Origin of the sequence: Bacillus sp. AL-1R (genome assembly GCF_052180195.1) — a bacterium.
Classification (GTDB): domain Bacteria; phylum Bacillota; class Bacilli; order Bacillales; family Bacillaceae_G; genus Gottfriedia.
Window position 1 is genome coordinate 4,175,001 of sequence record NZ_CP197469.1, and the last position, 57,671, is coordinate 4,232,671.

Genomic DNA, 57,671 nt, shown 5'->3' on the forward strand with positions numbered 1-57,671 from the left:
AAAACTTTCCTTTAATTGATAAGCCGATTTTAATTCTTTTGAAAAACTGAAGTAACGTTGTAGGTACCTTTGATCCTCTTTGGTTAATTTTTCAACCTTTTTATAGAGTAAATGACGCATTTTCTTTCATTTCTTTCGGTCATACTCATACCACCTAGTTGTATTCGTTTCCTTACACCATCTAATGCCCAATAAATATATCTCACAAAGTGAAAATGATCAGCCACTATGACAGGTTTCCCTAACGCTTCCTGAACTGCGGCTTTAAAAGAAGGGCTCATTTCCATGATGACAATTCCTACCTTTGCCCCGTACTTTTTAAAATAGTCCTTTATTATTTTTTTCTACGGTTTGGTAATATGTCGATGAGCTTTCTCGTCTTACCATTCACAATAATTAGTTGATACTTACCTGCTTGGGTGTCTCCTTTATACTCATCGATGGCAATTACTTTTGGGAGAGCTGTCACTTGATTAATTTCTTTCTTTGAGAGTCATCAAACCCTCTAATGACTGTCGTATAAGAACCTCTGAAAATCTCACTCGTTTTCTTAAAACTTCTGCTTTTAATCGCATGAATCGATAAAGCTAAAAACCATTCGATCGAGCCTCTTTTATAACGAGATACAAATGATTTGCTTTCTGAAAAACGCTTACCAATACACAAACATAACGACGTTTTCTATACCAAATTTCTGTCTTTTGCTGAAACCAACTTAAATGTTTAATTTTCTGTAGTCAGTAATCATGTGCTTTATTTGTCTTATTCTTACAACTCGGACAAGAGTGAGGTGCTATTTTCATTTCAACAAAAAGACAAATTTTTTCACTATATTCCTCTACTTTTGTCACTAGACAATCTTTTAATCCTGGGATGTATATGTTAGAATTCATTTACACGTAACTCCATTCGTTTATCTTGTTTCTCGACAATTCAAATATAACGAATATTGGATGTTACGTGTTTTTTTACCTAAAATTGTACATACCCCAATAGTATAGAGCCTTTAAATAATCTATCGTTTCATATTTCAACACAAAAAAACATCAGCTAAATAGCTGATGTTTTTTTGTTACCAGGCGACGTTCTACTCTCACAGGGGGAAACCCCCAACTACCATCGACGCTGAAGAGCTTAACTGCCGTGTTCGGTATGGGAACGGGTGTGACCTCTTCGCAATAATCACCTGATTTGTATTTGAGTTGTACTTCGTACCCTCAAAACTAGATAATGTCATTATCAAACTTGTTAGTTAAGTCCTCGACCGATTAGTATCAGTCAGCTCCACGTGTCACCACGCTTCCACCTCTGACCTATCAACCTGATCGTCTCTCAGGGGTCTTACTAGCTTAACGCTATGGGAAATCTCATCTTGAGGGGGGCTTCATGCTTAGATGCTTTCAGCACTTATCCCTTCCACACATAGCTACCCAGCCATGCTCTTGGCAGAACAACTGGTACACCAGCGGTGTGTCCATCCCGGTCCTCTCGTACTAAGGACAGCTCCTCTCAAATTTCCTGCGCCCACGACGGATAGGGACCGAACTGTCTCACGACGTTCTGAACCCAGCTCGCGTACCGCTTTAATGGGCGAACAGCCCAACCCTTGGGACCGACTACAGCCCCAGGATGCGATGAGCCGACATCGAGGTGCCAAACCTCCCCGTCGATGTGGACTCTTGGGGGAGATAAGCCTGTTATCCCCGGGGTAGCTTTTATCCGTTGAGCGATGGCCCTTCCATGCGGAACCACCGGATCACTAAGCCCGACTTTCGTCCCTGCTCGACTTGTAGGTCTCGCAGTCAAGCTCCCTTATGCCTTTACACTCTTCGAATGATTTCCAACCATTCTGAGGGAACCTTTGGGCGCCTCCGTTACTCTTTAGGAGGCGACCGCCCCAGTCAAACTGCCCACCTGACACTGTCTCCGAGCCGGATCACGGCTCTAGGTTAGAATTTCAATACAGCCAGGGTAGTATCCCACCGACGCCTCCACCGAAGCTAGCGCTCCGGCTTCTCAGGCTCCTACCTATCCTGTACAAGCTGTACCAAAATTCAATATCAAGCTGCAGTAAAGCTCCACGGGGTCTTTCCGTCCTGTCGCGGGTAACCTGCATCTTCACAGGTACTATAATTTCACCGAGTCTATGGTTGAGACAGTGCCCAAATCGTTACGCCTTTCGTGCGGGTCGGAACTTACCCGACAAGGAATTTCGCTACCTTAGGACCGTTATAGTTACGGCCGCCGTTTACTGGGGCTTCAATTCAGAGCTTCTCCCGTAAGGGATAACCCCTCCTCTTAACCTTCCAGCACCGGGCAGGCGTCAGCCCCTATACTTCGCCTTGCGGCTTCGCAGAGACCTGTGTTTTTGCTAAACAGTCGCTTGGGCCTTTTCACTGCGGCTCTCCCGGGCATACACCCAAAAGAGCACCCCTTCTCCCGAAGTTACGGGGTCATTTTGCCGAGTTCCTTAACCATAGTTCTCTCGCTCACCTTAGGATTCTCTCCTCGCCTACCTGTGTCGGTTTGCGGTACAGGCACCTATTTCCTCGCTAGAAGCTTTTCTTGGCAGCGTAGAATCAGGAACTTCGGTACTATATTTCCCTCGCCATCACAACTCAGCCTTACGATGTGCGGATTTGCCTACACATCAGCCTAATTGCTTGGACGCGCATATCCAGCAGCGCGCTTACCCTATCTTTCTGCGTCCCTCCATCGCTCAAACGGAAATGAGGTGGTACAGGAATATCAACCTGTTGTCCATCGCCTACGCCTGTCGGCCTCGGCTTAGGTCCTGACTAACCCTGGGAGGACGAGCCTTCCCCAGGAAACCTTAGGCATACGGTGGACGGGATTCTCACCCGTCTTTCGCTACTCATACCGGCATTCTCACTTCTAAGCGCTCCACCAGTCCTTACGATCTAGCTTCAACGCCCTTAGAACGCTCCCCTACCACTGATACCAAATGGTATCAATCCGCAGCTTCGGTGATACGTTTAGCCCCGTTACATTTTCGGCGCAGAGTCACTCGACCAGTGAGCTATTACGCACTCTTTAAATGGTGGCTGCTTCTAAGCCAACATCCTGGTTGTCTAAGCAACTCCACATCCTTTTCCACTTAACGTATACTTTGGGACCTTAGCTGGCGGTCTGGGCTGTTTCCCTCTTGACCACGGATCTTATCACTCGTAGTCTGACTCCTATGGATAAGTCATTGGCATTCGGAGTTTGACTGAATTCGGTAACCCGTTGGGGGCCCCTAGTCCAATCAGTGCTCTACCTCCAAGACTCTAACACATAAGGCTAGCCCTAAAGCTATTTCGGGGAGAACCAGCTATCTCCGAGTTCGATTGGAATTTCTCCGCTACCCACACCTCATCCCCGCACTTTTCAACGTGCGTGGGTTCGGACCTCCATTCAGTGTTACCTGAACTTCATCCTGGACATGGGTAGATCACTCGGTTTCGGGTCTACGACCACGTACTAAATCGCCCTATTCAGACTCGCTTTCGCTGCGGCTCCGTCTCTTCAACTTAACCTTGCACGGGATCGTAACTCGCCGGTTCATTCTACAAAAGGCACGCCATCACTCGTTAACGAGCTCTGACTATTTGTAAGCACACGGTTTCAGGTTCTCTTTCACTCCCCTTCCGGGGTGCTTTTCACCTTTCCCTCACGGTACTGGTTCACTATCGGTCACTAGGTAGTATTTAGCCTTGGGAGATGGTCCTCCCAGATTCCGACGGAATTTCACGTGTTCCGCCGTACTCAGGATCCACTCAAGAGGGAACGAGGTTTCAACTACAGGGTTTTTACCTTCTTCGACGGACCTTTCCAGGTCGCTTCATTTACCCCGTTCCTTTGTAACTCCGTATAGAGTGTCCTACAACCCCAAGAGGCAAGCCTCTTGGTTTGGGCTATCTTCCTTTTCGCTCGCCGCTACTTGGGAAATCGCTATTGCTTTCTATTCCTCCAGGTACTTAGATGTTTCAGTTCCCTGGGTCTGTCCTCAGTACCCTATGTATTCAGGTAAAGATACTACTCCATTACGAGTAGTGGGTTCCCCCATTCGGAAATCTCCGGATCAAAGCTTACTTACAGCTCCCCGAAGCATATCGGTGTTAGTCCCGTCCTTCATCGACTCCTAGTGCCAAGGCATCCACCGTGCGCCCTTTCTAACTTAACTAATTTTAAAACTAATTGAATTAAACTTACGCAGTTTAATGAATGACATTATCTAGTTTTCAAGGTACAAATGTTGAGAGTGAACTCTCAAAACTAAACAAAACAATGAAGAAACATTTCATACATGAACCATCGGTTCATGATGTCTCCATAGAAAGGAGGTGATCCAGCCGCACCTTCCGATACGGCTACCTTGTTACGACTTCACCCCAATCATCTGTCCCACCTTAGGCGGCTGGCCCCTAAAAGGTTACCCCACCGACTTCGGGTGTTACAAACTCTCGTGGTGTGACGGGCGGTGTGTACAAGGCCCGGGAACGTATTCACCGCGGCATGCTGATCCGCGATTACTAGTGATTCCGGCTTCATGTAGGCGAGTTGCAGCCTACAATCCGAACTGAGAATAGTTTTATGGGATTAGCTCCACCTCGCGGTCTTGCAACCCTTTGTACTATCCATTGTAGCACGTGTGTAGCCCAGGTCATAAGGGGCATGATGATTTGACGTCATCCCCACCTTCCTCCGGTTTGTCACCGGCAGTCACCTTAGAGTGCCCAACTGAATGCTGGCAACTAAGATCAAGGGTTGCGCTCGTTGCGGGACTTAACCCAACATCTCACGACACGAGCTGACGACAACCATGCACCACCTGTCACTCTGTCCCCGAAGGGAAAGCCCTATCTCTAGGGTTGTCAGAGGATGTCAAGACCTGGTAAGGTTCTTCGCGTTGCTTCGAATTAAACCACATGCTCCACCACTTGTGCGGGCCCCCGTCAATTCCTTTGAGTTTCAGTCTTGCGACCGTACTCCCCAGGCGGAGTGCTTAATGCGTTAACTTCAGCACTAAAGGGCGGAAACCCTCTAACACTTAGCACTCATCGTTTACGGCGTGGACTACCAGGGTATCTAATCCTGTTTGCTCCCCACGCTTTCGCGCCTCAGCGTCAGTTACAGACCAGAAAGTCGCCTTCGCCACTGGTGTTCCTCCAAATCTCTACGCATTTCACCGCTACACTTGGAATTCCACTTTCCTCTTCTGCACTCAAGTTTCCCAGTTTCCAATGACCCTCCCCGGTTGAGCCGGGGGCTTTCACATCAGACTTAAGAAACCGCCTGCGCGCGCTTTACGCCCAATAATTCCGGACAACGCTTGCCACCTACGTATTACCGCGGCTGCTGGCACGTAGTTAGCCGTGGCTTTCTGGTTAGGTACCGTCAAGGTGCCAGCTTATTCAACTAGCACTTGTTCTTCCCTAACAACAGAGCTTTACGACCCGAAGGCCTTCATCGCTCACGCGGCGTTGCTCCGTCAGACTTTCGTCCATTGCGGAAGATTCCCTACTGCTGCCTCCCGTAGGAGTCTGGGCCGTGTCTCAGTCCCAGTGTGGCCGATCACCCTCTCAGGTCGGCTACGCATCGTCGCCTTGGTGAGCCGTTACCTCACCAACTAGCTAATGCGCCGCGGGCCCATCTGTAAGTGATAGCCAAGGCCATCTTTCAATCAAGGAACAGGAGTTCCTTGATGTCATCCGGTATTAGCTCCGGTTTCCCGAAGTTATCCCAGTCTTACAGGTAGGTTGCCCACGTGTTACTCACCCGTCCGCCGCTAACTAACGGGAGCAAGCTCCCATTAGTCCGCTCGACTTGCATGTATTAGGCACGCCGCCAGCGTTCGTCCTGAGCCAGGATCAAACTCTCCATAAAAGTTAAGTTTAAATCTTGTATTGCTCAAAAAACTAATAATTGACGTTTACTTCATGTTTTGTTTAGTTTTCAAAGTTCACTTCATCGCTTTAGAAGCGACTTTAATATAATAACATTTTGCCGAACGTTTTGTCAACAAGTTATTATATATTTTTTGTTGTCCGAACTTACTTCGTCGTGACAACATATACAAATATACCACCTTCACCAATTGATTACAAGCATTTTTTAAAAAAGTTTACAAAATTAATTACGAAAACTTCAAACAAATTAATTAGTTAATTGTACAACTAGGTATGAGTACAAGCACAAACTATCCCTCTTCCATAGATTAGTACAAGAAAGGGAGGAATTGTTATGCAATGTAGTGAAGCCCATCAATTATGTAATAATTATAGAGGGCAGGTTGTACGCATTTTCGATAAAGATGGAAATGAGCATGTCGGTCGTATTACTAAAGTAACTGATGACCGAGTTTTTATTGAACCTGTCAATCAATACCGCCAAAGCTCTAATTCGTCAAATAGATCATCTAATCGTAATAGAAGTAATATGAACAGAAACCAATCTAATAGAAATTTCTCAGAAAGAAACTTTTCAAACAGAAGTTCCCAAAATGGAAATCGTTTTGATAATATGTTTGGTAATCGAGTTGAAGATCGATTCGATAGAAGATTCGACAGAAGATTTGATAGAAGATTTGATAGAAGAAACGAAAGAGATTTCGATAGAGATGGATTTGGATGCGGATTCTTCGGTTGCGGATTAGGCATTTCAATTGCACTTGGTTTTGTTGCTGGAGTAGCATTAGCTGCATTATTCTTTTTTTAATAGCTCAATGATAACTTATATTCAATTACTGTGGGTATGTCTCTTTAGTCAAAAGCTGACTATTGAGATACCCTTTTTTCATTACATGTACTCATATAAGCCATTTCTTTATGATTCTAGTTCCTAAAACAAAATAAGTTTCTAATCTAAAACAAATAATAAATGCATTAAAACGATAAATAGGTGGTATTTATGAAAAGTATGATAAAAATCATTATAATTTTATCCCTACTTTGCATGTGTACATATACTTTTACAATTGCGAAATCGTATTTATACATAAATAAAGTGAAGATAAATAAGTATTTTCCAATTTACCCTCATGGTGACCAGTAATTTATAGAAACGTATTAACTGAATTATACTTTAGGTTAGCTACATGTATAAAACCGATACATTAGAATTAATCCATTCCCGATAAGTGGGAGTTTTGTATATCAAACAAAAAAAGATAAGCTATATGCCTATCTTTTTCTACATAAAAATACTCTATATCCTAACACATCTTTATAACGAACTAGTATTTCTTGAAATCTATGAAGTAATTCAATTCCTTCAGGTGGTAATTTTTGAAATGGTAGTGAATCAGTTGTGTTTGTAATTGTATTCATTATTGTATTTCCTTTAAGGATTTTATAATCTCTAAATCCACCTTTGATTAACACTTGTTCCCATTCTCTAACCGTCTTTACTTTTGAAATACCATAAACATCCTTTATTTCATTTTCTTCTTTTAGTGTTAATTGTCTCTCTGAAGTCATTTCTATAGCAAGAAAATATCCACCTTTTTTTAACACTCTTACATATTCTGGTATTGATTTATCTGCGTTTGTGAAACTTGTTACTGATTCTGAAATAATTATATCAAATGTATCATCCTTAAATGGAAGGTTTTCTGCACTTGCTTGATGCAGTGTAACTGGAATTTTCTTTTTGTTAAATCGTTTTCTTGCATTAGCAAGCATCCGACTGTTTAGATCGATTGTAGTAATTGAGCAATTGTAACTTTCATATATATAGCTAGCCGTTTTACCTGACCCACATCCAACTTCTAACACTTGGCTATCTGATGTTAGTGGAAGAAATCTTAATGTTTTTTTTGTTAAATCAAACCCACCAGGATGTGCATCTTCTATATTTAATGTAGCAATTAAATCCATATAAGAAAATTTTCTCATATTAAGACCCCAATCATGTAGTTTGGTATAGTCTATTCACTTAAGCTTAAATTTGTTTTGTATTCTTGAAAACAATGATTTTTTCTAAAACAAAAAAAACATCAGCTTTTGGGCTGATGTTTTTTTGTTTTATACAAATTACAATAATTTGGCGATTAAAAACCCCATAGCCAAATTAACACTCCCCTTTATTTCTCATTCCTTTTTGAATCTTTCGGAGTGCCTTTTTCGAACCTCGTTCAATATCGTGCTGCAATTTTCGTGTCGCATAATCAACAAATATCGTTTCTAAGTCATATCCTTCTGGATAAAGTTCAGTAGCTTTTCCTTCTAATGATATTCGCTTTTCATTCACTTCCAGAAAATCACCATTGTAAAAAACGATGAGATTGTAAAAATTATCGATTTCTTTATAAACAATGCCATAGTTATCGAAGTCTAATAATTTTACTCGATCACCTTTTTGATAGCTAACCTTTTCCACAGCTTTCAATTTGACAATCTTTGGTTTCCTTATTGTATTTTCATTTACTCTTTCTAACTGATATTCTTTATTTTCCATATATTCTTTCGCTCTTTGAAGTACATTTTCGCGGATATTCATTTTCTTAGATATCCATAGAGCATTACTTTCTCCTGATTTCCCGATTATTAACTTATACATTGGTTCTAGTGTTTCACTATTAAATCGCATTGCTGCATTCATAAAGTCACTATGCATTTCTGAAAAACGTTTAATTTCACCATAATGAGTAGTAGCAACTGTAATGCAACCCATTTGGTAAAATTCCTCCAATATAGAAATTGCTAGTGCTGATCCTTCGTTCGGTTCCGTACCACTTCCTATTTCATCAAATAGTAATAGTGTATTATTATTAGAAACACGCATAATATCGGAAAGGTTTTTCATATGTGATGAAAATGTACTTAGTGCATTCTCTATACTTTGATTATCACCAATATCAACAAAAATCTTTTCAAATACTGCTATTTCAGTCTCCATGTCTCCAATAATATGGAAACCTGACATTGTTGCTAATGTTAGTAAACCAATTGTTTTCAAAACGACTGTCTTTCCACCCGCATTAGGACCTGTAATGATTAAACTACGATAACTTTCTCCTATCTCAAAATTAAGTGGAACTACATTTCCTGTTAATAATGGATGTTTGCAATTAACTAACTTTATATATCCAAAGTCATTTAATTTTGGCTCAACTCCACCAATATGTTTGCTAAATTTAGCTTTAGCAAACACCATATCATATTGGCTAATTAACTCCATATTTATATTTATTTCATAAATATTTTCTAAAATCATTCCAGAAAGGGTAGCTAATATCTGATATTCCTCTATTGCCTCCTCAGCCTTTAGGCTTGCTAACTCACTATTTAATTTTGTTACTGTATTCGGTTCAATAAAGACTGTTGACCCTTTAGCTGAAACTTCAATAATCGACCCAGGAACTTGCTTCTTAAATGAAGCTTTAATCGGTATCGTATATCGGTCATCCTTCTTACTTATAAAAAAGTCTTGGATATACATTTTATTTGCACTACTATTTAGAAATTTATTTAAACGATCTTTAATTTTTCCCTCAACTGATTCAATATTATTTCGTATTCGTTTAAGTTCTTTACTGGCTGCAGAGTCAACACTATTTCCTTTAATTGAAAAGTTAATCTCATCTTCAATACTTATAAATTCACTCATTGATTTTGCGTAAGAAGCAAGAATTGGGGCAAAGAATATGTTCTCTAGCATAAACTTTTTAATTCTTCTACATCCTCTTAAAAAGTCCGAAATACTGATTAAGTCACTCGGATCTAATATCATGCCCTTTTCAAGATTTGTAATGATAATTTCAATGTTTGATACACCTAAAAATGGAATATGTCCTACTGCATCTAAGATTGCCCGAGCTTCCGTTGTCTCATTTAATCTGTTTTTAACTACTTTTATATTTGTACTAGGCTCTAATTGGTCGATCAATTTTTTACCTAATCCACTTACACAATATGATTTCACAATTTCCTTTAACTCTTTATATTGTAATTTTTCAAATGTTATATTATTCAATTTTAATTCTCCTCTTTTAATATGATTTTATTGATCATAAATGGAGATACCTACCCATTAGATTCCAATGAGTTGATTAATACAAACAAAGAACATGTTTACCTGAAAAAATAAAAAAAGCTGCGGAGATACCGCAGCTTTAATCACATTACAAGGCAATCATAACTGAAATATAGTTAAATAAGCTATTAGAAAATAGCCCTACTAATTTCATTATACGCATTATAAAGTATTGTAGGTATCTTCATAGGTTTGAAATAAATACATGACAAAATTAAGGGTGCGAATTTTACAAATTCCCCTTTTTTCATCCTATTTATTTCATTTGTTTTTTTCCTATTTAGAACCTACTGCACTCACAAAATGCACCTCATTTATTTTTATGTTCATTGAAATCTAACTTATTGAAATCATCATACTATGTGTAAATTGAAAAGTAAAGATGATCTACATTATTTACTATATGTGATTAGTAAATATCTTCTACAACTTTTTCCTATACTGGTATGTACTCTACTTGAAGTTTAGCTAGTTACCTTCCAAATTCACAAAGAATGCAAACAATAAATGTAATAAATAAGCTAAATTATGCTATCTGATTTGAAAATTCAACATAAGTATTCGTGTTGTTTATTTTTTGAAGGGAGCTATCCCCTTATGAAATGGTTAGAATTTATGATTAAAGCATTTATGAATGAGCCATTATGGTTCTAAATACTAATCTCTACTACTTTTTTGCTTCAATAATTTTAAGAAGTTCCATTTTTTCAAACCATCTTTTTTACAAAGTTGCTCTAAATTATCGGCGGCTATCTTATTTTGTGCTTACGGTATTAAAATCAGGAGAAATTTTAAAAGAACGCTCATATTATTTGGGTGTTCACTAATATGTGTTTACTTATCGATCACATCAATATTTTAATGTTCATAATCACATATTTTTAAATTAGTTTAATAATGGAGAATGTGTTTTAACAAAGTATATTTTGTGATCTCATCTCATTTATCAGGAAATTTGCTGTTTTTATTCTAAAAAAGACTAAAGAGAAGCCTCTTTTTTCAGTTTGAAAAATCAACATTTTTATTTAATAGACCCTTAAGTTAAGGATGAAGTGTTGTCGTATTGACTGAGGTTCAAAAGAAATAGTAGGTTGATAAAAGCATTATTCTTTTTATATTTTTAATATTTATCATTACAGCTACAAACGTCCCTAAAATTCAGAATTTAAATGAATCAACTTTAGTAGGGACATACCAAAGCAAAAAACTTCCATTTGCAACAATCGTATTTGATTAAGAGGTCATCATTCATTTTATTATTATAATCGTACTAAAAGCAGATAAAGGTCTTATTCAAGGAAAACAGATACGATGTATGTAATTAACAGTTCTAAATTTCATAACTTGAAATTTATTTATGATAAAAAAGAAAGAACTTTTAAAATTAAAATTGATAATAAAACCTATATTTTTAAACAATCTGATACAACCCCTACGATTATTAATAATTCTGAATGAAAAGATTTAGGTTCTCAAGTACTTGGTAACCAATTTTTGTACAAAGAACGTAAAAGGACTATCAATAGTTGACAGTCCTTTAGGAGTGTTAAATTTTATCAAATATTGATCCAAATAAAAAAAGCACCAACTGATTAGCTGATACTTTGGTAAACCAGGCGATGTTCTACTCTCACAGGGGGAAACCCCCAACTACCATCGACGCTGAAGAGCTTAACTGCCGTGTTCGGTATGGGAACGGGTGTGACCTCTTCGCAATAATCACCTGATTTGTATTTGAGTTGTACTTCGTACCCTCAAAACTAGATAATGTCATTATCAAACTTGTTAGTTAAGTCCTCGACCGATTAGTATCAGTCAGCTCCACGTGTCACCACGCTTCCACCTCTGACCTATCAACCTGATCGTCTCTCAGGGGTCTTACTAGCTTAACGCTATGGGAAATCTCATCTTGAGGGGGGCTTCATGCTTAGATGCTTTCAGCACTTATCCCTTCCACACATAGCTACCCAGCCATGCTCTTGGCAGAACAACTGGTACACCAGCGGTGTGTCCATCCCGGTCCTCTCGTACTAAGGACAGCTCCTCTCAAATTTCCTGCGCCCACGACGGATAGGGACCGAACTGTCTCACGACGTTCTGAACCCAGCTCGCGTACCGCTTTAATGGGCGAACAGCCCAACCCTTGGGACCGACTACAGCCCCAGGATGCGATGAGCCGACATCGAGGTGCCAAACCTCCCCGTCGATGTGGACTCTTGGGGGAGATAAGCCTGTTATCCCCGGGGTAGCTTTTATCCGTTGAGCGATGGCCCTTCCATGCGGAACCACCGGATCACTAAGCCCGACTTTCGTCCCTGCTCGACTTGTAGGTCTCGCAGTCAAGCTCCCTTATGCCTTTACACTCTTCGAATGATTTCCAACCATTCTGAGGGAACCTTTGGGCGCCTCCGTTACTCTTTAGGAGGCGACCGCCCCAGTCAAACTGCCCACCTGACACTGTCTCCGAGCCGGATCACGGCTCTAGGTTAGAATTTCAATACAGCCAGGGTAGTATCCCACCGACGCCTCCACCGAAGCTAGCGCTCCGGCTTCTCAGGCTCCTACCTATCCTGTACAAGCTGTACCAAAATTCAATATCAAGCTGCAGTAAAGCTCCACGGGGTCTTTCCGTCCTGTCGCGGGTAACCTGCATCTTCACAGGTACTATAATTTCACCGAGTCTATGGTTGAGACAGTGCCCAAATCGTTACGCCTTTCGTGCGGGTCGGAACTTACCCGACAAGGAATTTCGCTACCTTAGGACCGTTATAGTTACGGCCGCCGTTTACTGGGGCTTCAATTCAGAGCTTCTCCCGTAAGGGATAACCCCTCCTCTTAACCTTCCAGCACCGGGCAGGCGTCAGCCCCTATACTTCGCCTTGCGGCTTCGCAGAGACCTGTGTTTTTGCTAAACAGTCGCTTGGGCCTTTTCACTGCGGCTCTCCCGGGCATACACCCAAAAGAGCACCCCTTCTCCCGAAGTTACGGGGTCATTTTGCCGAGTTCCTTAACCATAGTTCTCTCGCTCACCTTAGGATTCTCTCCTCGCCTACCTGTGTCGGTTTGCGGTACAGGCACCTATTTCCTCGCTAGAAGCTTTTCTTGGCAGCGTAGAATCAGGAACTTCGGTACTATATTTCCCTCGCCATCACAACTCAGCCTTACGATGTGCGGATTTGCCTACACATCAGCCTAATTGCTTGGACGCGCATATCCAGCAGCGCGCTTACCCTATCTTTCTGCGTCCCTCCATCGCTCAAACGGAAATGAGGTGGTACAGGAATATCAACCTGTTGTCCATCGCCTACGCCTGTCGGCCTCGGCTTAGGTCCTGACTAACCCTGGGAGGACGAGCCTTCCCCAGGAAACCTTAGGCATACGGTGGACGGGATTCTCACCCGTCTTTCGCTACTCATACCGGCATTCTCACTTCTAAGCGCTCCACCAGTCCTTACGATCTAGCTTCAACGCCCTTAGAACGCTCCCCTACCACTGATACCAAATGGTATCAATCCGCAGCTTCGGTGATACGTTTAGCCCCGTTACATTTTCGGCGCAGAGTCACTCGACCAGTGAGCTATTACGCACTCTTTAAATGGTGGCTGCTTCTAAGCCAACATCCTGGTTGTCTAAGCAACTCCACATCCTTTTCCACTTAACGTATACTTTGGGACCTTAGCTGGCGGTCTGGGCTGTTTCCCTCTTGACCACGGATCTTATCACTCGTAGTCTGACTCCTATGGATAAGTCATTGGCATTCGGAGTTTGACTGAATTCGGTAACCCGTTGGGGGCCCCTAGTCCAATCAGTGCTCTACCTCCAAGACTCTAACACATAAGGCTAGCCCTAAAGCTATTTCGGGGAGAACCAGCTATCTCCGAGTTCGATTGGAATTTCTCCGCTACCCACACCTCATCCCCGCACTTTTCAACGTGCGTGGGTTCGGACCTCCATTCAGTGTTACCTGAACTTCATCCTGGACATGGGTAGATCACTCGGTTTCGGGTCTACGACCACGTACTAAATCGCCCTATTCAGACTCGCTTTCGCTGCGGCTCCGTCTCTTCAACTTAACCTTGCACGGGATCGTAACTCGCCGGTTCATTCTACAAAAGGCACGCCATCACTCGTTAACGAGCTCTGACTATTTGTAAGCACACGGTTTCAGGTTCTCTTTCACTCCCCTTCCGGGGTGCTTTTCACCTTTCCCTCACGGTACTGGTTCACTATCGGTCACTAGGTAGTATTTAGCCTTGGGAGATGGTCCTCCCAGATTCCGACGGAATTTCACGTGTTCCGCCGTACTCAGGATCCACTCAAGAGGGAACGAGGTTTCAACTACAGGGTTTTTACCTTCTTCGACGGACCTTTCCAGGTCGCTTCATTTACCCCGTTCCTTTGTAACTCCGTATAGAGTGTCCTACAACCCCAAGAGGCAAGCCTCTTGGTTTGGGCTATCTTCCTTTTCGCTCGCCGCTACTTGGGAAATCGCTATTGCTTTCTATTCCTCCAGGTACTTAGATGTTTCAGTTCCCTGGGTCTGTCCTCAGTACCCTATGTATTCAGGTAAAGATACTACTCCATTACGAGTAGTGGGTTCCCCCATTCGGAAATCTCCGGATCAAAGCTTACTTACAGCTCCCCGAAGCATATCGGTGTTAGTCCCGTCCTTCATCGACTCCTAGTGCCAAGGCATCCACCGTGCGCCCTTTCTAACTTAACTAATTTTAAAACTAATTGAATTAAACTTACGCAGTTTAATGAATGACATTATCTAGTTTTCAAGGTACAAATGTTGAGAGTGAACTCTCAAAACTAAACAAAACAATGAAGAAACATTTCATACATGAACCATCGGTTCATGATGTCTCCATAGAAAGGAGGTGATCCAGCCGCACCTTCCGATACGGCTACCTTGTTACGACTTCACCCCAATCATCTGTCCCACCTTAGGCGGCTGGCCCCTAAAAGGTTACCCCACCGACTTCGGGTGTTACAAACTCTCGTGGTGTGACGGGCGGTGTGTACAAGGCCCGGGAACGTATTCACCGCGGCATGCTGATCCGCGATTACTAGTGATTCCGGCTTCATGTAGGCGAGTTGCAGCCTACAATCCGAACTGAGAATAGTTTTATGGGATTAGCTCCACCTCGCGGTCTTGCAACCCTTTGTACTATCCATTGTAGCACGTGTGTAGCCCAGGTCATAAGGGGCATGATGATTTGACGTCATCCCCACCTTCCTCCGGTTTGTCACCGGCAGTCACCTTAGAGTGCCCAACTGAATGCTGGCAACTAAGATCAAGGGTTGCGCTCGTTGCGGGACTTAACCCAACATCTCACGACACGAGCTGACGACAACCATGCACCACCTGTCACTCTGTCCCCGAAGGGAAAGCCCTATCTCTAGGGTTGTCAGAGGATGTCAAGACCTGGTAAGGTTCTTCGCGTTGCTTCGAATTAAACCACATGCTCCACCACTTGTGCGGGCCCCCGTCAATTCCTTTGAGTTTCAGTCTTGCGACCGTACTCCCCAGGCGGAGTGCTTAATGCGTTAACTTCAGCACTAAAGGGCGGAAACCCTCTAACACTTAGCACTCATCGTTTACGGCGTGGACTACCAGGGTATCTAATCCTGTTTGCTCCCCACGCTTTCGCGCCTCAGCGTCAGTTACAGACCAGAAAGTCGCCTTCGCCACTGGTGTTCCTCCAAATCTCTACGCATTTCACCGCTACACTTGGAATTCCACTTTCCTCTTCTGCACTCAAGTTTCCCAGTTTCCAATGACCCTCCCCGGTTGAGCCGGGGGCTTTCACATCAGACTTAAGAAACCGCCTGCGCGCGCTTTACGCCCAATAATTCCGGACAACGCTTGCCACCTACGTATTACCGCGGCTGCTGGCACGTAGTTAGCCGTGGCTTTCTGGTTAGGTACCGTCAAGGTGCCAGCTTATTCAACTAGCACTTGTTCTTCCCTAACAACAGAGCTTTACGACCCGAAGGCCTTCATCGCTCACGCGGCGTTGCTCCGTCAGACTTTCGTCCATTGCGGAAGATTCCCTACTGCTGCCTCCCGTAGGAGTCTGGGCCGTGTCTCAGTCCCAGTGTGGCCGATCACCCTCTCAGGTCGGCTACGCATCGTCGCCTTGGTGAGCCGTTACCTCACCAACTAGCTAATGCGCCGCGGGCCCATCTGTAAGTGATAGCCAAGGCCATCTTTCAATCAAGGAACAAGAGTTCCTTGATGTCATCCGGTATTAGCTCCGGTTTCCCGAAGTTATCCCAGTCTTACAGGTAGGTTGCCCACGTGTTACTCACCCGTCCGCCGCTAACTAACGGGAGCAAGCTCCCATTAGTCCGCTCGACTTGCATGTATTAGGCACGCCGCCAGCGTTCGTCCTGAGCCAGGATCAAACTCTCCATAAAAGTTAAGTTTAAATCTTGTATTGCTCAAAAAACTAATAATTGACGTTTACTTCATGTTTTGTTTAGTTTTCAAAGTTCACTTTGTCGCTTCAGAAGCAACTTTTAAATTATATCATTTAAAGCTTGTTTAAGTCAACAACTTTTTAAATGTTTTTTGATTTTCATTTCGTATGTTTTCCCTCGTTTAGGACAACATAGAATAATATATCAGCTATTTGAATTAATTACAATACTAAAATAAAAATACTATTATTCAGAATGTTCCATTTGATTGAGCTCTTTATTAACAATGGTGGCTATATTCACCTTAATAAAAGAATCATAAGGATGCCTCATTATGAAACATCCTTATGATTCTTATGCTAACGTTACATTCTTCTTTAATTTTTCGATTGGCCTAACTGCCTCTATTAAAGCTTGGTCTAACTCAGTAGTGTATTTTACTTTTTGTTCCTTACTCCACTCTAGTTTTATCGACATAAAATCAATTACTGCATCCTTCCATTCATATACCCAATGAATATTAAAGAACAATGCACCAGTACGACGTATAAAAAAGTCGACTGGTTTTACAACCATCTCAAATTCTATTGCATATAAAAGCGGTACGAATACCTCTATAGGTAAATTATATTGATATGCCGCCATTTTGTACTGACTTGCTAACTGAAATAACGTATCAACATTAGATCCATAAAATTTTGTAAAACGTTCAGCTTGATTTTCTGACAAACCATACTTGATTCCTTCTTTGGTTTTTTCAGAAATATATTTTAAAAATTGTGATGCTCCACCTACATGTCCACCAGAGATTGGCATATGTTTTGTCTTACTTTTTATATTGTTAGTTTTGTATCCTTCCTTCTTTAGTAATTCAGTTACATAGTCAATGACCGTTTCAGCCATTTTTCGATATCCCGTTAACTTTCCACCAGCAATTGTAATTAATCCAGAATGTGAAGTCCAAATTTCATCTTTACGTGAAATTTCGGATGCACTTTTCCCTTCTTCATATATTAATGGACGTACTCCTGCCCAACTTGATTCGATATCCGTTTTTGAGATATTTACTGTTGGAAACATATAGTTTATTGCATTAATAATATAGTTACAATCTTCATCCGTCATTTGTGGTTTTGCAGCATCTTTATTATAAAATGTATCCGTTGTACCAACATATGTCTTTCCATTTCGAGGAATCGCAAAAACCATACGTCCGTCTGGTGTATCAAAATAGATTGCTTGACCGAGTGGGAAACGACTATGGTCAATAACTAAATGAACCCCTTTGGATAACTGTAATACCTTACCTCTCTTTGAATGATCCATTTCACGTAGCGAATCAACCCATGGACCCGCTGCATTTACAATCTTTTTACCGTATACTTCATACACTTCACCATCTAATAAATCAATGACAGTAACACCGCAAACTTTACCATCTTTATATAAGAAGCCATCTACTTTAGCATAGTTCACTGCTTTCGCCCCATGAGCAATCGCTTCTTTCATTACCTCAATTGTTAGTCGTGCATCGTCTGTGCGGTACTCTACATAGTAACCGCCGCCTTTTAACCCTTCTTGTTTTACAAGTGGCTCTTTTTCGATTGTTTGTTCACGATTAAACATTTTTCTTCGTTCACTTCTTTTTACACCTGCTAGGAAATCATAAATTCTTAATCCTATTGATGTACTAAATGCACCAAATGTGCCGCCTTTATGAAAAGGTAATAGCATCCATTCTGGAGTTGTTACATGTGGACCATTTTCATAAACAATTGCACGTTCTTTTCCTACTTCTGCTACCATTTTTACTTCTAATTGTTTTAAGTATCGTAATCCACCATGTACAAGCTTAGTTGAACGACTTGATGTACCTGCTGCAAAGTCTTGCATTTCAAATACGATTGTTGATAATCCACGTGTAGTAGCGTCTAACGCAATACCAGCTCCAGTAATACCTCCACCAATTATGATTACATCTAATTCTTTTTTATTTACTGTTTTTAAGACTTCTTTTCGTAGTGCACCTGAAAATTTCATGACTTTTTCCTCCTTAAAGTACGAAAAAAGAGACCACAAACATTACTATAGAAATTCTTCTATAGCATGTTGTGGTCTCTCTAATCTCCTACCGAAATATTAACTTGTTTTTATTTTAACACTATACTATGTTATTTAAAAGCTTTTGTTGCTTCGATTGCTTTTTTCCAACCACTGTACAGTTCTTCTCTTTTTTCATTTTGCATTTCTGGTTTAAATCTCTTATCCATATTCCATTGTTTTGAGATTGTTTCTTGATTTTCCCAATAACCAACAGCTAATCCTGCTAAATAAGCTGCACCTAAAGCTGTTGTTTCATTTACTTCTGGACGTTCAACTGGGACATCTAATAGATCGCTTTGGAATTGCATTAAGAAATTGTTCTTAACTACTCCCCCATCCACACGTAAAGTTTTTAGTTCAATACCTGAATCGGCTTCCATTGCACATAAAACATCTTTTGTTTGATAAGCTAATGCTTCTAGTGTTGCACGAATAAAATGCTCCTTCGTTGTTCCACGAGTTAATCCAAAAACTGCTCCCCTTACTTCACTATCCCAATAAGGAGTACCTAATCCAACAAATGCAGGTACGATATAAACTCCATCTGTAGATTCAACCCTATTTGCGTATTCTTCACTATTACTAGCATCTTTGAACATGCGCATACCATCACGTAACCATTGAATAGCTGAACCTGCTACGAAAATACTTCCTTCTAATGCATATTCAACTTTTCCATTTAGGCCCCATGCAATTGTAGTTAATAAGCCATGATTAGATTTTACCGCTTTTTCACCAGTATTCATTAGCATAAAACAACCAGTACCATAAGTATTTTTCGCCATTCCTTCACCAAAGCAAGCTTGACCAAATAACGCAGCTTGTTGGTCACCAGCTATACCTGCAATTGGTATATTTTGTCCATAGAAATGGTAATCAACAGTATGGCCATATACTTCAGAGGAAGATCGTACTTCTGGAAGCATGCTTTTTGGCACAGTTAGCATTTCAAGTAGTTCATCATCCCATCTTAATTCATGAATGTTATACATTAATGTACGTGAAGCATTTGAATAATCTGTAACATGTACATTACCGCCAGATAATTTCCAAACAAGCCATGTATCAATTGTTCCAAATAATAATTCACCACGTTCTGCTTTCTCTCTTGCACCTTCAACATTATCTAGAATCCACTTTACTTTTGTTCCAGAGAAATAGGCATCAATTAAAAGACCTGTTTTTTCTTGAACAATCTCTCCATAACCTTTCTCTTTTAAGTCATCACAGATTTCACTCGTTTGACGTGATTGCCACACGATGGCGTTATAGATCGGTCTTCCAGTTGTTTTTTCCCATACAACTGTTGTTTCACGTTGATTTGTAATCCCTATACCTGCAATTTGCTCAGGTTTTACATCTGCTTCACTTAAACATGTAGCAATAACAGCTAAAATTGATCCCCAAATTTCTTGCGCATTATGCTCAACCCATCCTGGATTTGGAAAATGCTGTGTAAATTCTTTTTGTGCAATATGAACTATTTTGCCATCTTTATTAAATAGAATTGCACGAGAACTTGTTGTACCTTGATCTAAAGAAAGAATGTATTTATTCATTATCGTCCCATCTCCTCATTAAGCTACTACTTTTCTATTATTTGTATGACTTTGACTCTTTTTACTTGTCATATAAGAAACTATTAATATACCAATTGTTGCAATTCCTACATAAATAATTGCAGCATTATGCTTACCTTCAAAAATAATTTGATAGAATAGTCCTGCAAGTGATCCTCCTAATATTGGCCCCAAAACTGGAATCCATGCATATTTCCAATTCGAACCTCCCTTACCGGGAATAGGTAGCAAAAAGTGTGCAATACGAGGTCCTAAATCACGAGCTGGATTAATCGCATAACCAGTCGTTCCACCTAATGATAAACCAATGCTAACAATTAAGAAACCTACGATAAAAGGATTTAAACCATCTGCAAATTTATTTGAACCAATTGCTAAAATACCAAACACTAAGATGAACGTTCCAATCAATTCACTTAAAAGATTTGCAAATGTATTCGATATGGCAGGTCCTGTTGCAAATACACCTAACTTTGTTCCTGGATCTTCAGTTTCTTTCCAATGCGGCAGGTAATGTAAATAAACAATTGTTGCCCCAACCATCGCACCAATCATTTGTGCCGCGATGTATTCAGGTACTTGACTCCATGGAAAAGAGCCTTTAAAAGCTAATCCTAATGTAACTGCTGGATTTAAATGCGCTCCACTAATACTTCCTACTGCATAAACAGATATTGCAACTGCTAAACCCCATCCTAGAGTTATGACAATCCAACCTGAATCTTTAGCAAATGATTTTTTTAAACTTACACCTGCACAAACTCCTCCACCTAAAACAATTAGCAAAGCAGTTCCAATTATTTCCCCTAAAAATGCTGACATAATTTCACTCCATCCATATTCATTATAAAATTAAGTTTTCCGTGATCGAATATAAATCGAATGGCCATTCTTTTTAAAAATAACTCCGCTAATATAAACTGTTGATTTAATAAAAGAAGTATCGAGACAAAGAGTATGATATTAGTGCATACCAACTATTAACTGAGCCTAAAAACAAAAAGAACCACAATCAATCAGTTTCTATTAATAAATAGAAACAATTAATTGTGGATCTCTTCATTTCTCCGTCACGTTTATTAACTTGTCTCTTATGCTAACCTCATTTGAAAGCGGTGTCAACAGAATTTTTTCATATTTTTGCCACTATTTTAGAAATTTTCCCCACAAGTCTTTGTCTGATGTTGTAATTGCTGTAGCACCTGCATTCAAAGCTGCATTCACCTCTTCAACAGTTCTAATAAATCCACCAGCTAAAATAGGTATACCAGTTCTTTCCTTTACTTCTGCAATTACATTCGTAAGTGCCCCCGGTAGCACTTCAATGTAATCTGGTTTTGTTTTTTCTAATAACAATATACTTTTTTCCATTGCTCCAGAATCAATCAAAAAGATTCGTTGGATAGCAATAACACCTTTTTGTTTAGCCTTTAAAATAACATTTGATTTTGTAGAAAGTAATCCATCTGGCTTGTATTCTTGACAAAGAAATTCAGCTGCATGTCCATCACTTTGTAAACCATGTATTAGGTCGACATGTAAAAATACTTTCTTTCCATGTTGCTTAGCAAGAGAAACAACGCTTTTCAATTGACCGATATGAATATCAAGAATAACAATATATTTATACGAAGTAGTTAATAATTTTTCTAAATCCTTTATTTTTCTAACTGCTGGTAGAATTTTTTGTTCATGAAAACCCATCATATTACCCCTATAGAAATTATTACTTTTATAGTACACAATATAAAAAAAAAGAAAAAGCCTGTACAATGAAAGAATTTTCTTTGTACAGACTTTTTTTATTTAAGTTCTACTCTCTAAAATACGTTAAGAATAATAGGAATACTACAAACAATACATACATTACAGGATGGATTTTTTTCGCTTTTCCAGCAGCGATCATTGAAATCGGATAGAAAATGAAACCGACTGCGATACCAGTAGCAATACTATAAGTTAAAGGCATTGCAATAATTGTAAAGAATGCTGGAACTGCAATTTCGAACTTTTTCCAATCAATTTGACCAATTGATGAAACCATTAAAACTCCGACTACGATTAAAGCAGGTGAAGTTACCGCTGCAGTTACTACTCCTAAAAGTGGTGCAAAGAATAATGCTAATAGGAATAAGATACCTGTTACTACTGCTGAGAATCCAGTACGTCCACCAGCAGCTACACCAGCAGTTGACTCAATATAAGAAGTAGTAGTACTTGTACCTAAAGTTGAACCAACTACTACTGCAGTTGCATCAACCATTAATGCTTTACCAGCTCTTTCAAGTTTGTTTTCTTTTAATAATCCAGCTTGGTTCGCTACAGCTACTAATGTTCCAGTTGCATCAAAGAAATCAACAATAAAGAAAGTTAATACTACAGCAAACATCTTTCCTGAAGAGAAAACATCTGGAATATGTTTAATTGCTTCACCGAATGTTGGAGCAATACTTGGTACTGGACCAACAACTGAAGATGGTAAGTCGATAATTCCAAAAATCATACCTGCGATTGCAGTGATGATCATACCTAAAAATACACCAGCTTTAATTTTTCTAGCCATTAAAACGACAGTAATAACTAAACCGAAAATCGTTAATAAAACAGCAGGTTCATTTAATTTACCAAGTGATACGAATGTAGCAGGGTTACTTACGATAATACCTGAGTTTTTTAAACCGACAAATGTAATAAAAAATCCAATACCGCTACCAATTGCTAACTTTAATTCAATTGGAATTGCATTAATAATTTGTTCACGAAGACCAGTTAATGAAAGAATGATAAAAATGATACCTGATACGAATACGCCAGCTAAAGCCGTTTGCCATGGAATACCCATTCCAAGAACTACGTTAAAAGCAAAGAATGCATTTAATCCCATACCTGGTGCTAAAGCAATTGGATATTTCGCATAAATTCCCATTAAAATCGACCCATATGCTGCAGCTAAAGATGTAGCTACAAAGATTGCCTCTTTATTCATTCTTAACGTTTCTGGGAAATCCTTTATATCTGATAATGATAAAATCGATGGATTTACAAATAATATATATGCCATTGCTAAGAATGTAGTTAAACCAGCAATTGTTTCTTGACGAAATGATGTGCCTAACTTGTTGAACTCAAAATAATTACTGATACGTTCTTTCATGTGATCCTCCTAAGTTTTAGTCTTAAAAGTCGGTCTCTATTTTATGAAATAGAAAAGGCACTTTTACACAAATGGTAAAAGCGCCTATCACGAGCAGTTTCATTCTGAACTTATTAACCCTAGAATGGTAGAAAAATAGCAAAATAATAGGGTTAATAACTTTCAGAAATCATTACTTCGTAGTCCGCCATATTACGGTGGCGGGTAGAGACGCTAGTCCATATTCACTAGCCTATACGACAAGTTATGACAAATAATTTATTTAATTTACATACTTATATTACAATCAGTTTTCATTAGTGTCAACAAAAAAACGAACATTTTTTACGAAATATTCGTTTTCGTTCGTTTTTACCATATTTTAGCTATATTGTTGAACTTAATCATTTGGATTTAAAAAATACTTAGGAGAAAAAATAGCTAAGTATGATAAAAAAATATATGCATTCTCCTTCTCTCCACCACTATATACATGGTACTACTTTTTAACATCTAAATAATAGCACGATGTATTTTAATAAATTGGAACTATATGTTACAAAATGAAGTCTAATTGGTGTCCAATTTATAAAAAAAAGCCATAAACCTTGTAGATCAAAGGTTTATGGCTTTTTTTTATTATTCCCACTCAATCGTTGCAGGTGGCTTACTAGTGATATCATATACTATACGGTTTACGTGTTTAACTTCATTTACAATACGAGTTGAGATTTTTTGAAGTACATCCCAATCGATACGTGCCCAGTCAGCAGTCATTCCATCGATTGACGTAACTGCACGAATACCTACAGTGTAATCATACGTACGTTCGTCACCCATTACACCAACACTGCGAATGTCAGGTAATACTGTGAAATACTGCCAAATTTCTTTATCTAAACCAGCTAAAGCAATTTCTTCACGTAAAATTGCATCTGATTCACGAACGATTTCAAGTTTTTGATCAGTAATTTCTCCTAATACACGAATTCCTAGACCTGGTCCTGGGAATGGTTGTCTCCAAACGATTGCGTCTGGAATTCCTAGTTCCGTTCCAACTGCACGTACTTCGTCTTTAAATAATGTACTTAAAGGCTCGATTAACGTGAATTGCATGTCTTCAGGTAATCCACCAACATTATGATGTGATTTAATCGTTTGAGCTGTAGCCGTACCGCTCTCGATAATATCTGTATAAAGAGTTCCTTGAGCTAAGAAATCCATGCCTTCTAATTTTGCTGCCTCATCGTCAAATACATAGATGAATTCATTACCGATAATTTTACGCTTTTCTTCTGGATCAGAAACACCAGCAAGTTTACTTAAGAAGCGCTCTCTAGCATCTACTTTAATTACATTCATGTGGAAGCCTTCGCTAAATGTCTTCATAACACCTTCAGCTTCATCTTTACGTAATAAACCGTGGTCAACGAAGATACATGTTAATTGATCACCAATTGCTTTGTGAATTAATACTGCAACTACTGAAGAATCAACACCACCGCTAAGTGCACAAAGTACCTTTTTGTCACCTACAGTTTTACGAATATTTTCAAGTTCAACTTCAATGTAGTTTTTCATTGACCAATTTGCTTCACATTCACAAATATTGAATACGAAATTCTTTAATAGATCATTTCCATATTCAGAGTGACGAACTTCTGGGTGGAATTGTACACCATACATTTTTTTAGCTTCGTTACTCATTGCGGCGATTGGGCAAGAAGCACTAGTTGCATCTACAACGAATCCTTCTGGTTGTTGAATTACTTTATCACCGTGGCTCATCCAAACTACGTGGTCTGATGGTAGGTCTTTTAATAAAGCAGACGGATTTTGAATATTTAATTCTGCTTTACCATATTCACGTTGGTCAGCTCTAGCTACCGTTCCACCGAAATGTTGCGTCATTAACTGCATACCGTAACAAATACCTAAGATTGGAATTTCTAAATCAAAAATTGCTTCATCACAGAAAAATGCATTTTCACCATATACACTATTTGGTCCGCCAGAGAAAACAATCCCTTTAGCGCCCATTTGCTTAATTTCCTCTGCAGTTATTGTATGTGGACGTAATTCACTATAAACCCCAAACTCACGGATACGGCGTGCAATAAGTTGGTTATATTGACTTCCAAAATCTAGTACTACAATTGTGTCATGTTGTTGCAAAACGGTCACCCCATCTATATATATTGAATTAACGTATCAGTTAAACTGATACTATTTTTCCCCAAAAAAAATAAAAAAAGCCGATTTTCTCCTCTTTTTACATACGAAAAATACGTATAAGAAGGCAGAAAATCAGACTTAAAGTAAAACAAAGTCAGACTGCCTTCATAGTCAGGGCCTGTTACGGTGCCCCGGTAGAGACTCTCGACCCATATTGTCGAGGATATATGAAGAATAATGACGAATATTGTATTATTGTCTCATTCTAACAATGTATAATTTTTCGGTCAAGGTATTTCAATGCATAAAAAAAATAAATTTTTGTGTAAACGTTGCAACTTGTCATGAATAAAATTATAGTGTATCTTTTAACTAACGAACGGTAGGTAGTTTACCAAAACAAAATCATTTATTTAATCTTCTATAAGGAGGGATTATTTATGAGTTGGATTTACTTAGTTATAGCGGGGTTTTCCGAAATTGCTTGGGCATTTGGACTAAAATACTCTGAAGGATTTACAAATTTGTTACCAACAACTTTAACGATAGCTGGGATCTTGTTCAGCTTTTATTTATTTTCAAAAGCAATAAAAGATATTCCAATAGGCACTGCCTACGCAGTTTTTACAGGTATCGGAGCTGCTGGGACAGTTATTATTGGAATGATATTTTTAAATGAATCAGCATCGCTATTAAAAATTATTCTTGTCATTGCATTATTATCTGGAATAATTGGCTTGAAATTAACTTCAGGTGATAACAAAAATGAAAAAGGAGATGCAGCATAAAATGGCTTGGTTATTTTTATTGATCGCGGGTTTGGGGGAAGTTGGCTTTGTCATCTTTATGAAGCTATCTAATAATTTTAAAAAACTTAACTACTCCATTTTGTGTATTCTCTCTGGATGGGCTAGTTTTTACTTATTATCAAAGGCCTTAAAGGTTATACCTGTCGGAACAGGTTATACAATTTGGACTGGTATAGGTGCCGCTGGATCTGTTTTAATAGGCATGTTGTTCTTTAATGAATCACGTGAATGGAAGAGGCTGCTATTTATCACATTAGTAATTGGATCTGTTATTGGTTTAAAAATCATCTCACCTCATTAAAAAAATTCCCTATTCGAAATCGAAATAGGGATTTTTTCTTTTATGTGATATTAAAACAGCTTGGCCCAAGTGTTTTTTCCAACAATTCCATCGACAACTAGTCCATTTCTTGCTTGAAATTTTTTTACTGCATTTTCAGTAACTGGTCCAAAAATTCCATCTGCTGTTATATTAAGTTTTTGTTGAACCTTTTTTACAGATTCACCTCTTGATCCTTCTTTTAAAATACCAGGGTATGGAATTGAATCTGTTTGAGTTTTCGGGGGATTTAAGATCGCATTCACTTGTGCTTTAAACTCGTTGAATCGATCGGGGTGGTCTATGAAGGGTTTTGGGCATGGCTTATGTGTTATGTCATAATGTCTTACAATGTCATTTGCAGTTAGTTTAAACATCTTACACAATTCAGCAATTACTCTGATTGTACGTGTTATTGTAAATTGTGAAATCGCACCATCCTTTTCGACACACATTTCAACACCAATTGAAAGCTTATTTGCATTCGGAGCGAGTTCATCCACTCCTCTATAAACTCCACCATTACTATTTCTTTCATAATGATCATTTGCATGATACGCTACCTCATCAAGTGGAATAATACAGATTGCCTCTTTGGAATCAACAAATATATGAGCAGATGCATATGTTTTATTTTTTATCGCTATCCCATTAAAATACCTTTGGTGACTTTGTGCACTTGCCCCCGGATTGGCTGTCCAATGTAGCACAATTTTTCTAACTTCCTTCAATTTTATTGACGGCCTCGTATACTTGTTCATCGAAATAAAATCATTTCTCCAAGTTGCCAAAATTAGCACTCCTTTTCATTAATTGCATATCCGAATACTTGGACATGTATACTATTACATTATTCTAAAAGAGAAAATTCGTTACATATAAAAAGAGAGTATTAGATACTCTCCTAATTTTGTATTATTTAATCCTTTTACCAAAACTAATTACTTTTTTAGTGGTTTAACATATATTGCTTGTGATGAGTTAACAGATATACATCCATCCAAATCCTTCTCTTTTAATAACCCCAAATTTAAAGCCGACTTGATTTTATCTCCATCTGGCTTTTTTACAACTTGTATTAAATCGGAAAGGTTCAATTCTTCTAATTTATTAATTGTCTTCTCCTCATTAAATTTCTCTTTTTTTCTTATAATTCGTTCAAGTTTTAGGTTATTAATAATTAGCTCACCTTTTTCATTCGTTCCAACTTGATGATCAAAGTATCCATGAAAAATTTTTTGCAATTCTTCTAACTGATTTTCAATATCCTTCTTTTTTTGACTCAAATCATAGTACTTATTCAACATTGGTTCCGTAATTTTGAAATTATTTTTCCTTCCCATTTCATAACACCACTTTTCATAAGAAGATAATTTATCATATTGTGAAATTAGACGAGTTATGACTTGAAATACACTAGAAATAAAAGTACATTAACAAGTGGAAGAGTAAAAATAGAGGGATTTATAACTATATTAAAAACAAAAATTTGTGTTATATATATTTAAATAAAAAAGAAAGGAATCTTGATTATGTTGGTAAGCAACAATCATGATAGCGAAATGAAAAATGTTTATTGAGCCAATGCTATTACAAAATGCTGATAAACCATTTGACTCTGATCAACATTATTTTGAATTGAAATCAAATGGTGTTCGAATGATGCTTGAAAGGCAAAATGGAAAGAATAAACTTTTTAATCAAAATGGTACCGAGATTACGGAGAGAATCCCTGAACTCGAAAATATCGACTTAGATGATTGTTACTTAGACGGTGTTTTAGTTTGTTATAATGAAGGCAGAGAGGATTTTGAAGCGGCAACCAATCGTGTAAGTTTTATTCAAGAATCAAAAATATTACAAGGAAGCAAACAATTTCCATTAACATATATCGTTTTTGATATTTTACGTCTTAAAAATAATAACTTAATGAAAGAACCTTTATCTTATCGAAAAAAAATCCTTTCAGAAACATTAGTTGATCAAGAAACAATCAAAAAAAGTTTTTATATCGAGTCGGAAGGTGAGATGTTTTTTGAGCAAATTAAAACTCTAGGGCTTGAAGGTATAGTAGCTAAATCAAAAGATTCAACTTATATACCAGCACATCGATCACTAAATTGGTTAAAAATTATTAACTGGAGATATAGTAATTACTATATTACAGGCTATAAAAAACAAGGAATGGGATTATTAATCTCTGAATTAAAAAATGGTGAGTATGTAAATGTAGGGTTAGTCGAGTTCGGTATGAATACTGGCCAAAAAACAGCATTCTTTAGTCTAACGAAACATATAAAAACTGGGGAAGACAAAAATTATATTTTTGTAGAACCATTTGTCAGATGTGTGATAAAAAATAGGGGGCAATTAAATAGCGGAGAATTAATTGAACCTATATTCCATGATTTTGTTGTTTAAAAAATTACCTTCTTTATAGTACCAAACCATCCCCTTTTAAGTAGAAAGTATTAGTAGCTTTTTACTTTCTGAAGGGGGTTTTTTAATTCTATCTAAAAAGTATCCATAATACTATCAACCAAAATGGTATAGAAAATAAGAGACCAAAAAGGCATCCTCTATATAAACCAACCTTCATCTAAATCATCCTTAAAAAAATTATTTGATCTATTCATACTATCGCATCACAAGCTCTTGCTTTTATTAAACTTACTATACATATTTAATCATTATATAGTCAATGAAGTCTGAGTATTATATAAACCAAATTTAAAGATTTAGTTTAACTCTTCTCATTCTCGACTACTCCAAATGTAAATAATCGAATCCCACTTGGATTACAAGTTCAGTCTATTTTGATTAAGTTTTTAAAAAAAATACATTTCCGTTCAAACCGTACTAACATTTATTCCGTTACCTTTAATGAAACTTAAAATTTAGAAGGAGATGTATGTTAATGAGAAAAATTCGTTTTACATTTTTAGCAGCTATGTCGTTATTTTCAATAATTTTATTTAGTGCAGTGGCATTTGCTGCGAGTGATTTTACCCAATTTGGATTTCCAAAAGTAATTGCTGAAAAGAAAATTGAATCAGGTGCAGCTGCAAAAATTAGTCATAGTGGAATAAAAGTTAATATTCCTAAAGGTACGTTTAGTAATGATGTTGTTTTTCAAATACTTGAAGGGAAAAATAGTACTTTCCAAACAAATGCCCCAGAAGGTGAAAAAGTGATTATGAATTTTGCATTTAGAGTGGTAGATTCTAAGACAAATGAAATTATTGTTAAATTTAATAATCCAGTTATGTTCAGCTTTAAAGATCAGGATATCAATGATGGAAGCATATACTATAATGTAAAACAAGACGGCAGTATTGCGAGGAATTCTGAACCGGCTGTGATTGAAGGTCGAACTTTGAGTCACGCAATTGGAGGAGCTCCTGTTGGGTGGTTAATAACTTCACCTACAAATAGTATTAAAAAGTAATAAACTTAAGCCCATGGTTCCTAAACTGAATCATGGGCATTTTACTTTATGTTCCTAAAATTTTTTTCCCACGTGGCTGGATACTATTTGCATCTGGTTCGAGCGAAATACCGATTGCTTCAAAAGACTGATCATTTTCTTTTAATACGTAACTAAGAAAACCATTACCATTTTTATCAACATGAAAAGTCCCCGCACTTCTTCGCTTTCCATCATGTATTAGCCAAGCTTGATAAGCCTCAGTACCTTTTGTAGTCTCAAGCCCACGTAGTTTGAATACTATCTGTTTTTGAGAACCTTTCTTGTAAACCCACGCATCTCCTCTTGCTAAATTTACTGCTGGATTGGTTGATCTTAATGAATAGACTTGAACAACATCTGTTGGTGAAATTGCCTTTTTGCTTACTTGAGCTAATTCTTGTTTAAGGTGAAGATTATTCCATAATAAGCCAACAAAAGAAAATAGTATTATAGCAGCTGCCAAACCGTATAGAAATTTGCGAAGATGTACTATTGAATTTTTAGCAGTAGAATGATTAGGTGGAAAAATATAATTCATTACTTCTTCCTTTAAATCTGTGGGAATTTCTACATCATCCAAAGTTAATGGAATCACATTCCACGCCTCCTCCATCTCTTGGACTTCCAAACGGCAACGTTCACAATTTAAAATATGTTCTTCAAATAAAAGCTTTTCTTCTTCTGTAACTTCTCCGAGCATATATGAGACTAGATCATTGGAAAATGAACAACCTTTATTATTAGTCATTTTTTCATTCCCCCTAACTCTGGTTCCATCCTATTTCTTAATACTTTTAGTGCTTGATGTAATCGACTTTTAATCGTACCAATAGGTTCTTGCTTCATCTCAGCTATTTCTCTAAGTGTATATCCTTCCCAGTATAGCCACTGAATTAGCTCGATTTGGCTATTTGAAAGGTATTGATAGGCATGCTGTATTTGTTCTCTAAGAACCTTCTTAGACAATATTTCGGCAGGATTATTGGATGGATATTCTGGTATCTGCTCCAATTGTTCCTGTCCAATTGGTACTAAAGCAGTTTCTTTTTTCTCCTTACGATGATGATCAATAGTGATATTTCTAGTAATTGTAAGTAGCCAATTTACAAAATGACCTTTCTTTGGATCATAAGCATTTTTTGTTGTCCAAATTCTCATAAATACAGCTTGGACGATTCCCTTTGCTTTCTCAGGATCCTTCGTTGATTTCAAACTAAACGAATAGACAACTTTAATATATCGGTCATATAATTCTTCTAGTGCAGGCCGATGTTTTTCTTTTATTAATTGCATCAATTCAGCGTCACTCATTTTTTGCATAAAAAAGGCAAGCCCCCCTCATTATTAAAATGATTCCTTTTAATAAGTAACGAACAATAATGAAAAACGGTTTGATTTTATAAACTAAAATTTTTATAAATTTAGTTTTAAAAGACATAAAAATCCCCTATAGATAAACAGTTAAGAACATCATATCATGCTAACTTTTTCTTCTGTCTACCTATAGGGGAAGATCCTATCAATTACGATTATTTAACAAACAAAAAAACCCTTGATCGCTCAAGGGTTTTTTCTGTATTACATCATGCCGCCCATGCCCATGCCGCCCATGTCAGGCATTGCTGGAGCATTTTTCTCAGGGATATCAGCTACTACTGCTTCAGTTGTTAAGAACATAGCTGAAACAGATGCTGCGTTTTGAAGTGCAGAACGTGTAACTTTAGTTGGGTCAACGATACCTTCTTCGATCATGTTTACCCATTGTCCGTTAGCAGCATTGAAACCAACGCCAACTTCTGCATTTTTTAATTTCTCAATAATTACTGATCCTTCTAGACCAGCATTTGTAGCGATTTGACGAACTGGAGCTTCAAGTGCACGTAATACGATGTTGATACCTGTTGCTACGTCACCTTCTGCTTCGATTGCAGCTACTTTATTAAATACGCTCATTAATGCAGTACCACCACCAGCTACAATACCTTCTTCAACTGCAGCACGTGTTGAGTTTAATGCATCTTCAATACGTAATTTACGCTCTTTTAATTCAGTTTCAGTTGCAGCACCAACTTTGATTACTGCTACTCCACCAGCTAATTTAGCTAAACGCTCTTGTAATTTTTCGCGATCAAATTCAGAAGTAGTTTCTTCTAATTGAGCACGGATTACGCCGATACGTCTTTGGATTTCTGCAGTTTCACCAGCACCTTCAACGATTGTAGTGTTTTCTTTTGTTACTACAACTTTTGAAGCACGACCTAATTGAGTGATGTTAGTTGTTTTAAGATCTAATCCTAATTCTTCTGTAATCACTTCACCGCCAGTTAAGATCGCGATATCTTCTAACATTGCTTTACGACGGTCACCGAAGCCAGGAGCTTTAACAGTAACAGCATTGAACGTACCACGTAATTTATTTACGATGATTGTTGCTTGTGCTTCACCTTCAACATCCTCAGCAATAATTAATAGTGGCTTACCTTGTTGAACAACTTGCTCAAGTACTGGTAAGATTTCTTGAATGTTAGTTACTTTTTTATCTGTGATTAATATATATGGATTTTCTAATTCAGCAACCATTTTCTCTGAATTTGTAACCATGTAAGGAGAAGAGTATCCACGGTCAAATTGCATACCTTCTACTACTTCTAACTCAGTTGTGAAACCTTTTGATTCTTCAAGAGTAATAACTCCATCGTTACCAACGCGCTCCATTGCTTCAGCAATTAATTGTCCAACTTCTGGATCCGCTGAAGAAATTGCAGCAACTTGTGCGATTGACTCTTTGCCTTCAATTGGTTTTGAGATTGTTTTTAATTCTTCAATTGCTACTGCAACTGCTTTTTCGATACCTTTACGGATACCCATTGGGTTTGCACCAGCAGTTACGTTTTTAAGACCTTCACGAATCATAGCTTGCGCTAAAACTGTCGCAGTTGTTGTACCGTCCCCAGCAACATCATTTGTTTTGCTAGCAACTTCCGCAACTAATTTAGCACCCATATTTTCAAATGCATCTTCTAATTCAATTTCTTTAGCGATTGTAACACCATCATTAGTAATTAATGGAGAACCGAATTTTTTCTCAAGAACTACGTTACGTCCTTTTGGTCCTAAAGTTACTTTTACAGCATCAGCTAAAGCGTCTACACCACGTAACATTGCGCGACGTGCTTCTTCACCAAATCTAATGTCCTTTGCCATGAAAATGACCTCCTTATAATTTAAAAGATATATTTTTTAATTTAAGTATTTTATTTTATTAACCTATAATTGCAAGAATATCGTTTTCGCGAAGTACTAAGTATTCAGTACCGCCGTACTTAACTTCTGTTCCTGAATATTTAGAGAAGATAATGCGGTCACCTACAGATACTTCTAAAGCAACGCGCTCACCATTTTCAAGTACTCGACCAGTACCTACTGCAACAACTTTGCCTTCTTGTGGCTTTTCTTGTGCACTACCTGGTAACACGATACCACTAGCAGTTTTTTCTTCAGACTCAACAAGCTCAATTACAACACGATCACCTAATGGCTTTAACATGCGTAATACCTCCTCAATAATCAAATCATTATTTTTTTAGCACTCATGTGTATTGAGTGCTAACACAATTAATAGTTTAAATAATATTAAAAAATTTTGCAAGCCCGAAGCAGGCACTTTTCTTGTCGAAATTTAATAAGTTTTATTTATCAACTATCAAAAGTAAAATAAAAAGTGAAAATTTCTTTTAAGAAACATAAGAAACGAGTAAAATATGTACGTGTTGTTATAAACCTTTTTGTTATGAAAAATATCAACACAAAGGAGCTATTGTATTGAAAACTAGAGATTTATGGATTTTATTAACGTACGTCGTTCTTCAATATTCAGCGGTATTCGGAGTTCCCTTTTTATTAAAAAGTAACTTATACGTTGGAGTGGATCGGAAAACAGCTTCTCTTGAAGCGGTGGCATTATGGGGTTGTATTAGTTTCGTAACTGGATTAATTATTATACTTCTCTTATTACACAAGCCCATTTATGAAGGAATAAAGAGTTTTAAAACTAATTATCGTACAATAATAAATTGGGTTATTTTAGGTTACTTCATAACAATGCTAACTCAAATTGTTTGTAATTTAATTTTAATTTATGTACTTGATTTACATAAGGGCTCAGAAAATACTCAAAATATCATAAACATCGCTAAGCTTAATCCAGCTTTTATTGTCATACCAAGTCTAGTTGCACCAATTTTAGAAGAAGTTATTTTTCGTGGAATTATTTTTAAAAGGCTTTATAATCGTTTACCATTTATTATTTCTGCTGGGATTAGTTCAGCGATCTTTTCACTTATGCATGGAGACTTACCCTTCTTTTTGTCATACTTTCTAATTGGTTTTGTATTTTGTTACCTGTATAAACGAACAAACTCAATTTTGGTTCCAATCTTAACACATATGTTAATGAACTCTTTTGTTGTTTTTCAGCAGATTAATTTACATTAAAAAACCCCCAAGAGGGGGTTTTTTATATATCCAGTAATTTTATTGTTGTAAAAAATATGCCAATGTTTGCAGTTCAACTGCTAAGTCTATATGATGAATGCGAATATGTTCTGGTACACTAATTCGTGCAGGTGTGAAATTTAAAATTCCTCTAATATTTTTTCCATTTAATCGATCAGCTATTGATTGTGCCACTGGTGCAGGAACAGTTAAAATAACGATTTGAATATCTTCATTCATAACTTCTTCTAGATTTTCTAAATTATAAACAGGTACTCCACCTATTTCAGTACCAATTTTATTTGGATCAATATCAAATGCCATCTCAATTTTTGTATTATTATTTTTTATAAAATTATAGTGTAAAAATGCAGTTCCTAAATTACCAACACCAATTAATGCAACTTTCATAACTTCATGCTGGTTAAGCGCTTTCGAGAAAAAAGTTAATAAGTAATTTACATTATATCCATAACCTTTTTTACCTAGTGCCCCAAAATAAGAAAAATCTCTTCTGATTGTAGCGGAATCTACCTTTACTGCTTCACTTAACTCTGCTGAAGAAACTCTTTGTTTACCTGATAAAGACAAATTCTTTATAAAACGGTAATATAAAGGTAGACGTTTAGCAGTAGCTTGTGGAATTTTAATTTGTTCCGAATCCATTTTTTAATCCCCCACTTACTGTAATTCTTTTTACTATGGTGTGTAATTTGACCTTATTTTAGTAATAAAGTACTTGTTCTAATGTAAAATATACACTATATTTAAGAATTTTGACAGTCTACAGTTACATAGATAAAAAATTTTGCAATGAGGTGTTATCAATGATTCTTTTACAAGTAAATAATGTCTCAAAGTATTTTGGTAGTGACATTATACTTTCAAATATAAAATTAGAAGTTCAAACGAGTGATCGAGTTGCCATTGTTGGACGTAATGGTGCTGGAAAATCTACATTATTGAAAATCATAGCAGGTGAAATATCCTATGATGGCGGCGAAATAAATAAGCCTAAAGACGTTACTGTAGGATACCTAGCCCAAAACACTGGTTTACAGAGTGATAAAACGATTTGGGAAGAATATTATTCTGTATTCAATCATTTAGTAGAAATGCAAGATAATATGAGAAAACTAGAAGTTAAAATGACTAAGGAGGAAGTCTACTCTAATCAATCCGTTTATGACAAGGTTATGAATGAATATGATCATCTACAATATACATTTAAAGAAAACGGCGGTTACCAGTTTGAAGCAGATATTCGTTCAATCATTAGTGGTTTAGGTTTTAGTAATGAAGATTATGAAACAAAAATCTCTTCATTAAGCGGTGGACAAAAGACACGCCTAGCATTAGGTAAGCTATTACTGACAAAGCCAGACTTGTTAATCTTGGATGAGCCTACGAACCATTTAGATATTGAGACCCTTAGTTGGTTAGAGCGCTACTTACAGTCATATCCTGGCGCAGTATTAATCGTTTCCCATGATCGATATTTCCTTGATCAAGTTGTTAATATTGTTTATGAAATATCTAATCATAAGCATCAACGATTTGTTGGTAATTATAGTAAGTACCTTGATTTAAAGGCAGCTCAATATGAACAAGAATTAAAACAGTTCGAAAAACAACAAGATGAAATCTCTAAACTTGAGGATTTTGTGCAGCGTAATATTGCTCGTGCCTCAACTACAAAAAGAGCTCAAAGTCGTAGGAAACAATTAGATCGAATGGTTCGATTAGACAAGCCACTAGGAGACGAGTCTTCAGCTAATTTCTCATTCACAATTGAAAAACAAAGCGGCAATGATGTGTTGTCTGTACAAGATTTATTTATTGGTTATGAGCGTATCCCAACAATCAATCAGCCGATGAGATTCGTACTGAATCGAGGCGATAGTGTCGCATTAGTCGGTCCAAATGGTGTTGGTAAATCAACATTACTTAAAACGATTATTGGAGATTTAGAAAAATTACAAGGAACGATTGATTTTGGTGCAAATGTTACGGTTGGTTACTATGACCAGGAGCAAGCAAAACTAACTTCTAATAAGAGAGTATTAGACGAACTTTGGGATGATTATCCGTTAAAGGCCGAACAAGAAATTCGAACAATATTAGGGAATTTCTTATTTTCTGGTGATGACGTGACAAAAATCGTTAACACTTTAAGTGGTGGAGAAAAGGCAAGATTAGCTTTAGCAAAACTTATGATGAAAAAAGCTAATTTCCTAATCCTAGATGAGCCTACTAACCACTTAGATTTAGATAGTAAAGAAGTATTAGAAAATGCTTTATTAGATTACCCTGGAACAATTTTATTTGTTTCTCATGATCGTTACTTTATGAACAGATTATCCACAAAAACTTTTGAACTAGCAAAAACAGGATTATCAATTTATTTGGGTGATTATGACTATTACCAATTTAAGAAAAACGAAGCATTTGAAAAAGAACAAGCAGAAAAAGAGGCTACATTAGCACAAGTTAAACAATCCTCGCAACCAATTTCTGATTATCAACAAGACAAAGAATTGAAGAAAAAACTCCGTCAAACTCAGCGTCGTATAGAGGAAATTGAAAGTAATATATCGCAAATTGAGCTTGATATAGAGACGATCGAACTAGAATTATGTAAGCCAGAAGTCTACGGTGATTTTCAATTAGTACAGGAATTAACAACTAAGAAAAATGACTACGAAGCTAAGTTAATAGTCCTAATGGAAGAATGGGAGAACTTACAAGAATAATGATTAAACGGATAAGCCTTTTTGCTATCCGTTTTTTCTTATCTACATATTTATCCACATATATTCAATTGTAATTTAGCTTTTACACAGGTTTATACACATTATCCACAGAGAACCAATAATGTTATTCACAGTTTTGTACACATAGTTTAATAAGTTCTTAACAAATAAAAAGTACTTATCCACATTTTATAAAAAAATTGTGAATAAGTACTTCTTACATATTCTCTAAATCCAAACCTGGATTACCGTTTAATGCCAAATTACCTAGTTTCCCTTGTTTTAAACGGATAAATGCAGCAGCGCCAATCATCGCGGCATTATCAGTACAAAGTGATAGAGGTGGTATAACTAATTCAATATTACTCAAGGCATCCATCTCTTCTTGTAATGTAGCCCTTAACCCTTTATTAGCTGCCACTCCTCCAGCTAATAATACTTGTTTTACGTTATATTCTTTAGCAGCTTGAATTGTTTTAGAAACAATTACTTCAATTACACTTTCTTGGAAGCTTGCTGCGACATCAGCAGGTGATACTTCCACGCCCCTTTGCTCGGCATTATGCATATAATTAATGACTGCTGACTTTAATCCACTGAAACTAAAATCATAGCTACCCTCTTCTAACCATGCTCTAGGAAATGGAATTGTTGCAGATCCTTCCTGTGCTAGACGATCAATGTGAGGGCCACCTGGATAAGGTAATTTAAGCGTTCTAGCAACTTTATCATAAGCTTCCCCTGCTGCATCATCCCTTGTTTCACCTATAACTTCAAACATGCCATCTTCCTTCATGTAGACAAGCTCTGTATGTCCTCCAGATACTACTAAGGCTAACAATGGATACTGCAGAGGCTGTACTAGTTGATTAGCGTAAATATGACCCGCAATATGATGAACTCCAATAAGCGGTAATCCATGTGCAAATGCAATTGCTTTTGCCGCATTAACCCCAATTAGTAACGCTCCTACTAGCCCTGGACCTTCTGTAACAGCAACGGCAGCCAGATCTTCATATTCTACTTGTGCTTGCTTCATTGCTTCTTCTATTACCAAAGTTATTTGCTCAACATGTAATCGTGATGCAACTTCAGGTACTACTCCTCCAAAACGTTTATGAATATCGATCTGAGTAGCTACTACATTACTTAGAATTTCATTTCCATTTTTAACAACTGCTGCGGAAGTTTCATCGCAGCTCGTCTCAATAGCAAGAATTAAACAATTTTCATTTATCATTTCAATTTCACCCACATAACTAATGCATCCTCAAAATTATCTGTATAATAGCTTTTTCGAATACCACCATCTTGGAATCCCAGCTTTCGATACAGTCCTTTTGCTACATGATTTGATACCCTAACTTCCAATGTCAATGTTTCAGCTCCAAGATTTTTAGCAGTTTCCATTACTGAGCGAAGTAACTTTTCGCCAAGACCTACTCCTCTATAATCTGGCAAAATAGCTATATTCGTAATATGCCCTTCGTCAATGACAACCCATAATCCGCAATAACCAATCAGTTTCTCATCAACTTCAGCCACTATATAATTGGCAAATTGATTCGAATATAATTCATTATAAAAAGCCTCATATGTCCATGGAGTAGGGAATGATTGTTTTTCAATTTCTACTATTTGATCTAAATCTTCTTCTTTCATTTTACGAAAAGCAACCGATGAGATCATAATATCCTCCTACTTTTCTTGACTTGCTAGCCAATTAGCTTCTGCTTCTGATAATCTTAAATATTCTGGTGCAAAACTATGAACTGATTCTTCTTTTTCTTCTAAGCTACATGTAAACAGCTCACTAGGTCTCTGGTTATTCAAACTTTCTTTTGCAAAGACAGCTTTATCTTTTAAATGTTCAATAATAAATTCTTTATGAATTGATACATCATTACCAATAAATAATATTTGTTCATTATATGATTTAAGTTTTTCAATCCAAATACTACGGTCAATATTGCAGTCTTCTAATACCTCATTAGCAATTTGCCCATTAAAATCATAAAGACCTGTAAATAACAAATTACGTCTTGCGTCAAATATAGGACAAACTAAGCCATTAAAATATCGCCCATTCGCAGCCAATACCTTCAAACTGGATACTCCGATAATTGGAATATTTAAAGTGAAAGCTAATGATTTAGCCACAGTGACACCAATACGTACACCTGTATAAGAGCCAGGGCCTTTTGCAACTACTATTTTAGATAATTCCTTTGGTTTTATATTGCATTCTTCCATTAAACTACTAATTGCTGGCATTAATCGTACAGAATGGTTTTTATTAATAAATGTTATTGTTTCTCCAATAACAGATTGATCTTTTATTAGACTAATCCCCATAACATTTGTAGATGTATCAATTGCTAAAACGGTCATTGTTTATTAACTCCTTACAAATAAATTCATACCTAGATCCATTTGGAATAAAAGTAATCATTCTACCATTTTCTTCATGAGTTATTATGATTTTTAAGAATTCATTTGGTAAGTAATCCGAAATTAAATGAGCCCATTCTACAACACAAACACCTTCACCCATAAAATACTCATCAAAGCCTAAATCTTCACTACTACCTTCTAAACGATAAACATCCATATGATAAAGAGGTATTCTACCTTTATATTCTTTAATAATATTAAAAGTTGGGCTATTAACCGTCCTTTTTACATCAAGACCTTTAGCAAAGCCTTTTGTAAAGGTAGTCTTTCCTGCACCTAGATCTCCTTCTAATAAGATTACATCCTTTTGTTGCACTATTTTTCCCAGAAAAAATGCAATTTCTTGAGTTTCTTCCTCAGTATTTGTATGTAAAACAATCTCCAATTACTTCACCACCAAAATTCTAACTCGTCTATTTCTAACTTTGCCATATTATATCATTTCAAAACATTAAGCGGATGTCAAACAGTAATATTCTTTTGAATAGTTTAAATAAAGTATAGAAATTTACCATAAGTTGCATTCATCAATTTTGTTACTTCTACCTTTTTTTGCAGACCTTAATCAGTGTCTTCTAATCACATAGATTCTTCTTAATCTCTATTTTCTACGATTCCCATTTATGGTTTCAGTTGAGCAGACTTTTGCTTGTGCCGGCCTGTTTTAAACAGTTATCGATAAAAGTAATAGTCTTACAAATAAGGCTGATTATATATTACTCATTTCCAATATAATAAAAAAAACGAAACAATTTTTTGTTTCGTTTTAAGAATCGTATGTATGGCGGTCCCGACCGGGATCGAACCGGCGATCTCCTGCGTGACAGGCAGGCATGTTAACCGCTACACCACGGGACCATTTTGGTTGCGGGGACAGGATTTGAACCTGCGACCTTCGGGTTATGAGCCCGACGAGCTACCAGACTGCTCCACCCCGCGATAATGTGGATACTATTAATAAGATCCATGAAAGTTAATGTTATTATGACCATCCCAATCTCAGGATGTTTATGCAAGTAGCGGCTCGATTGGTATGCTGATGTTATTTCTTCGAAGCATATTCGTTCGTGCTCCACCCCGCGATAATGTGGATACTATTAATATAGTTCCATGAAAGTTAATGTGTTATGACCATCCCAATCTCAGGATGTTTATGCAAGTAGCGGCTCGATTGGTATGCTGAAGCTATTTCTTCGAAGCATATTCGTTCGTGCTCCACCCCGCGATAATGTGGATACTATTTATAAGATCCATGAAAGTTAATGTTATTATGACCATCCCAATCTCAGGATGTTTATGCAAGTAGCGGCTCGATTGGTATGCTGAAGTTATTTCTTCGAAGCATATTCGTTCGTGCTCCACCCCGCGATAATAAAAAGATTTATATCTATAAAAAATCCAAACCAGGCGACGTTCTACTCTCACAGGGGGAAACCCCCAACTACCATCGACGCTGAAGAGCTTAACTGCCGTGTTCGGTATGGGAACGGGTGTGACCTCTTCGCAATAATCACCTGATTTGTATTTGAGTTGTACTTCGTACCCTCAAAACTAGATAATGTCATTATCAAACTTGTTAGTTAAGTCCTCGACCGATTAGTATCAGTCAGCTCCACGTGTCACCACGCTTCCACCTCTGACCTATCAACCTGATCGTCTCTCAGGGGTCTTACTAGCTTAACGCTATGGGAAATCTCATCTTGAGGGGGGCTTCATGCTTAGATGCTTTCAGCACTTATCCCTTCCACACATAGCTACCCAGCCATGCTCTTGGCAGAACAACTGGTACACCAGCGGTGTGTCCATCCCGGTCCTCTCGTACTAAGGACAGCTCCTCTCAAATTTCCTGCGCCCACGACGGATAGGGACCGAACTGTCTCACGACGTTCTGAACCCAGCTCGCGTACCGCTTTAATGGGCGAACAGCCCAACCCTTGGGACCGACTACAGCCCCAGGATGCGATGAGCCGACATCGAGGTGCCAAACCTCCCCGTCGATGTGGACTCTTGGGGGAGATAAGCCTGTTATCCCCGGGGTAGCTTTTATCCGTTGAGCGATGGCCCTTCCATGCGGAACCACCGGATCACTAAGCCCGACTTTCGTCCCTGCTCGACTTGTAGGTCTCGCAGTCAAGCTCCCTTATGCCTTTACACTCTTCGAATGATTTCCAACCATTCTGAGGGAACCTTTGGGCGCCTCCGTTACTCTTTAGGAGGCGACCGCCCCAGTCAAACTGCCCACCTGACACTGTCTCCGAGCCGGATCACGGCTCTAGGTTAGAATTTCAATACAGCCAGGGTAGTATCCCACCGACGCCTCCACCGAAGCTAGCGCTCCGGCTTCTCAGGCTCCTACCTATCCTGTACAAGCTGTACCAAAATTCAATATCAAGCTGCAGTAAAGCTCCACGGGGTCTTTCCGTCCTGTCGCGGGTAACCTGCATCTTCACAGGTACTATAATTTCACCGAGTCTATGGTTGAGACAGTGCCCAAATCGTTACGCCTTTCGTGCGGGTCGGAACTTACCCGACAAGGAATTTCGCTACCTTAGGACCGTTATAGTTACGGCCGCCGTTTACTGGGGCTTCAATTCAGAGCTTCTCCCGTAAGGGATAACCCCTCCTCTTAACCTTCCAGCACCGGGCAGGCGTCAGCCCCTATACTTCGCCTTGCGGCTTCGCAGAGACCTGTGTTTTTGCTAAACAGTCGCTTGGGCCTTTTCACTGCGGCTCTCCCGGGCATACACCCAAAAGAGCACCCCTTCTCCCGAAGTTACGGGGTCATTTTGCCGAGTTCCTTAACCATAGTTCTCTCGCTCACCTTAGGATTCTCTCCTCGCCTACCTGTGTCGGTTTGCGGTACAGGCACCTATTTCCTCGCTAGAAGCTTTTCTTGGCAGCGTAGAATCAGGAACTTCGGTACTATATTTCCCTCGCCATCACAACTCAGCCTTACGATGTGCGGATTTGCCTACACATCAGCCTAATTGCTTGGACGCGCATATCCAGCAGCGCGCTTACCCTATCTTTCTGCGTCCCTCCATCGCTCAAACGGAAATGAGGTGGTACAGGAATATCAACCTGTTGTCCATCGCCTACGCCTGTCGGCCTCGGCTTAGGTCCTGACTAACCCTGGGAGGACGAGCCTTCCCCAGGAAACCTTAGGCATACGGTGGACGGGATTCTCACCCGTCTTTCGCTACTCATACCGGCATTCTCACTTCTAAGCGCTCCACCAGTCCTTACGATCTAGCTTCAACGCCCTTAGAACGCTCCCCTACCACTGATACCATATGGTATCAATCCGCAGCTTCGGTGATACGTTTAGCCCCGTTACATTTTCGGCGCAGAGTCACTCGACCAGTGAGCTATTACGCACTCTTTAAATGGTGGCTGCTTCTAAGCCAACATCCTGGTTGTCTAAGCAACTCCACATCCTTTTCCACTTAACGTATACTTTGGGACCTTAGCTGGCGGTCTGGGCTGTTTCCCTCTTGACCACGGATCTTATCACTCGTAGTCTGACTCCTATGGATAAGTCATTGGCATTCGGAGTTTGACTGAATTCGGTAACCCGTTGGGGGCCCCTAGTCCAATCAGTGCTCTACCTCCAAGACTCTAACACATAAGGCTAGCCCTAAAGCTATTTCGGGGAGAACCAGCTATCTCCGAGTTCGATTGGAATTTCTCCGCTACCCACACCTCATCCCCGCACTTTTCAACGTGCGTGGGTTCGGACCTCCATTCAGTGTTACCTGAACTTCATCCTGGACATGGGTAGATCACTCGGTTTCGGGTCTACGACCACGTACTAAATCGCCCTATTCAGACTCGCTTTCGCTGCGGCTCCGTCTCTTCAACTTAACCTTGCACGGGATCGTAACTCGCCGGTTCATTCTACAAAAGGCACGCCATCACTCGTTAACGAGCTCTGACTATTTGTAAGCACACGGTTTCAGGTTCTCTTTCACTCCCCTTCCGGGGTGCTTTTCACCTTTCCCTCACGGTACTGGTTCACTATCGGTCACTAGGTAGTATTTAGCCTTGGGAGATGGTCCTCCCAGATTCCGACGGAATTTCACGTGTTCCGCCGTACTCAGGATCCACTCAAGAGGGAACGAGGTTTCAACTACAGGGTTTTTACCTTCTTCGACGGACCTTTCCAGGTCGCTTCATTTACCCCGTTCCTTTGTAACTCCGTATAGAGTGTCCTACAACCCCAAGAGGCAAGCCTCTTGGTTTGGGCTATCTTCCTTTTCGCTCGCCGCTACTTGGGAAATCGCTATTGCTTTCTATTCCTCCAGGTACTTAGATGTTTCAGTTCCCTGGGTCTGTCCTCAGTACCCTATGTATTCAGGTAAAGATACTACTCCATTACGAGTAGTGGGTTCCCCCATTCGGAAATCTCCGGATCAAAGCTTACTTACAGCTCCCCGAAGCATATCGGTGTTAGTCCCGTCCTTCATCGACTCCTAGTGCCAAGGCATCCACCGTGCGCCCTTTCTAACTTAACTAATTTTAAAACTAATTGAATTAAACTTACGCAGTTTAATGAATGACATTATCTAGTTTTCAAGGTACAAATGTTGAGAGTGAACTCTCAAAACTAAACAAAACAATGAAGAAACATTTCATACATGAACCGTCGGTTCATGATGTCTCCATAGAAAGGAGGTGATCCAGCCGCACCTTCCGATACGGCTACCTTGTTACGACTTCACCCCAATCATCTGTCCCACCTTAGGCGGCTGGCCCCTAAAAGGTTACCCCACCGACTTCGGGTGTTACAAACTCTCGTGGTGTGACGGGCGGTGTGTACAAGGCCCGGGAACGTATTCACCGCGGCATGCTGATCCGCGATTACTAGTGATTCCGGCTTCATGTAGGCGAGTTGCAGCCTACAATCCGAACTGAGAATAGTTTTATGGGATTAGCTCCACCTCGCGGTCTTGCAACCCTTTGTACTATCCATTGTAGCACGTGTGTAGCCCAGGTCATAAGGGGCATGATGATTTGACGTCATCCCCACCTTCCTCCGGTTTGTCACCGGCAGTCACCTTAGAGTGCCCAACTGAATGCTGGCAACTAAGATCAAGGGTTGCGCTCGTTGCGGGACTTAACCCAACATCTCACGACACGAGCTGACGACAACCATGCACCACCTGTCACTCTGTCCCCGAAGGGAAAGCCCTATCTCTAGGGTTGTCAGAGGATGTCAAGACCTGGTAAGGTTCTTCGCGTTGCTTCGAATTAAACCACATGCTCCACCACTTGTGCGGGCCCCCGTCAATTCCTTTGAGTTTCAGTCTTGCGACCGTACTCCCCAGGCGGAGTGCTTAATGCGTTAACTTCAGCACTAAAGGGCGGAAACCCTCTAACACTTAGCACTCATCGTTTACGGCGTGGACTACCAGGGTATCTAATCCTGTTTGCTCCCCACGCTTTCGCGCCTCAGCGTCAGTTACAGACCAGAAAGTCGCCTTCGCCACTGGTGTTCCTCCAAATCTCTACGCATTTCACCGCTACACTTGGAATTCCACTTTCCTCTTCTGCACTCAAGTTTCCCAGTTTCCAATGACCCTCCCCGGTTGAGCCGGGGGCTTTCACATCAGACTTAAGAAACCGCCTGCGCGCGCTTTACGCCCAATAATTCCGGACAACGCTTGCCACCTACGTATTACCGCGGCTGCTGGCACGTAGTTAGCCGTGGCTTTCTGGTTAGGTACCGTCAAGGTGCCAGCTTATTCAACTAGCACTTGTTCTTCCCTAACAACAGAGCTTTACGACCCGAAGGCCTTCATCGCTCACGCGGCGTTGCTCCGTCAGACTTTCGTCCATTGCGGAAGATTCCCTACTGCTGCCTCCCGTAGGAGTCTGGGCCGTGTCTCAGTCCCAGTGTGGCCGATCACCCTCTCAGGTCGGCTACGCATCGTCGCCTTGGTGAGCCGTTACCTCACCAACTAGCTAATGCGCCGCGGGCCCATCTGTAAGTGATAGCCAAGGCCATCTTTCAATCAAGGAACAGGAGTTCCTTGATGTCATCCGGTATTAGCTCCGGTTTCCCGAAGTTATCCCAGTCTTACAGGTAGGTTGCCCACGTGTTACTCACCCGTCCGCCGCTAACTAACGGGAGCAAGCTCCCATTAGTCCGCTCGACTTGCATGTATTAGGCACGCCGCCAGCGTTCGTCCTGAGCCAGGATCAAACTCTCCATAAAAGTTAAGTTTAAATCTTGTATTGCTCAAAAAACTAATAATTGACGTTTACTTCATGTTTTGTTTAGTTTTCAAAGTTCATAATGGAGCGGGTGATGGGAATCGAACCCACGACCGAAGCTTGGAAGGCTTCTATTTTACCATTAAACTACACCCGCGAAATGGTCGGGAAGACAGGATTTGAACCTGCGACCCCCTGGTCCCAAACCAGGTGCTCTACCAAGCTGAGCCACTTCCCGTAATATGGCGCGCCCGAAAGGACTCGAACCCATAACCTTTTGATCCGTAGTCAAACGCTCTATCCAATTGAGCTACGGGCGCATATTATAAAGTGTGTCGTCTTCGTTAGCGACTTTTACAGTTTACAACATCTGACTGTTCATGTCAACACTTTTTTTAAAAAGTTTTTTTAACTTTAAAAGCTTACTACGATAAGCTTTCGTTGACTTCGTTAACTTGTCCGACTCGACTTAAACTATATTAAAGTATCCAACAACTAATGTCAACACTTTAAAATAAAAAATTTACGAATTTGTATACTTATTTGATCTACCTCGACTTAAAGTCCTTTTTTCAAGTTATTAAAGTACTTTTAATCAATACATATTTATCATTTCCGACATAGTACTACGAAACACTAACTGAATTACTTTGGTACAATTTAAGTACATACCCCAATTATACAGAGTATCTCCTTTTTCTATATAATAAGAAAATCTATTTTTCATATCTGATATGTAACGAGATTGAATTTGTATATGAAGTGTTTTCGAATACTTTTTTCTTTTAAATAAAAAATATGAACGAAGAACATAAAAAAAGATAGTAAACTAATATAAGGTAATCTAACTTAATAGGAAGTGTGAAAAATGGATATTAATAATTTTCTTACAATCCTCCTTATCATCAATATACTTTTAGCAGGAGTACTTGTATTTATTGAAAAAAGAGATGTTGTTGCCACGTGGGCTTGGCTAATGATCTTACTTTTTATACCTATAGTGGGTTTTGTTCTATATTTATTTTTAGGTAGGCAGCTAAAACAAAAGAATTTCTACCATCTATCCACTAAAGAAAGAACTTATCTACAATTGGCAGTTACGGACCAGGCTAATAAAATTCATAATGATCAAATTTTTCATCAAGATGAGCTACTATCAAAGCATTCACATTTAATTATGATGAATTTAAAGTCAGCTAACGCTTTATTAACGACAGATAACGAAATCCGAACGTTTCGAGATGGTCACGAAAAATTTAATTCTCTATTTAAAGACATACAACTTGCCCAAAAAGAGATTAATATCGAGTACTATATCATCCAGCGTGATTCATTAGGAAAGAAACTAAGAGATGAACTTACAAAAAAAGCAAAAGAAGGTGTAAAAATACGAGTCCTGTATGATGACATTGGTTCCAAAAGAATTACCCCTTCCTTTTTCAAAGAACTTGTTAAACATGGTGGCGAGGTAGTAGCGTTCTTCCCTTCATTCCTAAGACTGATCAATTTTCGTTTAAATAATAGGAATCATAGAAAACTGTGTATTATTGATGGGAAAATTGCCTATATTGGAGGATTCAATATTGGAAATGAATATCTTGGTATTGATCAGAAATTTGGTTATTGGAGAGACACTCATTTTCGGATAATTGGAGAATCAGTTAATCAAATTCAAGGTAGATTTATTTTAGATTGGCAACAAGCCACTAATCAACCTGTACATAGTATAGAAGAATTCTCATTTAATAGTGAAAAGAATATTGGAAGTACCCCTATCCAAATAGTTGCAAGTGGACCAAATTCAGAAACAGAACATTTGAAAAATATGTACGTTAAATTAATTATGTCAGCTAAAAAATCTGTTTATATTCAAACACCGTATTTTATTCCTGATACAAGTATTATGGATGCGTGCAAAATCGCAATTTTATCTGGTATCGATGTAAGAATAATGATTCCAAGTAAACCTGATCACCCATTCGTGTATTGGGCAACTCTATCGTACGCTGGAGAACTTTTATCATATGGTGCAAAAATATTACTTTACGAGAATGGTTTTTTACACGCTAAAACAATCGTTGTGGATCATGAAGTAGCTTCAGTAGGAACTACTAATATCGATACTCGTAGTTTTAAATTAAATTTCGAAATAAACGCGATTACCTACTCAGAGGAAAAAGCTTCTGAATTACGAGATCTTTTTATACTTGATAGTAAACATTGTAGTGAGCTTACAATTGATAAATATCAAGAGAGATCAGTCATAATCAAGTTTAAAGAAGCTATCTCACGTCTTTTATCTCCAATATTGTAAAGAAGAAACATTACTTAACGGTAATGTTTTTTATTTTATCTTTATAGAAATCGAAAGGTGATACACAGTAAAAAAAATGAAAAAAGCAAATGAAATACTTAAAGAAGAAGCATATAACTTAATGTGACAGAAGAAATGAACTTAGTTTATGTTGTTACGACCTTTTTTTAAATCAAAAAATTTCTGTATTACAGTAATGCTTATAAATAATATAAGAAAATCCATTATAGGATAAAGTATGGTTTTGGGCACTAATTTGTTATAGAAATACAAAAATAGAACCGCCCATAATATAGTAGAATATTTTAATATGGTATTCATATATCCCCAGTTAGTAATATGGCTGTTTTACTTAAAACTCTCTTAATTAACTCGACTTTATTATTACAGCCCCTCCTTTTAATATTTAATCTAAGTATAACAAGGAAAAGCCCTTCATAATTGTTCTAATTTTGACTATTTTTTAACCATAAATAACAAAAAAAAGAAGCCAGCGATTGCCAACCCTAAAAAACTTCCTAATTTGAATTATGTAGTTTTTAGTTATCAAAAGTGAGTTTTTTCATATAAAAACTTATTCGTACTCAATCAATCATCACTGAGTGTATTTCTTTTTATAATAGTCCGATCCAACTCCACCAATTATCATCAATATCATCGGTATAAAATTTATAATGAAATGATTACCCTTTAAGATTGTAATATCCGCTCCCATAAATTTATTCAAAAGGAAAATAATCAATTTAGTCAGTAATAAAATAGCGCCAACTATAAAGATACAGTCAAAAGTTATTTTTAAATTCGGATTTGCTAACTGTTTACTATCTTGAATTATTTTTTCTTTTAATTCATCATCGCTTCTTAATAACTCATCAATGGTAATATCAAATAAATCACTTAATTTAATCAATACCTCAATACTTGGATAATTTTTTTCCGTTTCCCATTTGGAAACGGTCTGTCGACTTACATGAATCTTCTCTGCAAGGTCATTTTGTGACCATCCTCTTTTTTCACGTTCATCTTTTAATCGTTTACTAAAAATCATGAAATCACTTCCTTTCAGTAACTCAATTATTATTAATATACGATGTTATGTAAAGATAGTATTACGTGCATTAGGGTGCAACCTGAAGTTGCCATGTATAAATCATCATTAAATCACCATTTTTGCTATATAATAACCATTCTAATAATATTCAAACAAGAATTACTTAAATAGAAGAAAAACAAAAAAGACACCTTACAATTGTAAGATGCCTGATAAGTCATATTAAGATGCGGCCGAGAGGACTTGAACCTCCACGGAGAAACCTCCACTAGGCCCTCAACCTAGCGCGTCTGCCATTCCGCCACGACCGCGAATAAACAAAAGTGAGCCATGAAGGATTCGAACCTTCGACCCTCTGATTAAAAGTCAGATGCTCTACCTACTGAGCTAATGGCTCGTAATAATATAAATTTATAAAATATTGCGTATTCTATATGACGTCCTTGTCTCAGATAGAAAATTCAAGTAGCAGTTCGACAAGTACGCTGAAGTAATTGCTTCGTAGCATATTCGTTCGTGCTCTACCTACTGAGCTAATGGCTCGTAATAATACAAATTTATAAAATATTGCGTATTCTATATGACGTCCTTGTCTCAGATAGAAAATTCAAGTAGCAGTTCGACAAGTACGCTGAAGTAATTGCTTCGTAGCATATTCGTTCGTGCTCTACCTACTGAGCTAATGGCTCGTAATAATACAAATTTATAAAATATTGCGTATTCTATGTGACGTCCTTGTCTCAGATAGAAAATTCAAGTAGCAGTTCGACAAGTACGCTGAAGTAATTGCTTCGTAGCATATTCGTTCGTGCTCTACCTACTGAGCTAATGGCTCGTAATATAAAGATATTACAAGTATAACAAAATACCAAATATTTTAAAACCAACTTACTGTCTACACGATCGCGTCTAAGATAAAATAAAATCCCTTACCTTAAACATATTATTAAAAAACTAAAATGGCTGGGCTACCTGGATTCGAACCAGGGCATGACGGAATCAAAATCCGTTGCCTTACCGCTTGGCTATAGCCCATTGATATAACATCATGAATCAACTTCTCAGAATAACCTTCATGAAGTTGCACCACAGGATTTTTTTTATGTTGTACTGCCTCTACCTCTCGACTTTACTCCTCAAGATAAAAAACAATCAAACATCTCTACAAAAAACAAAATGGCTGGGCTACCTGGATTCGAACCAGGGCATGACGGAATCAAAATCCGTTGCCTTACCGCTTGGCTATAGCCCATTGATATAACATCATGAATCAACTTCTCAGAATAACCTTCATGAAGTTGCACCGCAGGATTTTTTTTATGTTGTATTGCTCCTTACCTCTCGAATTTTCCCCTCAAGATAAAAACAATCCGACAATCTAACTCCAAATCCACTCTTACTATTTTTCTCCAAATAAAGAAAAAAATACTACAATTTGTAGTAAATAGTGGCGGTCCCGACCGGGATCGAACCGGCGATCTCCTGCGTGACAGGCAGGCATGTTAACCGCTACACCACGGGACCATATGAAGTTAATGGTGGAGGATGACGGGCTCGAACCGCCGACCCCCTGCTTGTAAGGCAGGTGCTCTCCCAGCTGAGCTAATCCTCCAGGATAAAAATGGTGACCCGTACGGGACTCGAACCCGTGTTACCGCCGTGAAAGGGCGGTGTCTTAACCGCTTGACCAACGGGCCAAAAAAAATATGGCAGAGAAGAAGGGATTCGAACCCTCGCACCGCGTAAACGATCTACACCCTTAGCAGGGGCGCCCCTTGAGCCACTTGGGTACTTCTCTATTATAATGGCTCCGCAGGTAGGGTTCGAACCTACGACCACTCGGTTAACAGCCGAGTGCTCTACCACTGAGCTACTGCGGAAAAATTAATAATCTTTTCATCAAGTGCTAAAACGTGATGACAAGTATTAATATAAACTATATGCATATTAGATGTCAACACTATTTATAATTGTTTTAATGGACTTTTGCATAAACCACAAACATAGCGTTTAATGTCCACTTTTCTTTTTCTTAAGAAGGTTTGCCCACACCCTGAACATCTATATTTATACTTATATGAATGCGTTCTTTTTTTTATCGAATTTAGTGGTTTACAATACCTAGGAGCTCCTACTTTTTTTAATAGTTCTTTAAAATCTTTATCTTCGTGTTTGTATCCTCTCTTCATAATATGAAGATGATAATGACAAAGCTCGTGTAATATGATCCCTTTTAACTCTTCAATTCCGTGTTCTTCAAAATAAAACTTATTTAATTCGATATTACTTGTTTTTAATAGATACCTACCACCAGTTGTCCTCAATCTAGTATTGAAAGTAGCTTGGTGGAGAAATGGTCGATTGAAATATGTGATTGATAGTTCTTCAACCAGTTTTTGTATCTCCTCATTATCCATTTTATGATTCTCCATCCTTTTTTCTTCTTTATTATAACTGAACAACTCACATATTCTTGGGTATGTGCATACATTAAACTTACAAATGAGAATTTCAAAAGATCTTATTAGTACGATTTATGCTAAATAGGCTGCTCTTAGTAAATCTCTCTACAACGGCGTAATTTTTACTATCAAAATGAACAATACAGTTATCCTTTTTATACAATGTATCGGAAGGTTACCCCTCACTCATTTATTTCATCGCCCATCCTAAAAAAAGATGGGCGAAGATTTTTAAGTTGGAGGTTTTCATCATGGCAATGCCTAGTTGGCTTAAATCTCAAATTCAAAAAGCATTTTATGAAAAAAACCGTTATCAAATTAAATTATTGAATCAATGTTGGTTTTATTATCAAAAAATTAAGCTTTGATAATTTCTTTCGATTCAATTGGTAGCATAGATAAACCTACTCTTTGTTTCTTTTGGTCTACTTCAGCAATCCAGACCTTTACTACTTGACCAACTGATACAACATCAAGTGGATGCTTAATAAATTTGCTGCTCATTCTAGAAATATGAACAAGACCATCGTTCTTTAGTCCAATATCTACAAACGCACCAAAATCGACTACATTTCTTACTGTCCCTTCAAGTTCCATCCCTATTTTTAGATCTTCAATTTGAAGAACATCTTGGCGAAGGATTGGTGCTGCTAATTCATCTCGTAGATCTCGTTCAGGTTGCATTAATGATGCTAGAATATCTTTTAGCGTAATTTCACCAATATCTAATTGCTCTGACACTTCTTTTATATTAATTGTCTTTAGCTTTTCTTTCAGTTCATTTGAACCAATTTGACTTGTTGAGAAATTTAATTGCTTTAATAATTTTTTTACTTGTACGTAGCTCTCTGGGTGAATACTTGTACGGTCTAAAGGTTCATCTCCTTCAAGGACACGTAAAAATCCAATACATTGCTCATATGTTTTAGCACCTAGTCTTGGAATTGTTTTAAGCTCTTTTCGGTTTGTTATTTTCCCTTTTTCATCACGGTAATTAACAATATTTTTCGCAACTGTTTTAGACAAGCCTGATACGTATTGAAGTAGTGAGACCGATGCTGTATTTACATTTACGCCAACTTGGTTAACAGATGTTTCAACAACAAATGATAATGATTCATTTAAGCTTTTTTGAGATACATCGTGTTGATATAATCCTACCCCCACCGATTTAGGATCAATTTTTACTAGCTCTGCTAACGGATCTTGTAGTCGTCTGGCAATTGAAACTGCGCTTCGTTCTTCAACTTGTAAATCGGGGAACTCTTCTCTTGCTAATTCAGATGCTGAATAAACACTTGCTCCCGCTTCATTTACGATTACATAGTAAGTATTATTTTTCATTTCTTTTAAAATTCCAGATATAAAAAGCTCTGTTTCTCTCGAAGCTGTACCATTTCCAATTGCGATCATTTCTATTTTATATTGAATAAGTATATCTTTAATTTTCGTAACTGCTTGTTCTCTTTTATTTCTTTGAACCTCTTCTCTTTCTCCTCTGAAAGGATGAGGGTAAATCACATCTATTTTGAGTACTTTACCCGTCTCATCTACTACTGCCAATTTACAGCCTGTACGAAATGCCGGGTCTACTCCTAGTACGATTTTCCCTTTTAATGGTGGTTGCAGTAATAATGACCGTAAGTTTTCTGAGAAAATATTAATCGCATGTGAATCAGCTTTTTCTGATAACTCTTTACGAATCTCTCTTTCAATTGAAGGCTGAATTAATCTTTTATATGCATCTTCAACGACTTCCATTAAGATTGGTCGTACAAAAGTGTCCTTTGTAATAATCCTTTTTTCTAAATATAAAATAATCTCATCAAAAGGAGGTTGAATTGCAACCTTTAAAATATCTTCCTTTTCAGCACGATTCATGGCTAGTATTCTATGTGGAACAATCTTTGAAATTGGTTCTGAGTAATCGTAATACATTTCGTATACTTTTTTCTCGTCTTTTTCGGAATCTTTTACCGCACTGTCCATCGTTCCTTTTTTAAAGGTAATTTCACGAATCCACTTTCGATAAGTTGCATCGTCAGCAATCCATTCGGCAATAATATCTTTTCCACCTTGAATAACTTCATCAACTGTATTAACTTCCAGTACAGCGTTTATGTATTTTAACGCTTCATCCGCAAGAGAACCTTCATTTGGCATTGAATATAACCATTGGGCAAAAGGTTCTAACCCTTTATCTTTTGCAACTGTAGCTCGAGTTCTTCTTTTTTCTTTATAAGGTCGATATAAATCTTCAACTTCCTGTAGCTTTGTAGCTAAAGTAATACTTTTACGTAAGTCAGCAGTCAGTTTCCCTTTTTCCTCAATTAAACGGATCACTTCATCTTTTCTCGTTTGAAGATTTACAGCGTACTCATATTTCTCTAAAATAGAATGAATTTGTACCTCATCAAGAGAACCCGTCTTTTCTTTTCGATACCTGGCAATAAAGGGAATTGTATTTCCTTCTTCCTTTAATTCAATTACGGTAGCTACTTGTTTTGTAGTAATCGATAAATCAGATGCAATTTTATTAATCAATTGTTGTGACATTATTACCGCCTCCAATTTTTGGTAATTTCAAAGAACCTAAAATAACCCTTTCAAAACGAAAGGGTTACAAAACAATTTATTATAATCTATGTAGGTAAAGCTGCTATAATAGCAACTTTAAAAGTCAACAAGTCCTAAACTGATTTGCAACGCTTCGTCAACCTGATCCATCATCTCATCATCAAGATGTGTTATTTTATCGGTTAATCGTTGTTTGTCAATCGTTCGAATTTGTTCTAGTAGTATAACCGAATCACGTTCAAATCCATATTTTTTAGCATCGATTTCAACATGTGTTGGAAGCTTTGCTTTTTGGATTTGTGCTGTAATCGCAGCGACTATAACGGTAGGACTAAAACGATTACCGATATCATTTTGTATTATGAGAACCGGACGAACTCCACCTTGTTCTGAGCCAACTACAGGGGAAAGGTCTGCAAAATATACGTCGCCACGTTTTACTATCAAGTGATTACCCCCCGCTAACTAAGCGCTCCACTTTAGAATCCGCTTCAGACTCAGCATAGAATGACTCAGAAGATATTAATAAGTTGATTTTAGCCATTTCCATGTATCCACGTCGCATTTGCTCACGACTTTGGCGTCTTTTACGATCCTTTAAAAACATCTTAGTCGCTTGATAAATATACTCATTTCGATTACCGTTTTCTTGCTTTACTAATCCATCTAGTTCGCTTACTACGTGTTTTGGTAAACGTACTGTTATTTCAGTTGTCGCATTTAGTTCGGACAAGTTTCAGCACCTCCAGAATCAACTATTACCCATATATCTCCCTATACTACATCATACCATTATTTTCAGTGATTGGAAAGACACATATCTTCGTTTATCTTAACCAAATAACAGTGTTTCATACTTTAATACATCAAATTACAATTAATCTGATACTAGATAATTACTTATGGACTTTATATTTCCATTCTTTTTATATACTCTTGGTACCCTGTGATTTATAAGGCATGTTACTTCATAATTGATTGTATTCATATGTGTAGCGACATCTTCAGCCGTTACTGATCCATCCTTACTTTCTCCTATTAAAATCACTTTTGTACCAACGGGATAATGTTTAGAAAGCTTGATCATACACTGATCCATACAAACTCTACCGACGATTTCTGCCTTTTCACCTTCAACCAACACAGAAAATCCTTGCATATCTCTTAGCCAGCCATCTGCATACCCGATTGGTAACGTCGCAATCCACTCTGAATCAGAAGTAAAATACGTTGCACCATAACTTATACCACTATTAGCGGGTAATTGCTTAATATGTGAGATTTTCGTATAAAGTGATAATGCTGGCTTTAATGTAAATGGTAGCATTGGTTTTATTTCCAAAGATGGCGTTAAACCATACATGATAATACCAACACGTACAGTATTAAATAAGTTGGTTTCTAATGCGGCCGCTGCACTATTCGCACAATGAATTAACTCCGGAGAGAACCCACTGCTCTTAACCCATTCTATACATTCATAAAATTTGTCTAGTTGCTCATTAAAATAGGATCTATTTAACTCATCAGCAGTAGCGAAATGTGTAAACAGCCCTTCCAATATAATTGATGGATTTTTTCGTATGATTGATGCAGCTTGCTCCCATTCGGATTTTGTTTTTAGGCCTAATCTACCCATCCCAGTATCAAATTTAATATGAATCATTGTACCATCTGTGCTTTTTATATTTTTAGAAATACCTTCTAACCAATCAACATTATATGCTGTTAAAGTTAATTTATTCTTTATTGCAACATTAATATCCTCAGGTTTAGTTGCTCCTAACACTAAAATCGGTGCTTCTATTCCCGCATTACGCAGAAAAATTCCTTCATCAATAAAAGCAACTAATAATCTTGTTGCTCCAGACTTTAATGCTTGTTTCGCTACTTCAACGTAACCATGTCCATATGCATTCGCTTTTAAAGCTACATATATTTCTTGATGATTAGGGTAAAGCGATACAATATTTTTAATGTTTTCCTCAATTGCATCTAAATCTACTTCTACCCAAGTTTCGCGATAAAATGATGTTTCTGTCATGACATACACTTCCTTATCGATTTACCCATTACTCTTTTTTATATGTGTAAAATTATTTGCTTATTTTACTATAAATGTCAACCATTATACTACTACAATATAGTTTATTTAAAATTTAAAAAGGCGTGATAAAGCATCATCACGCCCTTTTAAGTTTGAAAAAAATATTATTTTGTGCCTGTATCTCCGACTGATTGGGCAACTTGAATTAGCTCACTTTGAGTTAAGTTTTTAGAAACAATCGTAAAATCTGTTCCACCATATGACCATGTGATCATTTTATCTGATAATGCTCCCACCGTTTTGCCTAAATCTACTGGTTCACCAGTGATTTCCATCGTTGTTCCAGACTCTGAAATTCGTGCTTTTTCCTCAATTAAAGTAAATGATTTTTTATCACCTTTATATGAAAGTATAACCTGAACACCATTGTCTGTTTTTACTTCTTGTTGATCATCTAACACAACGCCCTTCATTAAATAATTCGGGTAAAGTGTCACTAATAAATCAGGATCATTTTCTGGATTTGTAGAAGTAGGTACACTTAAACGAGCGCTTGTCATATTTTTCTTCACATCAAAGGCATCATTATCAAATTTCGCATTGTATTGTACTTTATCGAACTTAACATCCAAAACAACATTTTTATCTGTATCTAGTAGTTTGACTGATTCAGGTGTTAGACCTTTTTTATTAAAAGTAATTTCTTGTGTTGGGAGCAATTGTCTATTTGTGTAATTTGTTTTTGTTTCAAATACGTATCCTTTTTTAGTCGTTTTAAACGTTGCATTCTTATCTTGTAATAAGTCATTAACCAAGGATTCCGGTAAATATGGCTGACTGCTGTTTGATGGCCAATCACTCTGGAAGCGATAGCTTTTATTTAATGCTGGCGTTAAAACAAACACACCTTCTTTGTTTCTTAAAATAATTTGGTTTTGATCACTCTTTGCATTTTTTAATTGCACTCGGTAGAAAGAAGGCTTTTTATGCCAAATGACTACCTCATACTTTTGAGGATCATTACCGTTGTTAATTGTTAAAGTTGCATCAGCCTTATAACCATTCATTTTCTCCATCTGATCACTAAGAGAACCTACTACATCATCTTTCGATTTCTTGCCACATGCAGCTAATGATAGTACTAACATGATTGTCAAAAGCATCGCTACAAGCTTTTTCTTCATCTCCCCAGCTCCTTTATTCCTCTTAAATTGTAAAAAAGAGAATTTTATGCAAAGGCTTATGAAT

The 57,671-nt window shown here is 37.9% G+C and carries 38 protein-coding genes, 14 tRNA genes, 9 rRNA genes, 1 pseudogene and 2 riboswitches (1 of these 64 only partly in view); of the genes and pseudogenes, 9 read left to right on the forward strand and 53 right to left on the reverse strand.

Going from position 1 to position 57,671, the window contains the following annotated elements; translation table 11 throughout:
- The 7 genes and pseudogenes from ACSBO6_RS19825 to ACSBO6_RS19855 all read right to left on the reverse strand — a co-directional run.
- Positions 1-120: pseudogene (locus ACSBO6_RS19825) on the reverse strand (transposase); it reaches 225 nt to the left of the window's first position.
- Positions 84-338, reverse strand: a complete 255-nt coding sequence (locus tag ACSBO6_RS19830) for a transposase (protein ID WP_098847360.1) — start codon at positions 336-338, stop codon at positions 84-86. The pseudogene ACSBO6_RS19825 and the gene ACSBO6_RS19830 overlap by 37 nt, the downstream one beginning before the upstream one ends.
- A 249-nt stretch (positions 339-587) precedes the next feature.
- Positions 588-728, reverse strand: coding sequence for a hypothetical protein (locus ACSBO6_RS19835; protein ID WP_498844689.1), 141 nt, complete (start codon positions 726-728; stop codon positions 588-590).
- Positions 729-737: 9 nt separating this feature from the next.
- Positions 738-893: a hypothetical protein gene (locus tag ACSBO6_RS19840; RefSeq protein ID WP_498843923.1), complete on the reverse strand. Its 156-nt coding sequence runs from the start codon at positions 891-893 to the stop codon at positions 738-740.
- 181 nt (positions 894-1,074) lie between these two features.
- A 5S ribosomal RNA gene (gene rrf, locus ACSBO6_RS19845) occupies positions 1,075-1,190 on the reverse strand.
- Positions 1,191-1,248: 58 nt separating this feature from the next.
- A 23S ribosomal RNA gene (locus tag ACSBO6_RS19850) occupies positions 1,249-4,186 on the reverse strand.
- A 153-nt stretch (positions 4,187-4,339) separates the two neighbouring features.
- A 16S ribosomal RNA gene (locus ACSBO6_RS19855) occupies positions 4,340-5,889 on the reverse strand.
- Together the 16S, 23S and 5S rRNA genes form the textbook arrangement of a ribosomal RNA operon.
- Positions 5,890-6,246: 357 nt before the next feature.
- On the opposite strand from ACSBO6_RS19855, the gene ACSBO6_RS19860 reads away from it, so the two are divergent.
- Complete coding sequence (locus ACSBO6_RS19860) at positions 6,247-6,720, forward strand: hypothetical protein (protein ID WP_498843924.1); 474 nt, start codon at positions 6,247-6,249, stop codon at positions 6,718-6,720.
- Positions 6,721-7,184: 464 nt separating this feature from the next.
- Here ACSBO6_RS19860 and ACSBO6_RS19865 read toward each other — a convergent pair whose 3' ends face one another.
- From ACSBO6_RS19865 to guaA, 11 genes are all read right to left on the reverse strand, one after another.
- Entirely contained in the window at positions 7,185-7,898 is a 714-nt protein-coding gene (locus tag ACSBO6_RS19865) for a class I SAM-dependent methyltransferase (protein WP_498843925.1), read from the reverse strand.
- Positions 7,899-8,073: 175 nt separating this feature from the next.
- A complete protein-coding gene (locus ACSBO6_RS19870) occupies positions 8,074-9,978 on the reverse strand; it encodes an endonuclease MutS2 (protein ID WP_098847119.1) in 1,905 nt (634 codons plus the stop codon).
- A 1,671-nt stretch (positions 9,979-11,649) separates the two neighbouring features.
- Positions 11,650-11,765, reverse strand: a 5S ribosomal RNA gene (rrf, locus tag ACSBO6_RS19875).
- 58 nt (positions 11,766-11,823) lie between these two features.
- Positions 11,824-14,761 (reverse strand): 23S ribosomal RNA (locus ACSBO6_RS19880).
- A 153-nt stretch (positions 14,762-14,914) separates the two neighbouring features.
- Positions 14,915-16,464: ribosomal RNA gene (locus tag ACSBO6_RS19885) — 16S ribosomal RNA — on the reverse strand.
- A 357-nt stretch (positions 16,465-16,821) separates the two neighbouring features.
- Positions 16,822-18,507, reverse strand: coding sequence for a glycerol-3-phosphate dehydrogenase/oxidase (locus tag ACSBO6_RS19890; protein ID WP_498843926.1), 1,686 nt, complete (start codon positions 18,505-18,507; stop codon positions 16,822-16,824).
- A gap of 131 nt (positions 18,508-18,638) precedes the next feature.
- Positions 18,639-20,129 carry a glycerol kinase GlpK gene (glpK, locus tag ACSBO6_RS19895; RefSeq protein ID WP_498843927.1) on the reverse strand — a complete coding sequence of 497 codons (1,491 nt, stop codon included), beginning with the start codon at positions 20,127-20,129 and terminating at the stop codon, positions 18,639-18,641.
- 18 nt (positions 20,130-20,147) lie between these two features.
- Complete coding sequence (locus ACSBO6_RS19900; RefSeq protein ID WP_098846316.1) at positions 20,148-20,972, reverse strand: MIP/aquaporin family protein; 825 nt, start codon at positions 20,970-20,972, stop codon at positions 20,148-20,150.
- Positions 20,973-21,296: 324 nt separating this feature from the next.
- Positions 21,297-21,854 carry a glycerol-3-phosphate responsive antiterminator gene (locus tag ACSBO6_RS19905; protein ID WP_498843928.1) on the reverse strand — a complete coding sequence of 186 codons (558 nt, stop codon included), beginning with the start codon at positions 21,852-21,854 and terminating at the stop codon, positions 21,297-21,299.
- 109 nt (positions 21,855-21,963) lie between these two features.
- Positions 21,964-23,292 carry an NCS2 family permease gene (locus tag ACSBO6_RS19910; protein WP_098846334.1) on the reverse strand — a complete coding sequence of 443 codons (1,329 nt, stop codon included), beginning with the start codon at positions 23,290-23,292 and terminating at the stop codon, positions 21,964-21,966.
- Between the two features lie 172 nt (positions 23,293-23,464).
- Positions 23,465-23,564, reverse strand: a riboswitch (purine riboswitch).
- A gap of 358 nt (positions 23,565-23,922) precedes the next feature.
- Positions 23,923-25,458: a glutamine-hydrolyzing GMP synthase gene (gene guaA, locus ACSBO6_RS19915; protein ID WP_498843929.1), complete on the reverse strand. Its 1,536-nt coding sequence runs from the start codon at positions 25,456-25,458 to the stop codon at positions 23,923-23,925.
- Between the two features lie 148 nt (positions 25,459-25,606).
- A riboswitch (purine riboswitch) is annotated at positions 25,607-25,709 on the reverse strand.
- A 189-nt stretch (positions 25,710-25,898) separates the two neighbouring features.
- Between guaA and ACSBO6_RS19920 the strand changes: the two genes are divergently transcribed.
- Entirely contained in the window at positions 25,899-26,246 is a 348-nt protein-coding gene (locus ACSBO6_RS19920) for a DMT family transporter (RefSeq protein WP_098846319.1), read from the forward strand.
- Position 26,247: 1 nt separating this feature from the next.
- Entirely contained in the window at positions 26,248-26,568 is a 321-nt protein-coding gene (locus ACSBO6_RS19925) for a DMT family transporter (protein WP_098846335.1), read from the forward strand.
- A gap of 50 nt (positions 26,569-26,618) precedes the next feature.
- On the opposite strand, the gene ACSBO6_RS19930 is transcribed toward ACSBO6_RS19925, so the two are convergent.
- The gene (locus ACSBO6_RS19930; RefSeq protein WP_098846320.1) at positions 26,619-27,377 is read right to left on the reverse strand and encodes a peptidoglycan recognition protein family protein; all 759 of its coding nucleotides are present in this window, start codon (positions 27,375-27,377) and stop codon (positions 26,619-26,621) included.
- Between the two features lie 150 nt (positions 27,378-27,527).
- Positions 27,528-27,929, reverse strand: coding sequence for a hypothetical protein (locus tag ACSBO6_RS19935; RefSeq protein WP_098846321.1), 402 nt, complete (start codon positions 27,927-27,929; stop codon positions 27,528-27,530).
- Between the two features lie 226 nt (positions 27,930-28,155).
- Between ACSBO6_RS19935 and ACSBO6_RS19940 the strand changes: the two genes are divergently transcribed.
- Positions 28,156-29,007 (forward strand): ATP-dependent DNA ligase, encoded by an 852-nt coding sequence (locus ACSBO6_RS19940; protein ID WP_098846322.1) that lies wholly within the window; start codon positions 28,156-28,158, stop codon positions 29,005-29,007.
- A 496-nt stretch (positions 29,008-29,503) separates the two neighbouring features.
- A complete protein-coding gene (locus ACSBO6_RS19945; protein ID WP_098846323.1) occupies positions 29,504-30,034 on the forward strand; it encodes a hypothetical protein in 531 nt (176 codons plus the stop codon).
- Positions 30,035-30,080: 46 nt separating this feature from the next.
- Here the strand turns inward: ACSBO6_RS19945 and ACSBO6_RS19950 are convergent, their stop codons facing one another.
- The 4 genes from ACSBO6_RS19950 to groES form a co-directional block, all read right to left on the reverse strand.
- Positions 30,081-30,803: an anti-sigma factor gene (locus ACSBO6_RS19950; protein ID WP_098846324.1), complete on the reverse strand. Its 723-nt coding sequence runs from the start codon at positions 30,801-30,803 to the stop codon at positions 30,081-30,083.
- Positions 30,800-31,375 carry an RNA polymerase sigma factor gene (locus tag ACSBO6_RS19955; protein ID WP_098846325.1) on the reverse strand — a complete coding sequence of 192 codons (576 nt, stop codon included), beginning with the start codon at positions 31,373-31,375 and terminating at the stop codon, positions 30,800-30,802. The genes ACSBO6_RS19950 and ACSBO6_RS19955 overlap by 4 nt, the downstream gene beginning before the upstream one ends.
- Before the next feature lie 258 nt (positions 31,376-31,633).
- Positions 31,634-33,259, reverse strand: coding sequence for a chaperonin GroEL (groL, locus tag ACSBO6_RS19960; protein ID WP_098846326.1), 1,626 nt, complete (start codon positions 33,257-33,259; stop codon positions 31,634-31,636).
- A 58-nt stretch (positions 33,260-33,317) separates the two neighbouring features.
- Positions 33,318-33,602 (reverse strand): co-chaperone GroES, encoded by a 285-nt coding sequence (gene groES / locus ACSBO6_RS19965; protein WP_025672094.1) that lies wholly within the window; start codon positions 33,600-33,602, stop codon positions 33,318-33,320.
- Between the two features lie 275 nt (positions 33,603-33,877).
- Here groES and ACSBO6_RS19970 point away from each other — a divergent pair, with 275 nt between their 5' ends.
- A complete protein-coding gene (locus ACSBO6_RS19970; RefSeq protein WP_098846327.1) occupies positions 33,878-34,549 on the forward strand; it encodes a CPBP family intramembrane glutamic endopeptidase in 672 nt (223 codons plus the stop codon).
- Between the two features lie 39 nt (positions 34,550-34,588).
- Here the strand turns inward: ACSBO6_RS19970 and ACSBO6_RS19975 are convergent, their stop codons facing one another.
- Complete coding sequence (locus ACSBO6_RS19975) at positions 34,589-35,215, reverse strand: redox-sensing transcriptional repressor Rex (protein ID WP_098846328.1); 627 nt, start codon at positions 35,213-35,215, stop codon at positions 34,589-34,591.
- A gap of 161 nt (positions 35,216-35,376) precedes the next feature.
- Between ACSBO6_RS19975 and ACSBO6_RS19980 the strand changes: the two genes are divergently transcribed.
- A complete protein-coding gene (locus tag ACSBO6_RS19980) occupies positions 35,377-37,302 on the forward strand; it encodes an ABC-F family ATP-binding cassette domain-containing protein (RefSeq protein ID WP_498843930.1) in 1,926 nt (641 codons plus the stop codon).
- 217 nt (positions 37,303-37,519) lie between these two features.
- Here ACSBO6_RS19980 and tsaD read toward each other — a convergent pair whose 3' ends face one another.
- The 12 genes from tsaD to ACSBO6_RS20040 form a co-directional block, all read right to left on the reverse strand.
- A complete protein-coding gene (gene tsaD / locus ACSBO6_RS19985) occupies positions 37,520-38,542 on the reverse strand; it encodes a tRNA (adenosine(37)-N6)-threonylcarbamoyltransferase complex transferase subunit TsaD (protein WP_483295190.1) in 1,023 nt (340 codons plus the stop codon).
- Positions 38,539-38,991, reverse strand: a complete 453-nt coding sequence (gene rimI, locus ACSBO6_RS19990; protein WP_098846331.1) for a ribosomal protein S18-alanine N-acetyltransferase — start codon at positions 38,989-38,991, stop codon at positions 38,539-38,541. Before rimI ends, tsaD begins: the two co-directional genes overlap by 4 nt.
- Before the next feature lie 9 nt (positions 38,992-39,000).
- A complete protein-coding gene (gene tsaB, locus ACSBO6_RS19995) occupies positions 39,001-39,693 on the reverse strand; it encodes a tRNA (adenosine(37)-N6)-threonylcarbamoyltransferase complex dimerization subunit type 1 TsaB (RefSeq protein ID WP_098846332.1) in 693 nt (230 codons plus the stop codon).
- Complete coding sequence (gene tsaE / locus ACSBO6_RS20000; protein ID WP_098846333.1) at positions 39,674-40,141, reverse strand: tRNA (adenosine(37)-N6)-threonylcarbamoyltransferase complex ATPase subunit type 1 TsaE; 468 nt, start codon at positions 40,139-40,141, stop codon at positions 39,674-39,676. The genes tsaB and tsaE overlap by 20 nt, the downstream gene beginning before the upstream one ends.
- Positions 40,142-40,538: 397 nt before the next feature.
- Positions 40,539-40,614 (reverse strand) — tRNA-Asp (locus ACSBO6_RS20005).
- A 4-nt stretch (positions 40,615-40,618) separates the two neighbouring features.
- Positions 40,619-40,695: transfer RNA gene (locus ACSBO6_RS20010), tRNA-Met, on the reverse strand.
- Positions 40,696-41,158: 463 nt separating this feature from the next.
- Positions 41,159-41,274 (reverse strand): 5S ribosomal RNA (gene rrf, locus ACSBO6_RS20015).
- 58 nt (positions 41,275-41,332) lie between these two features.
- A 23S ribosomal RNA gene (locus ACSBO6_RS20020) occupies positions 41,333-44,270 on the reverse strand.
- A 153-nt stretch (positions 44,271-44,423) separates the two neighbouring features.
- Positions 44,424-45,973 (reverse strand): 16S ribosomal RNA (locus ACSBO6_RS20025).
- Positions 45,974-46,055: 82 nt separating this feature from the next.
- Positions 46,056-46,129 (reverse strand) — tRNA-Gly (locus tag ACSBO6_RS20030).
- A 4-nt stretch (positions 46,130-46,133) separates the two neighbouring features.
- A tRNA-Pro gene (locus tag ACSBO6_RS20035) sits at positions 46,134-46,210 on the reverse strand.
- Positions 46,211-46,215: 5 nt separating this feature from the next.
- Positions 46,216-46,292: transfer RNA gene (locus tag ACSBO6_RS20040), tRNA-Arg, on the reverse strand.
- Positions 46,293-46,840: 548 nt separating this feature from the next.
- Here ACSBO6_RS20040 and cls point away from each other — a divergent pair.
- Positions 46,841-48,286, forward strand: a complete 1,446-nt coding sequence (cls, locus tag ACSBO6_RS20045) for a cardiolipin synthase (RefSeq protein WP_098847308.1) — start codon at positions 46,841-46,843, stop codon at positions 48,284-48,286.
- 595 nt (positions 48,287-48,881) lie between these two features.
- On the opposite strand, the gene ACSBO6_RS20050 is transcribed toward cls, so the two are convergent.
- The 11 genes from ACSBO6_RS20050 to ACSBO6_RS20100 form a co-directional block, all read right to left on the reverse strand.
- Positions 48,882-49,334, reverse strand: a complete 453-nt coding sequence (locus tag ACSBO6_RS20050) for a helix-turn-helix domain-containing protein (RefSeq protein ID WP_098847310.1) — start codon at positions 49,332-49,334, stop codon at positions 48,882-48,884.
- Positions 49,335-49,565: 231 nt separating this feature from the next.
- A tRNA-Leu gene (locus ACSBO6_RS20055) sits at positions 49,566-49,648 on the reverse strand.
- Between the two features lie 13 nt (positions 49,649-49,661).
- Positions 49,662-49,734, reverse strand: a tRNA-Lys gene (locus tag ACSBO6_RS20060).
- Positions 49,735-50,297: 563 nt separating this feature from the next.
- Positions 50,298-50,372: transfer RNA gene (locus tag ACSBO6_RS20065), tRNA-Gln, on the reverse strand.
- Positions 50,373-50,514: 142 nt separating this feature from the next.
- A tRNA-Gln gene (locus tag ACSBO6_RS20070) sits at positions 50,515-50,589 on the reverse strand.
- 196 nt (positions 50,590-50,785) lie between these two features.
- Positions 50,786-50,861, reverse strand: a tRNA-Asp gene (locus ACSBO6_RS20075).
- A gap of 12 nt (positions 50,862-50,873) precedes the next feature.
- Positions 50,874-50,949: transfer RNA gene (locus ACSBO6_RS20080), tRNA-Val, on the reverse strand.
- 10 nt (positions 50,950-50,959) lie between these two features.
- Positions 50,960-51,034: transfer RNA gene (locus ACSBO6_RS20085), tRNA-Glu, on the reverse strand.
- 10 nt (positions 51,035-51,044) lie between these two features.
- Positions 51,045-51,135 (reverse strand) — tRNA-Ser (locus ACSBO6_RS20090).
- 7 nt (positions 51,136-51,142) lie between these two features.
- Positions 51,143-51,217, reverse strand: a tRNA-Asn gene (locus ACSBO6_RS20095).
- Positions 51,218-51,301: 84 nt separating this feature from the next.
- Positions 51,302-51,754 carry a SprT family protein gene (locus ACSBO6_RS20100; RefSeq protein WP_498843931.1) on the reverse strand — a complete coding sequence of 151 codons (453 nt, stop codon included), beginning with the start codon at positions 51,752-51,754 and terminating at the stop codon, positions 51,302-51,304.
- Between the two features lie 302 nt (positions 51,755-52,056).
- On the opposite strand from ACSBO6_RS20100, the gene cmpA reads away from it, so the two are divergent.
- Positions 52,057-52,167, forward strand: coding sequence for a cortex morphogenetic protein CmpA (gene cmpA / locus ACSBO6_RS20105; RefSeq protein WP_088014579.1), 111 nt, complete (start codon positions 52,057-52,059; stop codon positions 52,165-52,167).
- On the opposite strand, the gene ACSBO6_RS20110 is transcribed toward cmpA, so the two are convergent.
- From ACSBO6_RS20110 to ACSBO6_RS20130, 5 genes are all read right to left on the reverse strand, one after another.
- Complete coding sequence (locus ACSBO6_RS20110) at positions 52,157-54,355, reverse strand: Tex family protein (RefSeq protein ID WP_498843932.1); 2,199 nt, start codon at positions 54,353-54,355, stop codon at positions 52,157-52,159. The two genes, cmpA and ACSBO6_RS20110, sit on opposite strands and share 11 nt — an antisense overlap.
- A 117-nt stretch (positions 54,356-54,472) precedes the next feature.
- Complete coding sequence (ndoA, locus tag ACSBO6_RS20115) at positions 54,473-54,823, reverse strand: type II toxin-antitoxin system endoribonuclease NdoA (protein ID WP_056476047.1); 351 nt, start codon at positions 54,821-54,823, stop codon at positions 54,473-54,475.
- 4 nt (positions 54,824-54,827) lie between these two features.
- A complete protein-coding gene (locus ACSBO6_RS20120; protein WP_069033898.1) occupies positions 54,828-55,109 on the reverse strand; it encodes a CopG family ribbon-helix-helix protein in 282 nt (93 codons plus the stop codon).
- 144 nt (positions 55,110-55,253) lie between these two features.
- Positions 55,254-56,420 carry an alanine racemase gene (gene alr / locus ACSBO6_RS20125; RefSeq protein WP_098846283.1) on the reverse strand — a complete coding sequence of 389 codons (1,167 nt, stop codon included), beginning with the start codon at positions 56,418-56,420 and terminating at the stop codon, positions 55,254-55,256.
- A gap of 167 nt (positions 56,421-56,587) precedes the next feature.
- Entirely contained in the window at positions 56,588-57,607 is a 1,020-nt protein-coding gene (locus tag ACSBO6_RS20130) for a LolA family protein (protein ID WP_098846282.1), read from the reverse strand.
- Between the last annotated feature and the right edge of the window lie 64 nt (positions 57,608-57,671).

Excerpts from the sequence above, each read along its gene's own strand:
- ACSBO6_RS20110 (WP_498843932.1), bottom strand. The coding sequence starts at position 54,355 with ATGTCACAACAATTGATTAATAAAATTGCATCTGATTTATCGATTACT.
- groL (WP_098846326.1), bottom strand. The coding sequence starts at position 33,259 with ATGGCAAAGGACATTAGATTTGGTGAAGAAGCACGTCGCGCAATGTTA.
- cls (WP_098847308.1), top strand. The coding sequence starts at position 46,841 with ATGGATATTAATAATTTTCTTACAATCCTCCTTATCATCAATATACTT.
- ACSBO6_RS19940 (WP_098846322.1), top strand. The coding sequence starts at position 28,156 with ATGTTTATTGAGCCAATGCTATTACAAAATGCTGATAAACCATTTGAC.
- ACSBO6_RS19890 (WP_498843926.1), bottom strand. The coding sequence starts at position 18,507 with ATGAAATTTTCAGGTGCACTACGAAAAGAAGTCTTAAAAACAGTAAAT.
- ACSBO6_RS19865 (WP_498843925.1), bottom strand. The coding sequence starts at position 7,898 with ATGAGAAAATTTTCTTATATGGATTTAATTGCTACATTAAATATAGAA.
- ACSBO6_RS20100 (WP_498843931.1), bottom strand. The coding sequence starts at position 51,754 with ATGGATAATGAGGAGATACAAAAACTGGTTGAAGAACTATCAATCACA.
- ACSBO6_RS19955 (WP_098846325.1), bottom strand. The coding sequence starts at position 31,375 with ATGCAAAAAATGAGTGACGCTGAATTGATGCAATTAATAAAAGAAAAA.
- ACSBO6_RS19975 (WP_098846328.1), bottom strand. The coding sequence starts at position 35,215 with ATGGATTCGGAACAAATTAAAATTCCACAAGCTACTGCTAAACGTCTA.
- ACSBO6_RS19925 (WP_098846335.1), top strand. The coding sequence starts at position 26,248 with ATGGCTTGGTTATTTTTATTGATCGCGGGTTTGGGGGAAGTTGGCTTT.
- ACSBO6_RS19860 (WP_498843924.1), top strand. The coding sequence starts at position 6,247 with ATGCAATGTAGTGAAGCCCATCAATTATGTAATAATTATAGAGGGCAG.
- ACSBO6_RS19935 (WP_098846321.1), bottom strand. The coding sequence starts at position 27,929 with ATGGGAAGGAAAAATAATTTCAAAATTACGGAACCAATGTTGAATAAG.
- glpK (WP_498843927.1), bottom strand. The coding sequence starts at position 20,129 with ATGAATAAATACATTCTTTCTTTAGATCAAGGTACAACAAGTTCTCGT.
- cmpA (WP_088014579.1), top strand. The coding sequence starts at position 52,057 with ATGCCTAGTTGGCTTAAATCTCAAATTCAAAAAGCATTTTATGAAAAA.
- ACSBO6_RS20130 (WP_098846282.1), bottom strand. The coding sequence starts at position 57,607 with ATGAAGAAAAAGCTTGTAGCGATGCTTTTGACAATCATGTTAGTACTA.
- tsaD (WP_483295190.1), bottom strand. The coding sequence starts at position 38,542 with ATGATAAATGAAAATTGTTTAATTCTTGCTATTGAGACGAGCTGCGAT.
- ACSBO6_RS19950 (WP_098846324.1), bottom strand. The coding sequence starts at position 30,803 with ATGACTAATAATAAAGGTTGTTCATTTTCCAATGATCTAGTCTCATAT.
- ACSBO6_RS19840 (WP_498843923.1), bottom strand. The coding sequence starts at position 893 with ATGAATTCTAACATATACATCCCAGGATTAAAAGATTGTCTAGTGACA.
- ACSBO6_RS19920 (WP_098846319.1), top strand. The coding sequence starts at position 25,899 with ATGAGTTGGATTTACTTAGTTATAGCGGGGTTTTCCGAAATTGCTTGG.
- ACSBO6_RS19945 (WP_098846323.1), top strand. The coding sequence starts at position 29,504 with ATGAGAAAAATTCGTTTTACATTTTTAGCAGCTATGTCGTTATTTTCA.
- rimI (WP_098846331.1), bottom strand. The coding sequence starts at position 38,991 with ATGATCTCATCGGTTGCTTTTCGTAAAATGAAAGAAGAAGATTTAGAT.
- ACSBO6_RS19980 (WP_498843930.1), top strand. The coding sequence starts at position 35,377 with ATGATTCTTTTACAAGTAAATAATGTCTCAAAGTATTTTGGTAGTGAC.
- ACSBO6_RS19905 (WP_498843928.1), bottom strand. The coding sequence starts at position 21,854 with ATGGGTTTTCATGAACAAAAAATTCTACCAGCAGTTAGAAAAATAAAG.
- alr (WP_098846283.1), bottom strand. The coding sequence starts at position 56,420 with ATGACAGAAACATCATTTTATCGCGAAACTTGGGTAGAAGTAGATTTA.
- tsaB (WP_098846332.1), bottom strand. The coding sequence starts at position 39,693 with ATGACCGTTTTAGCAATTGATACATCTACAAATGTTATGGGGATTAGT.
- groES (WP_025672094.1), bottom strand. The coding sequence starts at position 33,602 with ATGTTAAAGCCATTAGGTGATCGTGTTGTAATTGAGCTTGTTGAGTCT.
- ACSBO6_RS20050 (WP_098847310.1), bottom strand. The coding sequence starts at position 49,334 with ATGATTTTTAGTAAACGATTAAAAGATGAACGTGAAAAAAGAGGATGG.
- ACSBO6_RS19900 (WP_098846316.1), bottom strand. The coding sequence starts at position 20,972 with ATGTCAGCATTTTTAGGGGAAATAATTGGAACTGCTTTGCTAATTGTT.